Genomic DNA, 55,937 nt, shown 5'->3' with positions numbered 1-55,937 from the left:
ACGGTCGCCGGCTGGGAAGGCCCGGAGCGCGCCCGCGAGCTGATTCTCAAGGCGATCGCCGCCTATAAGTGACCGGGGCGCCGGTCCGGCGCCACACCACGCGAAAGGCCCGGGCATGCCCGGGCCTTTTTGCTGTCAGACCACGCCACCCACCCCGGTCGCCTCCACGAACCCCATCTGCGCCAGCGCCCGCTGCATCCCGACCGTCAGGGTCACGCCCTCGCGCGCGGCGCGCTCACGGTTGAGAAGCCGCCGCGTGCCCGGCAGCCGCGCCCCGGGTTCGCCCTCTATCGTCAGCGCCAGGCGCTCGAGATGGTCGAGATAGGCATCCCCCGCCACCGCCCCGGGATCGATGGCGATGACCACATGGCCGACCGCCGCCGGCGCCCCCGCGCCGTCGAAGAAGCTCGGCGCGTCGAAGGAGAAGGTCGAGGCGGTCAGCGCCGCCGCCATCACCTCGATGATGAAGGCGAGCGCCGTGCCCTTGGCCTCGCCCATCGGCACCATGGTGCCGGCGAGCCCGGCCTTGGCATTGGTGGTTGGGTTGCCCTCGCGGTCATAGGCCCAGCCTTCGGGAATGGCGGCCTCGCCGCGCTGCACGGCGGCCAGAATGTTCCCGCGCGCCACCTTGGCGACGGAGAGGTCGACCACCGCCGGCGCCCGGCCCTTAAGCGGCGTGGCGAAGGCGATCGGGTTGGTGCCGAACACCGCCCGCTTGCCGCCCCAGGGCGCGATGGAGGCGGAGGCGTTGGAAAAGGCGAGGCCGACCAGCCCCTCATTGGCGAGCGCCTCCACCGGCTGGCCGGCGACGCCGAAATGGCTGGAACGCCGCACCGCCATCAGCGCCACGCCGCTCTCGCGCGCCAGCGCCGCCAGCGCCGGCAGGCCGAGCGCGAGCGCGGGGTAGGCGAAGCCATTGCCGGCATCCACCGCCAGCACCGAGGGCGCGACACGCCGCATCTTTGGGGCCGCATGGCCGTCGATCTTGCCGGCCGCCGCCATGGCGCTGTAGCTCGGCAGCCGGGTCAGGCCATGCGTGCCGAGCCCGTCCGCCTCGGCGCGCACCAGAGCGTCGGCGGTGAAGGCGGCATTGGCGGGCGAGGTGCCAAAGCGTTCCAGCACCTGCCCCGCATAGGCGCGGGCCGCCTCGAGGTTCAGTTTCCGGCTGTGAAAGCCGGTGCGCGCGACCGAGCCTTCCATCAACGCGCCATCTCGCCACGCGGGCCTGCCGGCAGCCGCGACAGGTCGAAGCGATGGACATCGCCGAGCAGTTCGACAAAGGCCCGGGCGCCATAGAGGGCGCAGACCTCGCCCTTCTCAAGGCTCGCCTCGGTGGCATCGCCCATCGCGCCGGTGGGGTGAATATCCTGCGCCATCCAGCCGAAACCGGCCGGGGAGCCGGCGCGCAGGAAGGCGAATTCCTGCTCCATGGCCAGCGTCACCGGGGGAAAGTCGCGCACCTCGTCCATCCGCACCGTGTCGGGCCGGAAGGCCAGCATCAGCGAGGTTTCCACCCCGCCGGCATGGATGCCGTGCTGGCGCTCCTGCGCGCTGAACAGGCCCTCGGGATAGCCGAAGCGATGCCAGGACACCATCACCGCCAGCATGCCGAGCCGGGCCCGCAACTCGCGCGCCACGATGTCGAGGATAGGCACATTGCCGCCATGCGAATTGACCAGCACCAGCTTGCGCACCCCGGCGCGGTGGACGCTCTCGCCGATCTCGGTCCAGGCGCGGATCACCGTCTCGGCCGAGAGCGTCAGCGTGCCGGGGAAATCGAGGTGCTCATTGGACTTGCCGATCGCCTGCATCGGCAGGAACAGCGCGGGAATGTCGTCCGGCAGCAGCCGCGCCACTTCCCTCAAATAGCCCTCGCCGATGAAGGCATCGACGCCCACCGGCAGATGCGGCCCGTGCTGCTCCACCGCCGCCACCGGCAGCACGGCGATCCAGTTCTCGGTGTCGCCTTGCGCGAAGTCGGTCCAGCTGAGTTCGGTCCAGAAGCGTTTGGGGGGCATGGCGGCAGGTCCGGTCGTTGGAATGGGCGGGTTCTAGGCTCAATCCGCCCGCGCGGCCAGCGCCTCGATCTCCACCTTGAACTCGGGCCGGGTGAAGCCGGAGACGATCATCAGCGTCGAAGCCGGCGGCGGATCGGCGACGAAGCGGTCGCGCGCCGCCATATAGCCGGGCATATGGGCGCGGTCGGTGACATAGGCGTTTAGCCGCACGATATCCCCGCGCGCCATCCCCGCCTCAAGAAGGCAGGCCTCGATGGCGGCAAGGCACAGGGCGGCCTGCGCCTCCACGTCCTCGGGAATCTCATCGTCGGGCGAAATGCCGAGCTGGCCGGAGACCACAAGCAGCCGCGCCCCCGCCGGTATCTCGACGGCATGGCTGTAGCGGGCGAAGGGGCGACGAATGGCGGCGGGCACGAGGTGACGGAGCATGGACGGTGTTCTCGGGTTTGGCCAACCGGACCTTTTGCCGGCCGATGCGGCACATGCACAGTCTAATCGCCGCAGCATATGTGCATGACGATTAAGCTCGCCTATCATGAGGGCATGGGTTTCGTCACGCACCGCCCTTTTCAGCCGGATGGAGATTTCGATGCGCCCGCGTCTGTCGCGCTTGCGTTCCCTCTTCCCCCTCGCCGCGCTGGGTGCGCTGGTGGCCGCCACCCTGCTGAGCGCCGTTCCGGCACGGGCGGCGGACAAGGTGACGTTCGGCACCAACTGGGTGGCCCAGGCCGAGCATGGCGGCTTCTACCAGGCGCTCGCCGACGGCACCTATGCGAAATACGGGCTGAACGTCACCATCCTGCCGGGTGGGCCGCAGGCCAATAACCGGCTGCTGCTGCCGGTCGGCAAGATAGACTTCTACATGGGCGGCAACATGCTGCAGTCGATTTCCTCCGTGGTCGAGGACATCCCGACCCAGGTGGTCGCCGCCCTGTTCCAGAAGGACCCGCAGGTCCTGATCGCCCATCCCGACGTCACCGAATTCGAGCAGCTGAAGACGCGGACGCTGTTCATCTCCAAGGAGGGGCTGGCGAGCTATTATCAGTGGCTGGTCGATGCCTACGGCTTCAGCGAGGACCAGGTGAAGCCGTACACCTTCAACGCCGCGCCGTTCCTCGTCGACAAGAACAGCGCCATGCAGGGCTACATCACCTCCGAGCCCTATGCGATCGAGCAGCAGGGCGGCTTCAAGCCGACGCTGTTCCTCCTCGCCGATTACGGCTTCCAGACCTATGCCACCACGATCGAGACGCGCAACGAGCTGGTGAAGCAGAATCCCGACCTGGTGCAGCGTTTCGTCGATGCCTCGATCATCGGCTGGTACAATTATCTCTATGGCGACAACGCCAAGGCCAATGCGCTGATCAAGCAGGACAATCCCGAGATCACCGACGCCATGATCGCCTTCTCCATCGCCAAGATGAAGGAATACGGCATCGTCGATTCCGGCGACACCGCCACGCTCGGCATCGGCGCGATGACCGATGCGCGGATGAAGGGGTTCTACGACACGATGGTGAAGGCCAAGGTGTTGGAGCCGGGCATCGACTACGCCAAGTCCTACACGCTGCAATTCGTCAACAAGGGCGTCGGCAAGGAGCTGGCGCCGAAATGAGGCCTCGCCGACACGAGCGCACGCCAATGGGGCCGCCCGCGTGGCTGATATGAGCGCTGTGGCGCGTGAGAGCGTGACCCGCCCGGCGGCGGACGGCGCGCCGCTGCTGCGCCTTTCCGGCGTCGGCAAGCGCTTCGCCAATGCCGTCACCGCGCTGGACGGTCTCGACATGGAGGTCCGCGCGGGCGAATTCGTCTCGCTGCTCGGCCCGTCCGGCTGCGGCAAGTCGACCGCGCTGCGCCTCATCGCCGGGCTCACCGAGCCGAGCGAGGGCCGGCTGGAGTGGGACGAGAACGAAAAAGACCGTCGCGCCAGCGAGCCGCACTCCATCGGCTTCGTCTTCCAGGAACCGACGCTGATGCCGTGGGCCAGCGTGTTCGGCAATGTGCATCTGCCGCTCAAGCTCGCCGGCGTCGGGCGGCGCGAGGCCGAGCCCTCCATTCTGGAGGCGCTGGAGCTGGTCGGCCTCTCCGCCTTTCGCGACGCCTATCCGCGCGAGCTTTCCGGCGGCATGAAGATGCGCGTCTCCATCGCCCGCGCGCTCGTCACCAAGCCGCGCCTGCTGTTGATGGACGAGCCCTTCGCCGCGCTGGACGAGATCACCCGCTTCAAGCTCAACAACGACCTGTTGGAGGTGTGGCGGCGCCTGCGCTGCACCATCGTCTTCGTCACCCATTCGGTGTTCGAATCGGTCTACCTGTCCTCGCGCATCCTGGTCTTCCGCGCCCGGCCGGGGCGCGTCTCTGCCGAACTCGTCATCGACCCGAACCAGCCGCGCGACGAGACCTTCCGCACCTCGCCGGAATATGCGGGCCTGTGCCGCGAAACCTCCCTCGCCCTCGCCCGGGCGATGGACGCGCCGTAGCGGAGGCGGCCATGTCCACCTCGCCGCTGCGCTGGCTCCTGCCCCTGGGCGTGCTGGCGGCGCTTGTCCTCGCCTGGGCGCTGGTGGTGAAGCTGAACAATCTGCCGCCCTATGTGCTGCCGGCGCCCGGCGTGGTGCTGGAAACGCTGGTCGAGGACCGCGCGGTGCTGTTCGCCTCGATGCTGGTGACGCTGCGGACCACGGTGATCGCGCTGGCGCTGGCGGTGGCCGGCGGGGTGGCGCTGGCGCTGCTTTTCGCCAGTGCCCGCATCGTCGAGTTCTCGCTGTTTCCGATCGCCGTCATCCTGCAGGTGACGCCCGTCATCGCGGTGGCACCGCTGATGCTGATCTATCTCTCCACCGATGCCGCGGTGCTGCTCTGCGCCTGGATCGTCGCCTTCTTCCCGGTGCTGTCCAACACCACGCTGGGGCTGAACTCGGTCGATCCGAACCTGCGCGACCTGTTCCGCCTGTCCGGCGCCACGCGCTGGCAGACGCTGGCGCAGCTGAAATTGCCCACCGCCCTGCCCTATTTCCTCGGCGGGCTGCGCATTGCCGGCGGGCTGGCGCTGATCGGCGCGGTGGTCGGCGAAATCGCCGCCGGCTCGGCAGGACAGGGGTCGGGCCTTGCCTTCCGCATTGTCGAATCCGCCTACCGGCTCAATATTCCGCGCCTGTTCGCGGCGCTCCTCCTCATCTCGCTCACCGGCATCCTCATCTATGCCGTGCTGAGCCTGCTCTCCTGGCTGGTGCTGCGGCGCTGGCATGAGAGCGAACTCGGTGGCCGGACGTGACGATGCCCGATCTCAAGGCTCCCCCCGCCGCCTTCGTGCTCGCCCATGCGCGCGTGCCCGCCTGCCTCGTTCCCGCCGTCGCCGGCCCGGCAGATGCGGAGGGGCTGGTGGCGCTCGACCTCGCGCTCGAAGGCACGCGCCTCGCCCGCCTCGCGCCGGCCGGCACACTCAACGACGTCGGCCCGCGCCTCGATCTCCAGAACCGGCTGGTGCTGCCCGGCCTCGTCGACATCCACACCCATCTCGACAAGGGCTTCATCTGGAAGCGCGCACCGAATCCGGATGGCAGCTTTGACGGCGCGGTGCAGGCCGTGGCGGCGGACCGGGCGGCGAACTGGAGCGAGGAGGACATCAGCCGCCGCTTCGATTTCGCCCTGCGCTGCGCCCATGCCCACGGCACGGTGGCCATCCGCACCCATATCGATTCCGACGGCCCGCGCGCCGCCGGCGCCTGGCGCGTGTTCGCGCAGATGCGCGAGGCCTGGCGCGGGCGGATCGAGTTGCAGGCGGTCGGTCTCATCGCTATCGACCGCGTGATCGACGACGCCGCCTTCACGGCCGTGCTCGATCTGGTGCGCCAGCATGGCGGCCTGCTCGGCGCCTACACCTACCTCACCCCCAATCTCGACGCCGGCCTCGCACGGCTGTTCGACGCCGCCGAGCGCTTCGGTCTGGCGCTCGACCTGCATGTCGACGAGCGCGACCGCGACGGGCGCGGGCTCGACCTGCTGGCACGCATGGCGCTGGAGCGGCGCTTCGAGGGGCCTATCCTCGCCGGTCATTGCTGCGCGCTGGCGGTGTCGGACGAAGAAGAAATCGACCGGACGCTCGACCTTGTGGCGCAGGCGGGAATCAGCGTCGTCTCGCTGCCCATGTGCAACCTCTACCTCCAGGACCGGCAGCCCGGCCGCACCCCGCGCTGGCGCGGCGTCACCCTGCTCAACGAGATGAAGGCGCGCGACATTCCTGTCATGGTCGCCAGCGACAATACGCGCGACCCGTTCCACGCCTATGGCGATCTCGACCTGGTGGAAGTCTACCGCGAGGCCACCCGCATCGCCCATCTCGATCATCCCCATGGCGCGTGGCCGACCAGTATCGCCCGCACGCCGGCCACCCATATGGGCGTGGCGGCCGGCACGCTGGCCGAGGGCGTCAGCGCCGACCTCTCGCTCTTCCCGGCGCGCAGCCTCAATGAATGGCTCTCCCGCACGCAAGCCGACCGCATCGTGCTGCGGGGCGGGCGCGCCCTCGACACCACGCCGCCCGACTACGCGGAACTCGACGACCTGATGGAGCGCCCCGCGTGAGATATGACCTTCCCGCCCTCAAGGCCCGGCTGAAGGGCATCCACATCGAGGACAATCCCGCCCTGCTGCGCCAGAAGAGCCGCGACTTCTACTGGTACTCGCCTACGCTGAAACGCCAGCTCGACGGGGTGATCGGCGACCTCCTCGCCGCGCCGGCCAGCGAGGAAGAGGTGCTGCGCATCCTCGCCGCCTGCTTTGCGCTCGGCATCCCCGTCACCCCGCGCGGCGCCGGCACCGGCAATTACGGCCAGGCGATGCCGCTGGCGGGCGGGCTGGTGCTCGACCTTTCACGCCTCGACAAGGTGCTGGAGATCGCCCCCGGCCGGGTGCGGGCGCAGGCGGGCGCCTTGCTGGCCGACATCGACGCCGCCTGCGCCCCGAGCGGGCAGGAGTTGCGGCTGCACCCTTCCACCTACCGCACCGCCTCGATCGGCGGCTTCATCGCCGGTGGCTCCGGCGGGGTCGGGTCGATCAGCTGGGGCGGCCTGCGCGACCTCGGCAACATCCTCTCGCTCCGGATCGCGACGATGGAGGCGAGCCCGCAGATCCTCACCCTTTCCGGCGAGGAGGTGCAGAAGATCGCCCATGCCTATGGCACCAATGGCATTATTCTCGACGTCGAGATGCCGCTCGCCGCCGCCTATGACTGGACCGAGGCAATGATCGGCTTCACCGATTTCGCCGAGGCCGCCGCCTACGCCCAGGCGCTGGGCGAGCAGGACGCCATCCTGAAGAAGCTCGTCTCTGTCATCGCCGCGCCGATCCCGCAGACCGCCTTCCTACGCCATCGGCGCTTTCTGCCGGAGGGCATGCACGTCGTGCTTGTTATGCTGGCGCCGATGGGCAGCGCCGCATTCGAGAGCTTCACCGCCCGACGGGGCGGGACGATGCTGTTCCGCTCCGACCTGCTCGCCGAGGCCGACCGCCACGGCCTGCCGCCGCTCTACGAGCTGGCCTGGAACCACACGACGCTGCGGGCGCTGCGGGTCGATCCCGCCATCACCTATCTGCAGACGCTCTACCCGCATCCCGACCCGCTGGCGCGGGTGGCGCGCATCCATTCCCGCCTCGGTGACGAAGTGCCGGCGCATCTGGAATTCGTCCGTTTCGACGGGCGGATCACCTGTTTCGGCCTGCCGCTGGTGCACTACACCAGCGAGGCGCGGCTCGATGCCATCATTGCCCTGCACGAAGAACTGGGCATCCCGGTGTTCAATCCGCACCGCTACACGCTGGAGGAAGGCGGCATGAAACAGACCGACCCGGCGCAGCTTGCCTTCAAGCGGGAGGCCGACCCGAAGGGCCTGCTCAACCCCGGCAAGATGATCGCCTGGGAGAACCCCGAATTCGACTTCGCCACCGGCCGCACCTATCTTTTCCCCGGCCTTGAGGGTCGCGACGCGGGAGAGGCCGGCTGATGCGCGCGCTTGTGGTTTATTGCCATCCGGTCCCGGCGAGCTTCACCGCCGGCGTACGCGACGCGGTGATCCGCGGGCTGAAGGCCGCCGGGCACGAGGTGGACCTGCTCGACCTCCACGCCGAAGGCTTCGCCCCGGTGATGGAGCGCGACGAGCGGCTCGCCTATCATGAGCCCGGGACCAATGTGCTGCCGATTGCCGGCTATCTCGACCGGGTGAAACAGGCCGAGGCGCTCATCTTCGTCGCGCCCACCTGGTGGTACGGGCCGCCCGCCATGCTCAAAGGGTGGCTCGACCGGGTGCTGGTGCCGCACGAGACCTTCGGCATGCCCCAGCCGAATCGACCGCTCGAACGCCGGCTCACCAATATCCGCTTCGTCGCCACCGTCACCTCGCTCGGCTCGCCCTGGTACTGGTGGCTGTGGATCGGCAAGCCGGGCCGACGAATCCTGCTCGATGGCGTCGGCGCGATCGCGCATCCGCGCGCGACGAAACTCTGGCTGGCCTTGCACAGCATGGATTCTGTCAGCGCCGAGCGCCGCGCCGCCTTCCTCGCCAAGGTCGAGGCCCGCTTCGCCCGGGTGTGAGAGCGGCGGGCAACGCAGCCCCCCAACGCATCCTCCCAGGGCGCGACCTTTGGTTGCATCTGGTTTTGTGTCACGGCAATGCGTTATTTTCGCATTAGATAATGGTACCGTGGCGTGTTTTGGATCGCAGGGGCGCCCATGAAGGACGGGTTCGACAAGAAGATTGGCCAGAGGCTGCATCATGTGGCGCGGCTCCAGCGCGCCCTGGCGGCGCGCCGTCTTCAGGATATCGGCCTGTTTCCCGGTCAGGAAACGGTGCTCAAGCTGCTCTGCGAGACCGACGGGCGCACCATGACCGAGCTCGCCGCCGCGCTGAAGGTCCGTCCCCCCACCGCCTCCAAGACGGTCGGCCGGCTCTCCGCCCAGGGGTTGCTGGTGCGCCGCGCCTCGGAAGGCGATGCCCGGCTGGTGCGGGTCCACCTCACCGAGGAAGGGCGCCACCGGGCCGAGGCGATCGACGCGATCTCCGATTCGATCGAAGACACGATGACCGCCGGCCTCGACGGCAAGGACCGCAAGCGCTTTCGCAAGATGCTGCGCAAGATCGACCGCAACCTCTCGACCCAGCTCGGCGCCGTCTCTTCCGAGGCCGACGAGGACGCCGAGGATGGGCTGGAAGAAGAGCCGGCCTGAGGGCGCGCGGGTCGCTCGGTCCGCGAGGGGCTTGTATCCGGCCGGGCTTTAGGCAGGAATAGCCGCCCCTTGCCCTGAGGAGTGCCCCATGTCCAGCCGCCCCGACCTTCTCCAGACCGGCCCGATGATGGGCATGATCGAGGCGCAGCTGAACGAGCATTTCACCGTTCACCGGCTCGACGCACCCGACGCCGAGGCCATGCTGGCCGAGGTCGGCCCACGCATCCGCGCGGTGGCCACCGGGGTCGGCTCCACCGGCGGCGGTGCCCGCCGGGTGACGGACGCGCTGATGGCCCGTTTGCCGGCACTGGAGATCGTCGCCAATTTCGGCGTCGGCTATGATTCGGTCGATGCCGAGGCCGCCGGCCGGCGCGGCGTCGTCGTCACCAACACCCCCGGCGTGCTCGACGACGAGGTGGCCGACCTCACCATCGGCCTGCTGCTCGCCACCATCCGCCAGATTCCCCAGGCCGAACGGCATCTGCGCGAGGGCAAGTGGCCCGCCGGTGGCTTCCCGCTGACCGCCACCCTGCGCGACCGCACCCTCGGCATTGTCGGCATGGGGCGCATCGGCCGCGCCATCGCCCGCCGGCTGGAAGGCTTCGGCCGGCCCATCGCCTATCACAGCCGCCGCAAGGTGGCGGATGTGCCCTACACCCATTATCCCGATCTGATCGGGCTGGCGAAGGCGGTCGATGCGCTCATCGTCATCGTGCCCGGCGGGGCCGAGACCGAGCGCATGATCAATGCCGAGGTGCTGGCCGCGCTCGGGCCTAAGGGCGTGCTGATCAATGTCGCGCGCGGCTCGGTGGTCGACGAGCCGGCGCTGATCGCGGCGCTTGCGGACGGCACCATCGCCGCCGCCGGGCTCGACGTGTTCGCCAACGAGCCGCAGGTGCCGGAGGCGCTGATCGGCATGAGCCATGTCGTGCTGCTGCCGCACGTCGCCTCCGCCACCCATGTCACCCGCGACGCCATGGGCCAGCTGGTGGTCGACAATCTCCGCGCCTGGGCGGCCGGCGAGCCGGTGCTGACGCCGGTGCCGGAGACGCCGGTCAACCGGGCCGGTTGAGGGACGATGCCGATGCGCGCGCCCAGCAGGCCTGATCGCGGCGCATGGCGGCGCGGCGCCGCGCTCGTCTTGAGCGCTCTCACCTTGGGCGCTCTCACCTTGGGCGCCCTCACCCTGATGCGCGCGGACCGGGCAGCGGCGCAGGAAGCCGCCCTGCCCTCGGCCGGTGCGCTGGCCGCCGACTACCGGCTGACCAATGCCGATGGCGACCGCGTATGCCTGATCGCGCTGTCCGACACGCCGCTCGGCCGCGCGCGCGCCACCCCGGAGCGCTTCGCGCTGACGCTGGATCGCGCCGCCTGCGCCAGCGCGATCCTGTTCAGCGTCGACATCGCCTCCTGGGCGCCCGGCCCCGGCCATGCCATCCGCCTGCACGGGCCGGACGGCGCGCTGGTGGCCGAGTTCACCGAAGGCGTCGGCGGCACCTGGGAGGCGCTGCGCGAGGGCGATGGCGTCTATTTCCTGGTCAATCCCCGCCTCGCCGATCCCGGCCTGCACGCCGGCGATCTTGTCGGCGCCTGGGACATCGCCGAGACGGCGGGCAAGCCGCTATGCCGGCTGGAACTCACCGATACGGATGCCGGCGGCGGCACGTTCCGCGCCCGACTAATGCCCGGCTGCCCGGCCCGCCTGGTCGCGCTGGCGCCGGACCGCTGGCGCCTCGACAGCGGCAGCCTGGTGCTGCTCACCGCCCGTGGCGAGGGCCTGCGCTTCGCCGCGCAGGAGGATGGCGGCTGGGAGAAGGTGCCGCCGGAAGAGGGAACGCCGCTCCTGCTAAGCCGGCCCTGAGCCGCGGCGGTCGATGCGAGACTTTTGAACTATCTCCTGCTACATGCCGTAAAGGCAAGGGGGAGCTTCAACCGATGACGACCGACACGTCCCCCCGTGGCTTCTCGCGCCGCGCGCTGCTGGCCGGCACCGCCGCGACGCTGGGGGCCCTCGCCGCACCGCCGCTGGCGGCCCCGGCACGGGCACAGGCGCGAACCGATCGCCCCATCGAGGTTCTGGTGCTCGGCGCCGGCATGTCCGGCCTCACCGCCGCGCTCGCGCTGCAGCGGCGCGGCCACAAGGTGACGGTGATCGAGCGGCAGGCACGCATCGGCGGCCGGCTGCTGTCGCTGCCGCTGGGCGACGGCATGTTCACCGAGGCGGGCGGCGGCCATTTCCGTTCCGACATGCCGCTGGTGCTGAACTATGTGCGCCATTTCAACCTGCCGCTGCTCAGCCTGAATGACGGGCTGCCGGTCTATATGGTGGACGGCAAGACCGCGAAATCCGCCGACATCACCAACTGGCCGTGGGACCTGACGTCGGAAGAACGCAACGTCACAGTCTCTGCCAATCTCAACCGCTATCTGTTCCGCGCCGGGCTCGACACCAACACCGTGCTCAGCCCCGACTGGCCGGACCAGGACCTGCTGGACCGGCTCGACGACATCACGCTGGAGGATTTGCTGCGCCCGGTGGGTGCCTCGCCCGCCTTCCTCAAGCTGCTCGCCGCCAATGCCGGGCTGTTCACCCCCTACGCGCAGACGCTCAGCATCATTCCCGATCTCGCCTACCATTTCGGCGATCAGAACGTGTTCCGCATCCAGGGCGGCAATAACCGCCTGCCGATGGCGATGGCCAACGCGCTCGGCCGTGGCAATATCGTGCTCGACGCGCAGGTGGTCCGCATCGACCAGACCGGCCCGCGCATTCGCGTCGGCACCAAGGACGGCAAGGAATTCACCGGCGACGCCATCGTCTCCACCATTCCCTTCAGCGTGATGGATGAGGTCGAGGTCACGCCCGCCTGGTCCGCCGGCAAGGCACGCATGTTCGCCGAGATGGAGTGGGACAAGACGATCAAGGTCATCGTCAAGACCCGGGAGCCGACCTGGCTCGCCCATAATGTGCGCGGCTGGCCGATGGCCGGCGGCGACCGGCCGTGGGAGCGCTTCATCGACATCACCGGCAATGAGCCCGGCGGCCATGGCAGCGGCTTCTTCTACCTCAATGGCGAGAATGCCGACCGCGTGCTCGCCGCCCCGCGCGAAGTGCGGGCGCAGCAGGTGGTGGACATCTTCCAGCAGGACCTGCCGGGGCTGCTCGGCGACGTCGTCAGCGTCAGCGATTTCGCCTGGAGCGAACAGCCCTGGATTCGCGGCTCCTTCGGCTCGACGCCGGTCGGCGGCGGCTGGATGGTGAAGGAATGGACCGCCCCGGAAGGGCGCATCCATTTCGCCGGCGATTTCACCACGCTGAAGACAGGCTGGGTCGAAGGCGCCATCGAATCCGGCCTGCGCGCCGCCCGGCAGATCGACCCGGAGGCCCGCCCGCTCTCCGGCGCGCGCTGATTTGAACCTCAGATCAGCCGCAGCCCGCGCAAGGAGGCATGGCCGTCCTTGCCGACGATGATGTGGTCATGCACCTCAATGCCGAGCGGCTTGGCCACGTCGATGATGGTCTTGGTCATCTGGATGTCGGCATTGGACGGCGTGGGATCGCCGCTCGGATGGTTGTGGACGAGGATGATGGCACTCGCCGCCACCTCCAGCGCCCGCTTCACCACTTCGCGCGGATAGACCGGCGTGTGATCCACCGTGCCGCGCTGCTGCACCTCGTCGAGAATGAGCTGGTTGCGCTTGTCGAGGAACAGGATGCGGAACTGCTCCTGCTCGACAAAGGCCATGCTGGCCCGGCAATGGGCGATCACCGCGCTCCAGGAGGACAGCACCGGGCGGGCGCGCACCTGGCCGCGCGTCACCCGTTCCACCGCCGCGCCGATCAGCTTCAGCTCGGTGACGATGGCCTCGCCGACCCCCTTCACCTCGCGCAGCCGCCCGGGCGGAGCGCCGACCACCTCGGCGAAGGACCCGAATCGGTCGATCAGCGCCTTGGCCAGCGGCTTCACATCCGCCCGCACGACAGCGCGGAACAGCACCAGCTCCAGCAGTTCATAATCGGGCAGCGCCTCGCCGCCGGCCTTGCGGAAGCGCTCGCGCAGCCGCTCGCGATGGCCGAGAAAGTGCGGCTCCGCCTCGGCGAAGCCGGCCGGCGCGGCGGCTGAATCAGGATCGGCCGGCAGGTCGTCACGGCCGCCGCTGCGCCCGGCTCGGTTACGCGCCATGCGGGCTCCCGCCTCGCTCAGTCGTTGCTGAAGATCGGCTTGTGATAGCCTTTGGGCGAGAGCGTGAAGATCTCGCACCCCGTCTCCGTCACCCCCACCGTGTGCTCGAACTGGGCGGAGAGCGAGCGGTCGCGCGTCACCGCCGTCCAGCCGTCGGAAAGCACCTTCACATGCGGGCGGCCGAGATTGATCATCGGCTCGATGGTGAAGATCATGCCGGGCATCAGCTCCGGCCCATCGCCGCGCCGGCCGACATGGACGATGTTCGGCTCGTCGTGGAAGATCTGGCCGACGCCATGGCCGCAGAAATCGCGCACCACGCTCATATGCAGCGGCTCGACGAAATCCTGGATCGCCGCGCCGATATCGCCGACATGCTTGCCCGGCTTCACCTCGGCGATGCCGCGCATCAGCGACTCATAGGTCACGTCGAGCAGCCGCTCGGCGCGGCGGGGGATCTCGCCCACCGGGTACATGCGGCTGGAATCGCCATACCAGCCGTCGACGATCAGCGTCACGTCGACATTGACGATGTCGCCCTCGCGCAGCGGCTTCTCGTTCGGGATGCCGTGGCAGACGACATGGTTGATCGAGGTGCAGGTGGACTTGCGGTAGCCGCGATACATCAGCGTCGCCGGCAGCGCGCCATGGTCCATGGCGAACTCGAACACCAGCCGGTCGATCGCCTCGGTGGAAACGCCGGGCGCCACCAGCTCATGCACGAGATCGAGCGCCTGCGCCGTCAGTTGCCCCGCCTTGCGCATGCCGGCAAAGCCTTCCGGGCCATGCAGCTTGATATGGCCGGTCTTGCGCAGCGGCGCGCCGGCCGCCTCTACATAGCTCATCGTCGAACGTCCAACAGCACAGGTTCAGGGCGAATACCCGCGCCGAATGTAAGCGATCCGCGCTCTGGCGCAAGGAAAGCGCGCGCGGAACGCCCGCGCACCGCCCTCACGCCGCCGGCGCGGCCAGCGGTTTGGCCATATGCACCAGCCGCCGGTCGGGGAGCTGCTCCACCCTCTCGATGGCGTAGCCCTTGCGGCGGTACCAGTTGATGTTGGCCGAGAGCGGCTCGCCGGTATAGAGCCGCACCGTGTCCCGCCCGAGCGCCCGCGCCCGCGCCTCGGCCGCCGCCAGCAGCAGGTTGCCATGGCCGAACCCCTGCGCGCGCGGGCAGGCGGCGAGGCTGTCGGCCAGAAGATCGTCGTTGCGCGGGTGAAGGATAGCGACGGCGACGACCCCCTCGCTGCCGTCCAGCACCCACACCTCCCGCTCGCGGAACACGCGGGCATAATCCCACAGCAGCGGCACCGGCTCGACGCCGAGCAGGATGCGGTTGCGGGCATAGGCGGCGCGCTGCAGCGCCTCCACGGCGGCAAGATCGGAAAGGTCGGCGCGGCGCAGCGTGCGGCCTTCCACGTCAAGCGCGCGCGCATTGAGCACGGAGAGCGACACCATCTGCCGGCCCGCCGCGTCGAAATTCTCCGGCGCCAGCCAGGCTTCCATCGCCACCGCGATCTGCGGCCATTCCTCCGAAAGAATGGAGAACCAGGCCGTGTCGCGGTTGCGGCCCTTGACGATCATATGGTGGCGGAACAGCCCCTCGAAGCGGAAGCCATAGCGCTCCGCCGCCCGGCGCGAGGGGGCGTTCAGCGCGTTGCACTTCCACTCATAGCGCCGGTATCCCAGCGTTTCGAACACATGCCGGGCCATGAGATACATGGCCTCGGTGCCGCCCGGCGTGCGCATCAGTGCCGGGGTGTAGAGGATATGGCCGACCTCGATCGTCCGGTTGACCGGGTCGATCCGCATATAGGTCGCATGGCCGACCGCGACCCCGCTCGCCTTGTCGACAATCGCGAACATCAGCGGATCGTCGCGCTCCGCCGCCGCGCCGTAATAGGCGGCGAAGGCGGCATAATCCTCATAGGGGCCCGTCGGCAGATAGGCGAAGAGCGCCTCGCGCTCCGGCCCGTGGCTGGCGGCGAACAGCGCCGGGCCATGCGCCGCGAGATCGAACGGCACCAGGTCGACGAACCGGCCGGTGAGGATGGTTCGCGCGGGCCGCAGCGCCGGCGCGGTGTCGACAGGAGCGCCCAGAGGCAGTGCCTGCGGCGCGGAAGACTGGTCGTGCGGCTCACCCATCAGCGTCTTACCCAACTCACACGCCGGCAGTCACGCCACCGGCCCCTCGCCGGTCCAGCCGGCGCAACCCCTTGAACCTCGCCCGCTCCCGTGTGACACGAATGCGAAAGACTGCAAGAGCTTTGATGCGCCGCGCCAACGGAAACGCTAGAGCACGCGCCGATCAGCTTGCATCGCAAGCTGATCGGATAACGCGTTCTCTATCTTAGAGTTAGAGGGCAATTTACCGATCAGATTGGTTCAATCTGATCGGATCGCACTCTAACGGAACCCGAACGAGGACATGATGACGCCAGCCCGCCTGCCCCTCCACCCTGTCGCGGCCTTCGACCGGATCGGCGAGGAGAACGCCTTCGCCGTGCTGGCGCGCGCCGCCGCGCTCGCGGCGCAGGGGCGCGACATCATCAATCTCGGCATCGGCCAGCCGGATTTCTCAACGCCCGGCCATATTGTCGAGGCCGCCATCAAGGCGCTGCACGAGGGCCAGCACGGCTACACCCCCTCCGTCGGCATCCAGCCGCTGCGCGAGGCGGTGGCAGGCGACATTCACCGCCGCTTCGGCCTCGACATCGATCCCGGGCGGGTAATGATCGTGCCCGGCGGCAAGGTGACGATGTTCTCGGCCATCCTCATGCTGGGCGAGCCGGGCGCGGAAATCCTCTATCCCGACCCCGGCTTTCCCATCTACCGCTCGATGATCGAGTTCACCGGCGCCACCCCGATCCCGGTGCCGGTGCGCGAGGAAAACGGCTTCGGCTTCTCCGCTACCGAAGCGCTGTCGCTCATCACCGAGCGCACCCGGCTCGTCATCCTCAACTCGCCGGCCAACCCGACCGGCGGCGTCACCCCCAAGGCTGAGATCGACGCCTTCGTCGCCGGGCTGGCGAACCATCCCCACGTCGCCATCCTGTCGGACGAGATTTACGACCAGTTCCTGTTCGACGGCGAAGCCCACACCACCCTGCTCGCCTACCCGGAAATCCGCGACCGGCTGATCCTGCTCAATGGCTGGTCGAAGACCTATGCGATGACCGGCTGGCGCCTCGGCTGGGCGCTGTGGCCGGAAGGGCTGTTCGATGCCGCCCGCAAGCTCGCGGTCAATGCGTGGTCCTGCGTCAACGCCCCGGCGCAGTTCGGCGCGCTGGCCGCGCTCACCGGCCCGCAGGACTGCGTGGCGGAGATGGTCGCCGAATTCGACCGCCGCCGGCATCTGGTGGTGGACGGGCTTAACGCTTTGCCGGGCGTGCGCTGCGCCGTGTCGAAGGGGGCGTTCTACGCCTTCCCCAACATCTCGGGCACCGGCTGGCGCTCGGCGAAGGCGCTCGCCACCGCCTTGCTGGACGAGGCCGGAGTCGCCACCATAGGCGGGCCGGATTTCGGCGTGTTCGGCGAGGGCTATATACGCCTGTCCTACGCCAATTCCGCCGCCAACATCTCCCGCGCGCTGGAGCGCATGGACGCCTTCCTGCGGAAGCCGTCCGCCGGCTGAACGCCACCGAGCCGAACGGAGGCCGAGAATGATGACACCGCGCCAGCTCGGCCCACTCGCCGCCGCGGCCCTGCTGCTCGCGGCCGCCACCCCCGCCGCGTGGGCGACCGACGCGGCGGCGTGCCGGCGCGACCATGCCGAGCCGCGCGCCACTCTCGATTGCCTCACCGCGCTGCAGGTCGCGAGCGAGCGGGAACTCCAGCGCAGCGTCGAGGGGGTCACGGCGGTGATCGAGGCGCGCGCCGATCTGCAGCCCGCGCAACGGCGGCGCTGGAGCGCCCTGTTCGAGGAATCGCAGGGGCGTTTCGTCCATTGGCGGAACTTCGAGTGCCAGAGCATCGCCCCGTTCGAGGGCGAGGGTCCCCGGCAGAGCATTGGCGGGCGGCTCGGCGGGTCGGGCGTCATGGAACAGCGGCTGATCTGCCTGATCGGTCACAATGAGCAGCGTGCCCGCGATCTCGAATCCCGCTATGCTCCCGACGGCGGCTGGCCGCCGGCACCTCTCGCAGCAGAGCCGGCAGAAGGCAGCGCAACCGCCCCTGCGCAGCCGGCGCCCTACACCACCGCGCCACGCATCATCATGATCGCGCCGTGAACGCGGCGCCGCACGCCGCACCGGGATAAACCGGCGAGGCGTCTTGTGCCGGCGCAAAGGTGCGGGGATCATGGGTCGAGACACCCCCCGCTCGTGAAGGATCAGCGAAAATGGATCTCGGACTCAAGGGACTGCGCGCCGTCGTCAGCGGCGGCACCAAGGGCATCGGCCTCGCCATCGCCGAAACGCTGGCGGCCGAGGGCTGCGACGTCGCCGTGTGCAGCCGCCATGACGGAGAAGCGCAGGCCACCGCCGCCCGGCTGGCGGAGGCGGGCGTGAAGACGCTCGGCGTCGGGGCCGATGTGTCCGACGGCGCCGCCCTTGCCGGTTTCGTGGAGAAAGCGGCCAGCGCGTTTGGCGGCCTCGATATCGTCGTCGCCAATGTCAGCGCGCTGGCGGTCGGCCATGAGGAGGAGCACTGGAAGAAGGGCTTCGACACCGACCTCATGGGCACGGTGCGCCTCGTCAATGCCGCGATGCCCTATCTCGAACAGAGCGCCGCCGGCTCCATCGTCACCATCTCCTCGGTGTCGGGCCGCGAGATCGACTTCGCCTGCGGGCCCTATGGCGTGTTCAAGGCGGCGCTGATCCACTACACGCAGGGCCTCGCCTACCAGCTGGCGCCGAAGAAGATCCGCGCCAACACCGTCTCGCCCGGCAACACCTATTTCGACGGCGGCATCTGGAACCAGATCAAGGACGGCAACCCGGCTTTGTACGCCGAGGCGCTGGCGCTCAACCCCACGGGCCGCATGGCGACGGCGCAGGAAGTCGCCAACGCCGCCGTCTTCCTGGCGAGCCCGGCGGCCAGCTTCATCTACGGCACCAATCTGGTGGTCGACGGCGCCCTGACCCGCGGCGTCCAGTTCTGAGCCCACCCTTTCCGTCCCGCCCCGCGCGGGACGGAAAACCGCCCCGACCTTGCCTCGCTGGTGGAATAAAGCGAGTCTCCCGCGCGAATCGACGCGCGACAGGGAGGGACGCATGGCCCGGGTAATTTCGATCGGCGAAGTCATGGTCGAGCTGGCGCGCGGCGCCGATGGGCGCTTCAGCCAGTCGGTCGGCGGCGACACCTTCAACACCGCCGTCTATCTCGCCCGCGCCGGCGTGGAAACCGCCTACGCCACCGCGCTCGGCGACGACCTCTATTCCGACGCCATCCGCGCCTCCGCCCAGGGCGAGGGCCTCGACACAAGGCTGATGGCACGGGTGCCGGGCCGCACGGCCGGCCTCTATCTCATCGACACCGACCCGCAGGGCGAGCGCAGCTTCACCTATTGGCGTGACACCGCCCCGGCGCGCGAGCTGTTCGAGATGCCCGGCTGGGAAGTGGTGTGCGAGGCGCTGATCGAGGCCAACCTCATCTATCTCTCCGGCATCACCCTCTCGCTCTATTCCAATGCCGGGCTCGGGCGCCTGCTGGCGACGCTGGAATTCGCCCGCGAACGCGGCACCCGCATCGTCTTCGACGGCAATTTCCGCCCGCGCAACTGGCGCGGCGACGTGGCGCGGGCCCGCGCCGTCTATGCCGAGGCGCTCAAGCGCACCTCCATCGCCCTGCCGACCTTCGAGGATGAGGCAAGGCTCTGGGGCGATGGCTCCCCCACCGCCACCGCCGAGCGCCTCGCCACCTTCGGCGTGCAGGAAATCGTGGTGAAGAACGGCGCCGAGGGCGCGCTGGTGGTCAGCGGCGGCACCGCGCAGCTTGTCCCCATCCCCCAGCCGGTCGAACCTGTGGACACCACCGCCGCCGGCGACAGCTTCAATGCCGCCTATCTCGCCGCCCGTCTTGCCGGCGAGCTGCCGGCGGTAGCGGCCGAGGCCGGCCATGGTCTCGCCGGTCGCGTCATCCGCCATCGCGGCGCGCTGCTGCCCCGCCACGCCAACGCCTGAGGCCCTACGCCGACAGCGCCTGCAAACGCTTCTGCGAATGACTTGCAAGTCATTGCCGCTGCTTGCTTTTTATTGAGCGAGCGACTAAGCGCACGGCATCGGGCGCGCGGCGCCATAATGGGTATGCGCCGATGGCTCTCTCCTCACGGATCGCGTTGATCAATGTCGGCATCAGCCTGGTGGTGCTCGGGCTGAAATACGCCGCCTTCCTGCTCACCGGCAGCGTGGCGCTGTATTCGGACGCGCTGGAGAGCATCGTCAACGTCGCCACCGCCATCGCCGCCGTGGTGGCGCTGCGCGTCAGCGCCAAGCCGGCCGACGCCGCCCACCCCTATGGCTATGCCAAGGCGGAGTATTTTTCCGCCGTCATCGTCGGCGTGCTGATCGTCGTCGCCGCCATCACCATCTTCCGCGAGGTCTATCTCGGCTGGCTCGAACCGCACAGCTTCGATGCCTCGCCGCAGGGCCTGGCGATCAACGCCGCCGCCACCGTCATCAACGGCATCTGGTGCGCGGTGCTGATCCGCGAAGGCCGGCGCGCCCGCTCGCCCGCGCTGGCCGCCGATGGGCGTCACCTGCTGACCGATGTCGTCTCCTCGGCCGGCGTGCTGCTCGGCGTCGCGCTGGCGGCGCTCTCGGGCTGGGAAAAGCTCGACCTCGTGCTGGCCGGGCTGGTCGCGCTGAACATCCTGTGGTCGGGCTGGTCGGTGCTGAAGGAGAGCGTCGGCGGGCTGATGGACCAGGCGGTGCCGGCGGAAACGCTGGAGCGCATCCGCCGGCGCATCGCCGCCGAGGCCACCGGCGCCATCGAGGCGCATGATTTGCGCACGCGGCAGGCGGGGCGGATGATCTTCGTCGATTTCCACCTCGTCGTGCCCGGCGACATGCCGGTCAGCGAGGCGCACGCCATCTGCGACCGCATCGAGGACGCGCTGGAGGCCGAGGTCGCCGACGTGCTCGTCAACATCCATGTCGAGCCGGAAGTGAAGGCCAAGCAGCAGGGCGTGCCGGTGCTGTGAGGCCCAGGCCTCCGAGGTCCCGACGCCGCGACGCTACCTACCGGCGCGCAGCGCTGCCAGCAGGTCCGGCGTCGGGTAGGAATCGGCGGGCAGGCCGAGCCGCATCTGCTCGGTCTTCACCGCCTGCCGCGTCGCCGCGCCGACAATGCCGTCGATCCGCCCGACATGGTGGCCACGCGCGTTGAGCAGCGTCTGCAACTCCTTCGCCTGCGCCATGGAGAGCACGGGAATCTTGTCCCCCTGCCCCCGGTTGAACGGCCCCGCCCCGGCGACGCGGGAGGCGAGATAGGCGGCTGACGTGGCGTAGGTCAGCGAGTTGTTCCACTCGGTGAACACGTCGAAATTCGGGTAGACGAGGAAGGCCGGCCCCGTCCGCCCCATCGGCAGCAGCAGCGAGGCGGGAAGCTGGTCGGCGGGCAGCTGGCCGCCGCCGGCGCGCACCACCCCCATGCGCGCCCATTGGGAGCGGGGAATCTTGATCGACAGGTCCGCCTGGTCCCAGGGCAGGTTGGGCGGCACGCTCACCTCTTCCAGCCAGGGCTGGCCGGCCTTCCAGCCCAGCGCCTTGATGTAGTTCGCCGCCGAGGCCAGCGCGTCGGGCGCCGAGCGGATGAGATCGACCCGCCCGTCGCCGTCGAAATCCACTCCATAATTGAGATAATGGTCGGGCAGGAACTGGAACTGGCCGAGCTCGCCCGCCCACGGGCCGCGCATGGTCTGCACGGTCAGGTCGCCCCGGTCGATGATCTTCAGCGCCGCCATCAGCTGGGTGCGGAACATCTCCGCCCGCCGGCAGTCCCAGGCGAGCGAGGCGACCGAGCGAATCGTCTGCTTGTCGCCCATGAAGGCGCCGAAATCGGTCTCCAGCCCCCAGAAGGCGACCAGCACCGCGCCGGGCACGCCGAATTGCTGCTCGATCCGGCTGAACAGTTCCGGGTTCTTCTGGATCTTCTGGCGACCCTGCTGGATGCGGTAATTGGCGACCATGCGGTCGGAGAACTGGAAGAAGCTCTGGCCGAACACCTTCTGCCCGCGATCGGTGCCGACAATGTCGGGCGCATAGGTCACGCCGTTCAGCGCGGCCGCCACCGTGCGCGGCGACACCCCTTCCGCCACCGCCTGCTGCTTGAAGCCGGCGAGCCAGGCGTCGAAGCCGGCGCCGGTCCGCCCGCAATTCTCCTGGGCGAAGGCCGCAGCAGGCGCGAGCAAACTGAGAGCAAGCGCGCCGGCGATCACCGCGCGGCGGGTCGCTGTGCGGGGCGGAAACGTCGTGCTGGCCATGGGTCCCCCGATATCTCAGGCATCGTTTCGTTGCGATCAGCAATCTACAGGAATTACGGCGTTCGCAGGGTGACGGTCCGGCGGGATTTGACCCGTGGCCGACTTTCGTCGAAGATCATGCCGTTCCAAGGGGAGCCCCGCTAGGGGGCTGAGAGAGCGCCGGCTGTGCCGCAAGGCAGGGCAACGCGATGACCCTTCGAACCTGATCCGGGTCATGCCGGCGAAGGGATCGGAACCGAATGGCGTCGCGCCTCGCGGGCATGCCCGCATCATGCACAACGCCATCCTTCCCCAGCGTCACAACGCCCGGATCTCCCCAACCTCTGGTTCTGGAGATCCACCATGCCGACCAAAACCCCCCACAGCCTCAGCGTCGCCACCGGGCCGATTCCCGGCTCGCGCCGGATCTATGCCGAATGCCCGGCGCGCGGCTTTCGCGTGCCGTTCCGCGAAATCCTGCTGCATCCCTCCGCCAACGAGCCCAACCTCGCGGTCTATGACGCCTCCGGCCCCTATACCGACGCGGACGCCACCATCGACATCACGGCGGGCCTCGCGCGCCCGCGTGACGCCTGGGTGCGCGCGCGCGGAGATGTAGAGGCCTATGACGGGCGCGCGGTGAAGCCGGAGGACAATGGCCATGTCCCCGCCGACAAGCTCGTCGCCCCCTTCCCGCTGCGCCACCGCCCGCTGCGGGCAAAGTCCGGCGCGGTGACGCAGATGGCCTATGCCCGCGCCGGCATCGTCACGGCGGAGATGGAATATGTCGCCCTGCGCGAGAACGGCCTGCGCGAGCGGATGCGCGAGATTCTGCGCGACGGCGAGGATTTCGGCGCCGCCATCCCCGATGTGGTGACGCCGGAATTCGTGCGCGACGAGGTGGCGCGCGGGCGGGCTGTCATCCCCGCCAACATCAATCATGGCGAATTGGAGCCGATGGCGATCGGCCGCAATTTCCTGGTGAAGATCAACGCTAATATCGGCAATTCCGCCGTCACCTCCTCGGTGGCGGACGAGGTGGACAAGATGGTGTGGGCGATCCGCTGGGGCGCCGACACGGTGATGGACCTCTCCACCGGGCGCAACATCCACAATATCCGCGACTGGATCGTGCGCAATTCGCCCGTCCCCATCGGCACCGTCCCGATCTACCAGGCGCTGGAGAAGGTCGGCGGCATCGCCGAGGACCTCACCTGGGAGGTGTTTCGCGACACGCTGATCGAGCAGGCAGAGCAGGGCGTCGACTATTTCACCATCCATGCCGGGGTGCGCCTTCCCCATGTGCCGCTCACCGCGAATCGGGTGACGGGCATCGTCTCGCGCGGCGGCTCGATCATGGCGAAGTGGTGCCTCGCCCATCACCGCGAGAGCTTCCTCTATGAGCGATTCGCCGAGATCTGCGAGATCATGCGCGCCTATGACGTCACCTTCTCGCTGGGCGACGGGCTGCGCCCCGGCTCCATCGCCGACGCCAATGACGCGGCCCAGTTCGCCGAGCTGGAGACGCTGGGCGAACTGGCCCAGATCGCCTGGCAGCACGACTGCCAGGTCATCATCGAGGGCCCCGGCCATGTGCCGATGCACAAGATCAAGGCCAACATGGACAAGCAGCTCGCCACCTGCGGCGAGGCGCCGTTCTACACGCTCGGGCCGCTGACCACCGACATCGCCCCCGGCTATGACCACATCACCAGCGCCATCGGCGCGGCGATGATCGGCTGGTTCGGCACCGCCATGCTCTGCTACGTCACGCCGAAGGAGCATCTGGGCCTGCCCAACCGCGACGACGTGAAAACCGGCGTCATCACCTACAAGATCGCGGCCCACGCCGCCGATCTCGCCAAGGGCCACCCGCTGGCGCGGGCCTGGGACGATGCGCTGTCGCGGGCGCGGTTCGAGTTCCGCTGGCAGGACCAGTTCAGCCTCGCGCTCGATCCCGACACCGCCATGGCCTTCCATGACGAGACGCTGCCGAAGGAGGCGCACAAGCTGGCGCATTTCTGCTCCATGTGCGGGCCGAAATTCTGCTCGATGAAGATCAGTCACGAGATCCGAGACACCGCCCGGCAGGCCGAAGCGCAGGCGGAGGCGGAACAGGGCATGGAGGACATGGCCGAGCGCTTCCGTGCCGGCGGCGGGCAGATCTATCGCGACGCAACGGCGGCGGAGTAGGTTGCTCCCGCGCGGCCGGGCCGCTCCCGGCCGCGCACCCCCTCAGGAGTAGTGCCGTAATGACCTTGCCGCCTCCGGTCCGCCCTATCCCCGCCGTCCTCGCTCTGGTGGCGCGGGGGGAGGAGATGCTGCTGGTGCGCCGCGCCAATCCGCCCGATCAGGGCCTCTGGGGTTTTCCCGGCGGCCGCATCGAGCCGGGCGAGACCTATCTCGACGCGGCGCTGCGGGAGCTGAATGAAGAAACCGGCCTCCTCGCCGACACGCCGCGCCTGCTCACCGTGCTCGACTTCATTCAGCACGGCCCCGACGGCGCCCTCACCCATCATTTCGCGATGATCGCCGTGCTGTGCCGCTGGCGCGCCGGCGAGGCCGTGGCGGCCGACGACGCGCTGGAGGCGCGCTGGTTCGACCGTTTGGCGCTCGCCGCCCTCGGCCCAAGTGCCAGCCTCAAAGTGGCGTATCTCGCCGAACTCGCCCTCGCCCTGCCCGGCGAGGCCGGCTGACCGGGGCCTCGCCGGCAAACGAAAAGGGGGCCCGCAAGGGGCCCCCAGTCGAGACGGTCACAGTTCTGGCAGGACCGACCGGCGGCCGCGCAGGCCGCCGATGGATCAGGCATGCGCCGTGGCGGTGCTGGTCTTGTCCACCGCCGGCGGCATGGCCGCGGAGCGCGCGACATGGGCCTTCAGGGTGCGCGGCAGGACCGCGATCGCCAGGAACGCCGCGAACAGGTCCATGCCGGCAACCGTGTAGAGCACGGTCGACCAGGTGCCGGTCGCTTCCATCAGCAGGTTGCCAACCGGCACGAACAGCGCGCCGATGCCCTTGGCGGTGTAGAGCACGCCGTAGATCTTGCCGATGTGCTTGGTGCCGAAGGCGTCGCCGGCCAGAGCCGAGAACAGCGAGTAGACTTCACCCCAGGCGAGGAAGACCACGCCGGAGAGGATGAGGAACGCCCACGGATTGTGGCCAAAGGCGCCGAGCGCGATGATGCCTAGGCCTTCGAGAGTGAAGGCGATGACCATGGTCTTCTCACGGCCGATATTGTCGGAGATCCAGCCGAACAGCGGGCGCGAGATGCCGTTCATGACGCGGTCGAGCATCAGGGCGAGCGGAAGCGCGGCCATCACGAAGAAGTACAGGTCGACCTGGAACTCCTTCACGCCGAGATCCTGCGCGATGACGCCGAGCTGGGCCACCGCCATCATGCCGCCGGTGACGACGCAGATGAACATCAGGAACATCAGCCAGAACAGCTTGGTGCTCATGGCTTCGGTCAGGGTGTAGTCGCGACGGCTCTGGTTGAGCTTGGTCGACGCCTTGACCTCGCCTGCCTTCGGCGAGCGCAGGAACCAGGCCGCGACGAAGGCGAGGCCGCCCTGCAGCAGGCCGAAGAAGAAGAAGGTCTCCTGGAAGCCGGCGCTGTCGATCATGGCGGCGATCGGCAGGATCGTGGCGGCCGAGCCGGCGCCGTAGCCGCCCGCCGTCAGGCCGACAGCGAGGCCGCGGCGATCCGGGAACCACTTCAGCGCGTTGTTGATGCAGGTCGCGTAGATCGAGCCCACGCCGATGCCGCCGATGGCCGCGCCGAGGTAGAAGCCCATCAGGCTGGTGGCCTGCGAATTGATCACCCAGGCCGCGCCGATGAACAGGGCGCCGAAGGCGACCATCAGGCGGGGGCCAAGCTTGTCGATGAAATAGCCTTCGATCGGCGCGAGCCAGGTCTGCACCAGCACGAAGATGGTGAACGCGATCTGGATCGACGCGCGCTCCCAGCCGAAGGTCTCCTGAATTTCAGGAACGAACAGCGTCCAGGCGTACTGGATGTTCGCGGTCGCCACCATACAGACGACGCCGACAACGAGCTGAAGCCAACGGCGGCTTTCCGAATAATCCTGGCCCGGCCCGACGGCCGCCATGGTCTTGGACGTACTCAAGGGCGATCTCCTCTCCCAAATCGATAAATGCCGCGGATCGGCTTTTTATTGCGGTCGTTCCGTTGCCTGTTCGGCTCGGGCGCCGGCTTGTCGTTGGTCCCGGGGGCGCTTTCTGCGTCGCCCCCGCGACGGCCGCTTGAGCGGCATTTCGTTCCCAAAGGTTGCGCGGTATCCGCCCCTTACGCCGCGTTCCGAAACCTCGGAGGCGCCCTGACGCAGGGTATCGGAACCGACCCGCTGAGGCCGGATCATAATCGACAATATTATGTATGCCAATTGCGATTTATGACTCGCCACACGTTCGGTAAGCCAAAAGACACCGTAGAATTTCCACTTGTTGTCGCGACACCATTTAATAGATGTCACGTCGCTGTCGCGTGACGACGCTGCGTTAGTTCAAATCTCTATAGAAGATGAATAGCAGGAACGTTTGGGAATGATGACTTGCCCTTATCGCAGCGGACAGGCCTGTCGGCGCACCAAGGACACGAAAGCGCACCGCTCTCGCCCCATTCTCGTCGCCTGTTTACAATTGGAATTCTGTCAACCTACGACGCTCTCCACGCGAGCGAGCAGGTCCTGCGGCCGCCCGGACATGAAAAAAGGGCCCGTCCGAGGACGAGCCCTTGAAAAAAACCGGCAGTGGGGAGAGGCGGCTACTCGGCCGCCATCACCTTGCCCGTCCCCTTCGCCTCGGCCGCAGCCGCAGCTGCGCGGCGACCATGGGCCGAGGCCAGCGGCTTGAGCACCGCCAGCGCCATCACCGCGGCGACGATGTTCAGGGCCGCAGCCGTGATGAACACCGCGTGCCAGCTGCCCGTCAGGGTGGTGAGGATCGAGGTGAACGGCACGATCAGCGCCGCCGTGCCCTTGGCGGTGTAGAGCAGGCCGGCATTGGTGGTGGCGAACTTCGAGCCGAAGGCATCGCCGCACATGGCCGGGAACAGCGAGTAGATCTCGCCCCAGGCGAAGAACACCAGGCCAGTGAGGATGACGAACAGCACCGGATTGTGGCCGAAGACGCTGAGCGCGTAGATGCCGACGCCCTCGATGGCGAAGGCCACGAACATGGTGTTCTCACGGCCGATCTGGTCCGACACCCAGCCGAAGAACGGACGGGTAAGGCCGTTCAGCACGCGGTCGATCGCGGCGGCGAAGGTCAGCGCCGGCAGGGTGATGCCGATCAGGCTCACCGGAATGTCGGCGATGCCGAAATCCTTGGCGATCGGGCCGAGCTGGGCGGTCGCCATCAGGCCGCCGGCGGCCATCATGACGAACATCGCATACATCACCCAGAACAGCGGGGTGGAGAGCATCTCCTTCGGCGCGAAGTCGCGGACCGACTGCGACACCTTGGCGACCGCCTTGGTGGCGAAGGCAGCGATCTGCTCCTTCTTCGGCGCCGCAAGGAACAGCGCGATCAGCGTGATCACGACGCCCTGGGCAATGCCGAAATAGAAGAAGGCGGCATCGTAGCCCTGATTCTTGATCATGTTCTGGATCGGAATGACGGTCAGCGCCGAGCCGGCGCCGAAGCCGGCGGCGGTGATGCCGGCGGCCAGGCCGCGACGATCCGGGAACCACTTGAGCGAATTGCCGACGCAGGTGCCATACACCGCGCCCGCACCGACGCCGCCCAGCGCCGCACCGACATAGAGCATGGTCAGCGTGTCGGCATAGGAGTTGATGACCCAGGCCAGGCCGCAGAGCACGCCACCGAACAGCACCACGACGCGCGGGCCGTACTTGTCGACGAACCAGCCCTCGACCGGCACCAGCCAGGTCTCGGTGACGATGAAGATGGAGAACGCCACCTGGATCGCGGCGCGATCCCAGCCATGGGCTTCCTGCATCGGATTCACGAAGAAGGTCCAGCCATACTGCATGTTGGCGATCATGCACATGCAGATCACGCCGAACACGAGCTGAAGCCAGCGCTTTTTATTGACGGATGCCGTTGCGTCAGATGTCATTTTGTCCTCGAACGTTTCCCAACGTAAAGAGATTGGATAGTTTCTGTTCTTCTTGTTGAATTCCCGACTCTCATGCCCGCTCCAGCGGGTGATCGATCAGGCATTCTGCCGACCATACTCGGATTTTTTGGTAATGCAAAATTTTGCATACCACAAACATTCATATCCAGCGAAAAATGAATGACCCAACGTAACATTACGATAGGGAATACTTGCCCTCTATTACCTAACGTCAGATAGGCGACAGCCCGTGACAGGTCAGGACGCACGCACGGGCGCAGACCGCCGGCGGGCTCGGCGATCAGGGAGAGGGCGGCGGAAGGGAAAGCGGGCGCGAAGGCACGGCCGTGCTGGCTCCGGACCATCCCGCATGGACATTCTGTATGTGTTATACGATGCTCACAGTGCCGCTCCCCCAAGAGAGTCGAGAAGCATCCAGGGGAATGGCCGCGTAATGACCGGAACAAACCGGCCGCCCTGCAGGATCATTGCAGCGGACAACAACAAGAACAACATTTTCAGCAACTGACGAGGAAACCGCCCGTGGAAAGCGCCGACACCCAGACGAGACTGAACATCGCTCCACTCGCCGCCAATACCAGCCTTCGCACCCTGGCTTACGACGCCATCAAGAAGGCCATCACCGAGATGGACATGTATGGGCAGGAGAGCGAGATCCGGCTCGACGAGCGGCAGCTGTCGCACGATCTCGGCGTCAGCCGCACCCCGATTCGCGAGGCCCTCACCGTCCTCGAACAGGAAGGGTTCGTGCGCTCGGTGCCACGGCGCGGCATCTTCGTGGTGCGCAAGTCCAAGCGCGAGATCATCGACATGATCGTCGTCTGGGCGGCGCTGGAGAGCATGGCCGCCCGGCTCGCCGCCAGCCGCGCCACCGACCGCGAGCTCGCGGAGCTGCGGGAGCTGTTTCACGATTTCGAGGGTGAAGCGCCCGCCGACCACATGAACGAGTATTCCAACGCCAATATCCGTTTTCACCAGAACATCATCCGGCTCGGCGGCTGCGAGATGATCGCCGAGATGACGGAAAACCTGTTCATCCATATTCGCGGCATCCGCGCCGTCTCGGTGCGTCAGGAAAACCGCTCGGAGCGCTCGCTGCAGGAGCACCAGGGCATCATCGCGGCGCTCGTCGCCCGCGACGCCGATCTGGCCGAGCGGCTGGTGCGCGAGCACACGCTCGGCCTCGCCGCCCATGTCGAGCGGCACGGCAAGTTTCCCTCCTGAGAGGGCCTTTCCGCCGCTCTAGCCGGCGCAGAGCCGGAAGCGACGCACCATTCGGGCCCTTCGCCGCAAGGCGGCGGGCCTTTTGTTTTCAAGGTTTTGCAACAGAAGCGCCCCCGGCGGCAGCAACCCTCTGCCAGAATGGAGCGAACTTTTGACTGCGCGACGCCGCAAAGTGTTCCGGCGCCCTCGCCATGCCCGATCGTCCGTGGTATATTGCATACGCAAGTGCGTTCCACCCTCCTTACTGAAGGTCAGGTCGGGCTGAGAAAGCGCACGGCGCAGGTGAGGAAAAGGAGCCGGAGGCGCCCCCGTGACGGGGACAAGCGAATTGACATGTTGGTATTTGGTATGCCACTTTTTCGGAAATCCGCTGTGGGTTTTCCGCAGAGGACGCTTCCGTGGATAGCAAGGCAATTGTGAGCAAGCACTGGCAAAGCGGCGAGAATGGTCTGACCATTGAGCGCCTGCCGGCCAAGGAGAGCTTCAAGAGCAAGGCCTATGCCGCTCTCAAGGAAGCCATCACGCACATGAACATCTACGGCTCAAGCGAGCCGGTGCTGCTCGACGAGCGGGATATTTCCGAGCGTCTCGGCGCAAGCCGGACGCCGATCCGCGAGGCGGTCGCGATGCTGGAGCAGGAAGGCCTGCTCCGCGCCGTACCCCGGCGGGGCATTATGGTGGTTCGCCGCTCCAAGGCCGAGATCATCGAGATGATCGAGGCCTGGGCGGCGCTGGAAAGCATGGCGGCCCGCCTCGCCACGCAGCGCGCAAGCGACGAGGCGATCGCCGAGCTTAGGACGTTGTTCAAGAAGTTCGATCTGGCGCGGATTGAGCGCGATCGGTGCGACGAATATTCGAGTGCGAATATCGCGTTCCACCAGGCGCTGATCCGGCTGAGCGGCTCTTCGCTGCTCGTGGCGATGACGGAAAACCTGTTCTTCCATGTACGGGCCATCCGCCACCGCACGATCTTTGAGATGGACCGGGCGCAGCGTTCGGCATCCGACCATCTGGAGATCATTCTTGCTCTCGAGGCGCGGGACGCGGACCGCGCCGAGCGTTTGGTCAGAGACCACACGCTCCGGCTCGCTGAGCATGTCGAGAACCACGTAGACCTAGATTAGGGCGGCATGAACCCGCCGAAGGACGTTTGGGAGGGAATACGGGATGTCCGCAGTCGCACAGGTTATTGACGTGAATGCCGCCGCCGAGACCGAGCAGGAGCTCACGGACGGCTTCCACCTGGTCATCGATGCGCTCAAACTGAACGATATCGACACCATCTATGGCGTACCCGGGATTCCGATCACGGATCTGGGTCGCATGGCGCAGGCCGAAGGCATCCGCGTCATCTCGTTCCGCCATGAGCAGAACGCAGGCAACGCTGCCGCCATCGCCGGCTTTCTGACCAAGAAGCCGGGCGTGTGCCTCACCGTCTCGGCGCCGGGCTTCCTCAACGGCCTCACCGCCCTGGCGAACGCCACCACCAACTGCTTCCCCATGATCCTCATCTCCGGCTCGTCCGAGCGCGAGATCGTCGACCTCCAGCAGGGCGACTATGAGGAGATGGACCAGCTCGCCATCGCCAAGCCGCTCTGCAAGGCGGCCTTCCGCGTGCTGCACGCGGCCGATATCGGCATCGCCGTCGCCCGCGCCATCCGCGCGGCCTGCTCGGGCCGTCCGGGCGGTGTCTATCTCGACCTGCCGGCCAAGCTGTTCTCGCAGGTGATGGATGCCGATGCCGGCGCCAAGTCGCTGGTCAAGGTGATCGACGCCGCTCCGGCGCAGCTCCCCTCCCCGGCCGCCGTCACCCGCGCGCTCGACGTGCTGAAGTCGGCCAAGAAGCCGCTGATCATCCTCGGCAAGGGCGCGGCTTACGCGCAGGCCGACGAGGAGATCCGCTCCTTCATCGAAACCTCCGGCATCCCCTTCCTGCCGATGTCGATGGCCAAGGGCCTGCTGCCCGACAACCATCCGCTCTCGGCCGGCGCCGCCCGCTCGACGGTGCTGAAGGATTCGGACGTCGTCGTGCTCGTCGGCGCCCGCCTCAACTGGCTGCTGTCGCACGGCAAGGGCAAGACCTGGGGCGACGCCCCGAAGAAGTTCATCCAGATCGACATCGAGCCCAAGGAAATGGACTCGAATGTCGAGATCGCGGCGCCGCTGGTCGGCGACATCGGTTCGGTCATCGAGGCCCTCAACGAGGGCATCAAGACCGGCTGGAAGGCGCCTGCGGCCGAGTGGATCGACGCGATCAACGCCCGCAAGGAAGTCAATATCGGCAAGATGGCCCAGCGCCTGCTGAAGAACTCCACGCCGATGGATTTCCATTCGGCGCTCGGCGCTCTCAAGCAGGTCATCAAGGAGCGTCCCGACGCGATCCTGGTCAATGAGGGTGCCAACACGCTCGACCTCGCCCGCGGCGTGATCGACATGTACCAGCCGCGCAAGCGCCTGGACGTCGGCACCTGGGGCGTGATGGGCATCGGCATGGGCTTCGCCATCGGCGCGGCGGTGGAAACCGGCAAGCCGGTGCTGGCGGTCGAGGGCGACAGCGCCTTCGGCTTCTCCGGCATGGAAGTCGAGACCATCTGCCGTTACAACCTGCCGGTCTGCGTCGTTATCTTCAACAATAACGGCATCTACCGCGGCACCGACACCGACCCGACGGGTCGCGATCCCGGCACCACCGTCTTCGTCGCTGACTCGCGCTACGACAAGATGATGGAAGCCTTCGGTGGCGTCGGCTACCACGTCACCACCCCGGACGAGCTGAAGAAGGCTGTGGACGAGGCGATGGACAGCGGCAAGCCGACGCTCATCAATGCCGTTATCGACCCGGCCGCCGGCAGCGAGAGCGGCAATATCGGCAGCCTCAACCCGCAGAGCGTGGTGAAGAAGAAGTAAGTCAAACCGGGACGGGTGGGGAGCGGCAATTTCCCCACCCGTCCCATCCCTTAAGTAACAACGACACAACGGCGAAAAGCCGGGTCATCTTGAGAGGAACCCCATGGGCAAGGCACTGGACGGCGTTCGCGTCCTCGATTTCACCCATGTTCAGTCCGGCCCCACCTGCACGCAGCTTCTCGCGTGGTTCGGGGCCGATGTGATCAAGGTAGAGCGTCCTGGCGAGGGTGACGTCACCCGCGCCCAGCTGCGCGATGTCCCCAATGCGGACAGCCTCTACTTCACGATGCTGAACTCCAATAAGCGCTCCATCACGCTCGACACCAAGAACCCCGAGGGCAAGAAGGTCCTCGAGGAGCTGGTGAAGATCTGCGACGTGATGGTCGAGAATTTCGCCCCCGGCGCGCTGGACCGCATGGGCTTCAGCTGGGAGCGCATCCAGGAGCTGAACCCGCGCATCATCCTCGCCTCGGTCAAGGGCTTCGGCCCCGGCCCGTTCGAGGACTGCAAGGTCTATGAGAACGTTGCCCAGTGCACCGGCGGCTCGGCCTCCACCACCGGCTTCCGCGACGGCCTGCCGCTCGTCACCGCCGCCCAGATCGGCGATTCCGGCACCGGCCTGCACCTGGCGCTCGGCATTGTCACGGCGCTCTACCAGCGCACGCTGACCGGCCGCGGCCAGAAGGTGCTCTGCGCCATGCAGGACGCGGTGCTGAATTTCTGCCGCGTGAAGATGCGCGACCAGCAGCGCCTGGAGCGCGGCCCGCTGCGCGAATACAGCCAGTTCGGCGAGGGCCTGCCCTTCGGCGATTCGGTGCCCCGCGCCGGCAATGATTCCGGCGGCGGCCAGCCCGGGCGCATCTTGAAGTGCAAGGGTTGGGAGACCGACCCCAACGCCTATATCTATTTCATCACCCAGGCCCCGGTCTGGGGGAAGATCTGCGACGTCATTGGCGAGCCGGACTGGAAGACCGATCCGAACTACGCCACGCCGGCGGCGCGCCTGCCCCATCTCAACGAGATCTTCCACCGCGTCGAATCGTGGACCATGGCCCACACCAAGTTCGAGGCGATGGAAATCCTCAACAAGGTCGACATTCCCTGCGGCCCGGTGCTCTCGATGAAGGAGATCGCCGAGGACCAATCGCTCTACGCGACCGGAACGCTGGTGGAAATCGACCACCCCACGCGCGGCAAGTACCTGACCGTCGGCAACCCGATCAAGCTGTCGGACAACGATGTCGAGGTCGAGCGCTCGCCGCTGCTGGGCGAGCACACCGAGGAAATCCTCGCGCAGGTTCTGGGTCTTGGCGGCGACGAGATCGCCCGCATCAAGGCCTCCGGCGCGGTCGGCGAGCCGGTGCGGCTGGCGGCCGAGTGAGTTTGCCGCCTTCGGGCAGCACGAAGGGTACATGGCCGGTGTTCGCTCCGGCCATGCGTGAGGCAGGCCCCTCCCGGCGGCGGGACGAAGCCTGTCGGGGCGGAACGGACGCCGCGCGGCATGCCGCAGCGGCGATCCGCAAAGAGACGTTTCGCCGGGCCGAAGAGCGCGATCTGCGCCGGCGCCTGGCGAAGTGTGAGGCCAGGGTGGACGAAAAGAAGTCGTGAGTCGTTCCGAAGTCGATCACCCCCTGGGAGATGCAAGCCGGTGCCGTCAGAGCGCCGGGGCGCATGGGGAGAAGTACGGTTTCCATCCGCGAGGGATGGGAAATCTCAATCCGGCGGCAGGGTGAGCCTCCGTCCGGACTGTTAACGCTAAAAGGGAAGTCGACTACAATGTCTAAGCCCCTCGAAGGTATTAAGATCATCGATTTCACGCACGTTCAGGCCGGTCCGGCCTGCACGCAGCTTCTTGCCTGGTTCGGCGCCGACGTGATCAAGGTCGAGCGCCCCGGCGCGGGCGACGTCACGCGCTCGCAGCTGCGTCATGTCAAGGACGCCGACGCGCTGTACTTCACGATGCTGAACTCCAACAAGCGTTCGCTCACTCTCGACACCAAGACGGCGCAGGGCAAGGAAGTCCTGACCAAGCTGATCAAGGAGTCGGACGTGATGGTCGAGAATTTCGGCCCCGGCGCGCTCGACCGCATGGGCTTCACCTGGGAGCACATCCAGTCGCTCAACCCGGGCATGATCCTCGCCTCGGTGAAGGGCTTCTCGGAAGGCCACGCCTATGAGGACCTGAAGGTCTACGAGAACGTCGCGCAGTGCGCGGGCGGCGCCGCCTCCACCACCGGCTTCTGGGATGGCCCCCCCACCGTTTCGGCCGCCGCTCTCGGCGACAGCAACACCGGCATGCACCTGGCCATCGGCATCCTGACCGCTCTTCACCAGAAGACGAAGACCGGCAAGGGCCAGAAGGTCGCCGTGTCGATGCAGGATTCGGTGCTCAACCTCTGCCGCGTCAAGCTGCGCGACCAGCAGCGCCTCGACGCGCTCGGCTATCTCGAAGAATACCCCCAGTACCCGCATGGCGAGTTCTCGGACGTCGTTCCGCGCGGCGGCAATGCCGGCGGCGGCGGCCAGCCGGGCTGGGTGCTGAAGTGCAAGGGCTGGGAAACCGATCCCAACGCCTATATCTACTTCACCATCCAGGGCCATGCCTGGGCGCCGATCTGCAAGGCGCTGGGCAAGCCGGAGTGGATTGACGATCCGGCCTACAACACCGCCGAAGCCCGTCAGGACAAGATCTTCGACATCTTCGCCTTCATCGAGTCCTGGCTCGCCGACAAGACGAAGTTCGAGGCCATCGACATCCTGCGCAAGTTCGACATCCCCTGCGCCCCGGTGCTGTCGATGAAGGAAATCGCCAACGACCCGTCGCTGCGCAAGAGCGGCACCGTGGTCGAGGTCGATCACCCCAAGCTCGGCAAGTACCTGACCGTCGGCTCGCCGATCAAGTTCTCGGACGTCGAGGTCGAAATCACCGCCTCGCCGCTGCTCGGCCAGCACACCAACGAAGTGCTCGCCGATCTCGGCTACTCGCAGGAAGAAATCGCTGCGATGCACGACGCCAAGGCGGTCTGATCGCCTGATCGGCCCGAAGGGCGGCGCGCCTGGCGCGCCGTCCACCGGCCGGACCTATCGGCCTTTCTCTCAAAGCTGCGCGACAATGCGTGGCGGGGCGAAAGAGCCACCGAGCCTCCCGGAGCAGAACGAAGGGCTTTCCAACGTTCGGTTCCTCCTAGGCGACTAATGCCGGCGCATCCCGCGCCGGCTTTTTTTTGTCCCATGAAGGTCGCCATCCCGGAAGGACCGGCAGGTCCTATCCGGGATCGTCGAGAAATAGAGGGCTTCTGCTGCGCACGATCCCGGCTCGACGGCTGCGCCTGCGGCCGGGATGACGGCTGTTCAGAGGGAGCGCTACCGCCCGGAATACTGCGTCGTAAGCCGCCGCGCCGCCTCGCGCACGCGGGCGCCGAGATCGGCGATGCGCTCGGGCGGCATCCGCACGGTCGGGGCGGAGATCGAGATCGCCCCCACCGGCTCGCGCCATTCGTCCAGCACCGCCGCCGCCACGCAGCGCATGCCCGGCGTGTGCTCCTCGTCGTCTATGGAAAAGCCACGCTCGGCGATTTCGGCGAGGTCCGCCTGCAGGGCGCGGCGGCTGATATGGGTGTGCTCGGTGAAGCGCTGCAGCTGGTCGCCGCCCAGCCAGGCGCGCCGCGCCTCCGGGCTCATGCCGGAGAGAATGGCCTTGCCGCCGCCCGAGGCGTGGATCGGCAGGTCGCCGCCGATGCGGAAAAAGGCGCGCACCGCGGCGTGGCTCTCCACCTGCGCGACGCAGACCAGATGCGGCCCCTCGATCAGCGACAGGTTCACCGTCTCGTTCACCCCGTGCGAGAGTTCGCGCAGCAGCGAACGGGCGATCTCGGGCAGCTTGCGGATGCGCAAATAGGCCGAGCCGACGCGGAACAGGCCGATGCCGACCATCCACAGCCCGGTCGCGGCGTCGTGGCCGACCAGCCCGCGCCGCTCCAGCGTGGTCAACAGGCGGTGCACGGTGGAGGTTGGCAGCTCGGCGGCGCGCGCCACCTCGCTCAGCGTCAGCCCGTCGGACAGCGCCAGCACTTCCAGCAGCGCGATGGCGCGGTCGAGCGACTGCACCTCGCCGCCGCCCTCGGTGCCGGTGGCGGAGGAAGGGCGGCCGCGGCGGCGCACGATCGGAACGTCCTGGTTCATCCGCAGATCACCTCCGAAAATGGCGGGGCGAACGCTCCGCCCTGCCCCATCTGCCCAAGCGATCCATCTTATGTCACCGCCCGGCCGCGTCGCGTCTGCGCATAAAGGCGCATCCGCTGTTTTTTCGCAAACCAGAAATACATCCCGTATTGCGGAAATAGCTCCGCCGTGGCATGTTTTCCGCGATTTTCGGAAATTCATTCCGCAGTGCGGAAAGAATGATGCCGCTACGCAGCATGCGCCCGGTGCCCAGAACCTGGCGCCGGATGAGGCCTGCGGCAGCCGGACAAACGTTTTGAACAGGTCGGAAAGGCCGGTGCCGGGCGCCGCCAGCCCCGTGAGGGGCGAGCCCCCGCCAGCCGACGACGCGAGGAGGAACTGCCATGGCCAAGATGCGTGCCGTCGATGCCGCGATCCGGATTCTCGCAATGGAAGGCGTCACCACCGCCTTCGGCGTGCCCGGTGCCGCGATCAATCCGCTTTATTCCGCGATGCGCGCCTATGGCCAGACGCGCCACATTCTGGCGCGCCATGTCGAGGCCGCCTCGCATATGGCCGAAGGCTACACCCGCGCCAAGGCCGGCAATATCGGCGTGTGCATCGGCACGTCAGGCCCGGCCGGCACCGACATGATCACCGGCCTCTATTCGGCCTCCGCCGATTCGATCCCGATCCTGTGCATCACCGGCCAGGCCCCGCGCGCCCGGCTGTACAAGGAAGACTTCCAGGCGGTCGACATCGAATCCATCGCCAAGCCGGTCGCCAAATGGGCGGTGCTGGTGCGCGAGCCGGCGCTGGTGCCGATGGTGTTCCAGCAGGCCTTCCACGTCATGCGCTCGGGCCGTCCCGGCCCGGTGCTGATCGACCTGCCGATCGACGTGCAGCTGGCCGAGATCGAGTTCGACGAGGAGACCTATTCCCCGCTCGAAGTCTACAAGCCGAAGGCAACGCGCAAGCAGGCCGAGAAGGCCATCGCCATGCTGAACGAGGCCGAGCGCCCGCTCATCGTCTCCGGCGGCGGCATCATCAATGCGGACGCTTCCGACAAGCTGGTCGAGTTCGCCGAGCTGACCGGCGTGCCTGTGATCCCGACCCTGATGGGCTGGGGCACCATTCCCGACGATCACGACCTGATGGCCGGCATGTGCGGCCTGCAGACCTCGCACCGCTACGGCAACGCCAACATGCTGGCCTCGGACTTCGTGTTCGGCATCGGCAATCGCTGGGCGAACCGCCACACCGGCTCGGTCGAGGTCTACACCAAGGGCCGCAAGTTCATTCACGTCGACATTGAGCCGACCCAGATCGGCCGCGTCTTCGGCCCCGATCTCGGCATCGTCTCCGATGCCGGCGCCGCGCTCGACCTGTTCCTCGACGTCGCCCGCGAATACAAGGCCGCCGGCAAGCTGAAGGACCGCTCCGGCTGGGCCAAGGAATGCCTCGACCGCAAGAAGACCATGCTGCGCAAGACGCATTTCGACAATGTGCCGCTGAAGCCCCAGCGCGTTTATGAAGAGATGAACGAAGCCTTCGGCCGCGACACCCGCTACGTCTCGACCATCGGCCTCAGCCAGATCGCTGGCGCGCAGATGCTGCACGTCTACAAGCCGCGCAACTGGATCAATTGCGGCCAGGCCGGCCCGCTCGGCTGGACCCTGCCGGCGGCGCTCGGCGTGCGCGCGGCGGACCCGGACGCGGAGATCGTGGCGCTCTCGGGCGACTATGACTTCCAGTTCCTCATCGAGGAGCTGGCGGTGGGCGCCCAGCACAAGCTGCCCTACATCCATGTGGTGGTGAACAACTCCTATCTCGGGCTGATCCGTCAGGCGCAGCGCGGCTTCAACATGGACTTCGAGGTCTCGCTCGCCTTCGACAACATCAATGCCGAGGAAAATGCCGGCTACGGCGTCGACCATGTGGCGGTGGCCGAGGGCCTCGGCTGCAAGGCGGTCCGCGTCTCCTCGCCGAACGAGTTCAAGGACGCCTTCGTCAAGGCCAAGGCGCTGATGCAGGAGCATCAGGTGCCGGTTGTGATGGAGTTCATCCTGGAGCGCGTCACCAACATCGCCATGGGCACCGAGATCGACGCGGTGAACGAGTTCGAGGACGTGCTCGACCTGCCGCTCGAAAGCGCCGCCAAGGCCTGAGAGAGGTTTCGCGCTCATGCGCGAACCGATTAGCCTTTACTTTCCTCTCCCCGTTGGGGAGAGGTCGCCGCGTAGCGGCGGGTGAGGGGTAAGCCTCCGCCCTGCGGTAGCCCCCTTCACCCCACCCCTCTCCCCGCCGGGGAGAGGGAGCCAGTCCATCTTCCGAATGCCCTAGGAGCGGTCCATGCCCCGTTTTGCCGCCAATCTCACCATGCTGTTCAACGAGGTGCCCTTCCTCGATCGGTTCGAGAAGGCCGCCGCCGCCGGCTTCACCGGCGTCGAATACCTGTTCCCCTATGACTTCCCGGTTGAGGAACTGGTCGCCAAGCTGAAGGCCAACAACCTGAAGCAGGTTCTGCACAATCTGCCCGCCGGCAATTGGGGCGGCGGCGAGCGCGGCATCGCGATCCTGCCCGAGCGCGTCGACGAGTTCCGCGCCGGGGTCGACAAGGCGATCGACTACGCCACGGCGCTCGGCTGCCCGCAGGTCAACATCCTCGCCGGCATCGTGCCCGCCGGGGCCGATCGCGAAGTGCTGCACAACACCTTCGTCAACAATCTGAAGTTCGCCGCGCCGAAGATCAAGGAAGCCGGTCTCAAGCTGCTGATCGAGCCGATCAACACGCGCGACATTCCCGGCTTCTTCCTCAACTACACCAAGCAGGCCAAGGCGATCATCGAAGAGGTCGGCTCCGACAATCTCTTCATCCAGTACGACATCTACCACATGCAGATCATGGAGGGCGATCTCGCCCGCACCATCGAGGCGAACCTCGCCCAGATCGCGCATATCCAGCTTGCCGACAATCCCGGCCGCAACGAGCCTGGCACCGGCGAGATCAACTACCCCTTCCTGTTCCGCCATCTCGACGCCATCGGCTACGAGGGCTGGGTGGGCTGCGAATACAAGCCGAAGGGCGAGACCGGGGCAGGCCTCGGCTGGCTCAAGGAACTCGCTGGCGTGGCGTGAGGCCACGGCGGTCAAGAAACCGAATACGTCTGGGAAAACGAGGATAAGACGATGGCGAATGTTGGATTTGTCGGTCTCGGCATCATGGGCGCGCCCATGGCCGGTCATCTCATCGACGCCGGCCACACGCTCTATCTCTACGACGTCAAGCCGGTCCCGGCCGAGCTGACGGGCAAGGGCGGCGTCGCCTGCGCCAGCGGCACGGAAGTCGCCAAGAACGCCGACATCATCATCACCATGGTGCCGGACACCCCGCATGTCGCCGCCGCCCTGTTCGGCGAGAACGGCATCGCGGCGGGCCTCTCGGCCGGCAAGATCGTCGTCGACATGAGCTCCATCGCTCCGGTCGAGACGAAGGAGTTCGCCAAGAAGATCAACGAGCTCGGCTGCGACTATCTCGACGCCCCGGTGTCCGGCGGCGAAGTCGGCGCCAAGGCCGCCTCGCTCACCATCATGGTCGGTGGCCCGGAAAAGGCCTTCGAGACGGTGAAGCCGCTGTTCGAGAAGATGGGCAAGAACATCACCCTCGTCGGCGGCAATGGCGACGGCCAGACCACCAAGGTCGCCAACCAGATCATCGTCGCGCTGAACATCCTCGCCGTCGGCGAGGCGCTGCTGTTCGCCTCGAAGGCGGGTGCCGATCCGGCCAAGGTGCGCCAGGCGCTGATGGGCGGATTCGCCAATTCGCGCATTCTGGAAGTCCATGGCGAGCGGATGATCAACCGCACCTTCAACCCTGGCTTCCGCATCGAGCTGCACCAGAAGGACCTGAACCTCGCCCTGAACGGCGCGCGTCAGATGCAGATGGCGCTGCCCTCGACCGCGCTGGCGCAGCAGCTTTTCAGCACCTGCGCCGCCAATGGCGGCTCGGCCTGGGATCACTCGGCTCTCGTCAAGGCCTTGGAACTGATGGCAAATCACACCGTCGCGCCGGATGCCTGACACTATCTGAATTCATAATTCAGTACGACCTTCGGGGGCGCTTTGCGCCCCCGAACTGTTTCTGGCGAGAAAAGTAAGCATTGCTGTCCGGCCAGTGGAACGCGGCACCCCGCGCCGTCTTTTGCGTATTCATTCAGACAATTGTTCTGGCCTATACACCGTGGACAAGGCGGTGCCGGCCGAAGTAACTTAAGGGACACGTCGCAAACACGCCCCGCCAGGAAATGCGAAGCGGCTAAACATGCGCGACGTTTTATCACGCCCGTGCCTTCGCTCTTGACTAGGGGCTCATCGCACCTAATCATGGCATACAAAATACCAAACAAAATCCGGGCACCGCGGGGGTAGCCTGGATATAGGAGGGAGTCCCATGAAGGTCTGCATCTATGGTGCCGGCGCGATCGGCGGTTATGTCGGTGTTCAGCTCAAGCGGGCGGGCGTCGATGTCAGCCTCGTTGCCCGTGGCGCCCATCTCGAAGCCATGAAGAAGAACGGCCTCAAGCTGCTCATCGACGGCGAAGAGCGTGTCGAGCACATTCCCTGCTCCGACAACCCGGCCGAGCTTGGCCCGCAGGATTACGTCATCGTCGCCCTGAAGGCCCATTCGGTGCCGGGCGTGGTCGATGCCATGCAGCCGCTGCTGGGCAACGACACCGCCGTGGTCACCGCCGTCAACGGCGTGCCCTACTGGTACTACTACAAGCATGGCGACCATCTGGAGAACAAGACGCTGGAGAGCGTCGATCCCGGCGGCAAGCAGTGGGCCGGCCTGCGCCCCGAACGCGCCATTGGCTGCATCGTCTATCCCGCCACCGAGGTGGTCGAGCCGGGCGTCATCAAGCACGTCTATGGCGACAAGTTCCCGCTGGGCGAGCCCTCCGGCGAGATCACCGAGCGCGCCACCAAGCTGTCGGAGGCCTTCGCGGCCGGCGGCATGCGCGCGCCCGTCCTGCCCAACATCCGCGACGAGCTGTGGCTGAAGCTGTGGGGCAATCTCTGCTTCAACCCGATCAGCGCCCTCACCCACGCCACGCTCGACGTGATCGCCTCCGATCCCGGCACTCGCGCCGTGGCCAAGGCGATGATGCTTGAGGCGCAGGAAATCGCCGTCCAGTCCGGCGTGAACTTCCGCGTCGGCGTGGAGCGCCGCATCGACGGTGCCGGCGCGGTCGGCGCGCACAAGACCTCGATGCTGCAGGATCTCGAACGCTCCCGCGCCATGGAGATCGACGCGCTGGTCACGGTGGTTCAGGAAATGGGCCGTCTCGCCGGTATCCCGACCCCGACCCTCGACGTCGTGCTCGCCCTGGTTCGCCAGCGCGCGCAGATCGCCGGCTGCTACAACTGAGTTCGGCGACACATGGCACACTGGGTTCGTTACCAGCGCTCGGGCGCTGCCGGCTTCGGCACGCTTGAGGGCAACACCATCACCGTCCATAGCGGCGACATGTTCAATGGCGCCACGCCGACCGGAGAGCGCATCGCGCTCTCCGAGGTCGATCTCCTCGCCCCGACGGAGCCGACCAAGATCATCGCGCTGTGGAACAACTTCCATGCCCTGGCGGCGAAGCTCAATTCGCCCGTTCCGGCCGATCCGCTCTATCTGCTGAAAGCCGGCTCCTGCCTCACCAATCCCGGCGCCACCGTGCACCGGCCGGCCTCCTATGACGGCAAGGTCGTCTATGAGGGCGAGCTGGGCATCGTCATCGGCAAGAAGGCGACCGCCGTCTCCGAGGACGAGGCGGGCGGGTACATCTTCGGCTACACCTGCGTCAACGACATCACCGCCGCCGACATCATCAACAAGGACGCCACCTTCGCCCAATGGGTGCGGGCCAAGAGCTTCGACGGCTTCGGCCCGTTCGGGCCCGTGGTGGCGACCGATGTCGACCCGGCGACGCTGGTCGTCTGCACCGTGCTCAATGGCGACGAGCGCCAGCGCTACCCGATCAGCGACATGGTGTTTTCCGCTCATCAGCTGGTGAGCCGGATCTCGCACGACATGACGCTGAACCCCGGCGACATCATCTGCTGCGGCACGTCGGTCGGCGTCGGAGTAATGAAGGCCCCGAGCAACACGGTGGATATCGTGATCGAGGGCATCGGGACGCTCAGCAACACTTTCGTGCAGTAGCGTCTTGGCGCGCTAGCGCCTATAGGGAAAGCGGATACGCCAATCGACGGGAGAGCCCTCGGCAGCTCTCCCGACCGTCCGGTTGTGGAGGAGCGGAATTTATGAATATCCATGAATATCAGGCCAAGGGAGTGCTCCGCGAATACGGGGTCCCGGTGCCGAATGGCGTCGCCATTCTCGACGGCTCCGAGGCGGAAGCCGCCGCGGCCAAGGTCGCCGGCCCCGTCTGGGTGGTGAAGAGCCAGATCCACGCCGGCGGGCGCGGCAAGGGCAAGTTCAAGGAGGCCGATGCGGGCGAGAAGGGCGGCGTGCGCGTCGTCAAGTCCGCCGCTGAAGCCGCCGCCAATGCCAAGCAGATTCTCGGCAAGACCCTCGTGACCATCCAGACCGGCCCGGCCGGCAAGCAGGTCAACCGGGTCTACATCGAGGAAGGCTCCGAGATCGAGAAGGAGTTCTACCTCTCCGCCCTGGTCGACCGCGCCACCTCGCGCGTCGCCTTCGTCGTGTCCACCGAAGGCGGCATGGACATCGAGGAAGTCGCCCACTCGACCCCTGAGAAGATCCACACCTTCTCCATCGACCCGGCCACCGGCGTGATGCCCCATCACGGCCGCACCGTCGCCCAGGCGCTCGGCCTCACCGGCGACCTCGCCAAGCAGGCCGGCGACATCGTCTCCAAGCTCTATGCCGCCTTCATCGGCAAGGACATGGCGATGCTGGAGATCAACCCGCTGGTCGTCACCAAGGACGGCAAGCTGAAGTGCCTCGACGCCAAGATTTCCTTCGATTCCAACTCGCTCTACCGCCATGCGGATGTCGTCGCCCTGCGGGACGAGACCGAGGAAGACGCCAAGGAGATCGAGGCGTCGAAGTATGACCTCGCCTATATCGCGCTCGACGGCTCGATCGGCTGCATGGTCAACGGCGCCGGCCTTGCCATGGCCACGCTCGACATCATCAAGCTCTACGGCGAAGAGCCGGCCAACTTCCTCGACGTCGGCGGCGGCGCCACGGAAGAGAAGGTGACGGCGGCGTTCCAGATCATCACCTCGGACCCGAGCGTGAAGGGCATCCTGGTCAACATCTTCGGCGGCATCATGAAGTGCGACGTCATCGCGCGCGGCGTCATCGCCGCGGTGAAGACGGTCGGCCTCAAGGTTCCGCTGGTGGTGCGCCTGGAAGGCACCAATGTCGAGGAAGGCAAGACCATCATCCGCGAGAGCGGCCTGAACGTCATCCCGGCGGACGACCTCGACGACGCCGCCCAGAAGATCGTCAAGGCTGTGCAGGGAGCCGCCTGATGTCCATTCTCATCAACAAGAACACCAAGATCATCACCCAGGGCTTCACCGGCAAGAACGGCACCTTCCACTCCGAGCAGGCCCTGGCCTATGGCTCGCAGGTGGTCGGCGGCACCTCGCCGGGCAAGGGCGGCTCGGTCCATCTCGGCCTGCCGGTGTTCGACACCGTCGCCGAGGCGCGCGACAAGACCGGCGCCGACGCCTCGGTCATCTATGTCCCGCCCCCGGGCGCGGCCGATGCCATCTGCGAGGCGATCGCGGCGGAAATCCCGCTCATCGTCTGCATCACCGAAGGCATTCCGGTGCTCGACATGGTGAAGGTGCGCCGGGCGCTGGACGGTTCCAAGTCCCGCCTCGTCGGCCCCAACTGCCCCGGCATCGTCACCGCCGGCGAGTGCAAGATCGGCATCATGCCGGCCAACATCTTCAAGAAGGGCTCGGTCGGCGTCGTCTCGCGCTCCGGCACGCTGACCTATGAGGCGGTGTTCCAGACCTCGCAGGAGGGCCTGGGCCAGACCACCGCTGTCGGCATTGGCGGCGATCCGGTCAAGGGCACCGAGTTCATCGACATGCTGGAGATGTTCCTGGCCGATGACGCCACCGAGTCGATCGTCATGATCGGCGAGATCGGCGGCTCGGCCGAGGAAGAAGCGGCGCAGTTCATCAAGGACGAAGCCAAGCGCGGCCGCAAGAAGCCGATGGTCGGCTTCATCGCCGGCCGCACGGCGCCTCCCGGCCGCCGCATGGGCCATGCCGGCGCCATCATTTCTGGCGGCAAGGGCGGCGCCGAGGACAAGATCGCGGCGATGGAAGAGGCCGGGATCGTGGTCTCCCCCTCGCCCGCGCGCCTCGGCAAGACGCTGGTCGAGGTCCTGAAGGGCCGCGCCGCCGCCTGATCCCTCGGGCAGGCCAGCAACACAAAACCCCGTGGCAGCGATGCCGCGGGGTTTTTCTTTTTCAGGCCGGGTAGCATTCCGGCGCCAGTGCCGCCGTCTCTTCCTCGCCGAGCAGTTCCACGGCCAGGATGGTGATCAGGGCGTGGCCCAATATGAGAAGCGGCAGGAGGGGATAGACCGACTGCAACATGCGCCGACTCCGTTCGAGTTTGCTGCGACGCAACATACGGAGCGGCCGAGGTTCGTGGTATACCTAATGCCAAATACCACCCTTGCACCGGGCGCATGACATTACCCCTGCGGAACGGCGCGCGGACGACACCGCCCCATCGCCGGGCGCAACAAAAAAGGGGGAGCGTGGCGCTCCCCCTGATACATCGTCCAGAAGAGACGGCGTGAACCGTCAGTTGGCCTTCTGCGCCGGGCCGACCGGCAGGCCCCAGGCCGTGAACGCCTCGCGGAAGGCCTCGTCGCCAGCCCCGCCCTTTTCCAGCACCAGAATGGCGCGACGGCCATTCTCGAACACCAGCGGCAGGTCGAGCCAGTTGCGGGTGATGATGAAGCCGAGATTGCGCTGCACATCCGTCGGCAGCGAGGACAGGCCGACCAGGAAGTAGTTCGGCGCCACCCGCACGGCGAGGCCGACCAGCGGCGCCCCCTGCGCACCTTCGGAGGCCTTGGCCCGCATGCCCGGCACGCTGGAAATATTGCCGAGATCGAAGCCGGGCGGCAGCTTGAACTGCACTTCAAGGATATGCGAGGCCGGAATCGAGGGGTCCTGGTTGCGGCGGAAGGTCAGGGTGGCGCTGATGTTGCGGGCCGGAATCGAGATCTCCGCCCGCACCCCGATATCGGCTGGCTGGCCGTCGCTGGCGCTGGCGCTCTCCGTGCTCCACTCGACCGTGCCGACATATTGCTGCAGGCCCTGCTCGCCGCCGCCCGGGCTTTCCTCGAACAGCACGGCGCGCTGGTCGGCGCCGATGGCCGTGCCGGCGGCGCCGCTGGCAGCCGGCGACGCGCCCGACGTGGCCGGGGCGGCGGCGTCGTCGGCCTGGACGATCCGGTCGGTCGATTTCGGCGCGTCGGTGGATGCCGGGGCCGCCGGGGCCTCGGCCGAGGGCGAAGAGGAGCTGCCGGCGCCGTTGATCAGCCCGACGATGGTCTCGCGCTCGGTATAGCCGACGACGCCACCGGCGATCAGCAGCAGCACGAAGACAAGAATGGCCACAAGCCGGCCGCGTCCGCCCTGCGCGGGCGGTGCCGGCGCCACGGGCGGCGCCTCGGCCGGCGGTTCCTCGCCCTGATAGGCGGCTTCCTCGGCCTCACGCTCACGCACCAGCCGGGCGGCCTCGCTGCGCCAGTCGGACGAACCGCCCGCGCTGCGGGGCGGCTCCAGCCCGGCGGCAACCGCTTCGGCTTCGGTCGGATGGAAACCCGCCATCGGCTCGGCGCCGCGCTCCGGCGACCGCTCCGGGGCCCGCGTGGACGGGGGAACGGCCGGCGGCGGAGGCGGAGGCGATGCCGTCAGCGGCGCCCGGGCGACGTGCGGCGCGGGCACCGGCGGCACCGGCGCCGGGGGAACCGGCGCGGGGGGCACCGGCGCGGGCGCGGCCGGTGGCGGCGCGGCAGGCGGCGGGCTCGGGGGCCGGGCCGGCGGCAAACCGGCCGGCGGCGTCGCCGCCGTGCCATATTCGGCTTCCACCCGGCTGATCGCCGTCTCCAGCGCCTGCTGCTCGCGGGCGACATCGGGCTCGGAGAGCGGCGGGTCGACGGCGGTCAGCTGGGCGAGAAGCGCCCGCCGGGCCCGCTCATAGACAGCCTTGCGCGCCTCCCCGGTCTTTTCGGGAAGGCCGCCAATGGCGCGGGCGATGAGCGGGTAGTAATCGGCCATGGGGAGCGATCGGGTCCGGGGTGGAACGTTAGGATTCGAAAGGGTTCTGCACGAGAATCGTATCATCCCGCTCGGGGCTGGTGGACAGCAAAGCCACCGGGCAACCGATCAGTTCCTCGATCAGGCGCACATACTTCACCGCCTCGGCCGGCAGGTCGGCCCAGGAACGGGCACCCGCGGTCGATTCGCTCCAGCCCTCGATGGTCACATAGACCGGCTCCACCCGCGCCTGGGCGTCCTGCCCAGCGGGGAAATAGTCGATCTCCTGCCCGTCGAGGCGGTAGCGCGTGCAGATCTTCAGCTCGTCAAAGCCGTCGAGCACGTCGAGCTTGGTCAGCGCGATGCCGTTGATGCCCGAGGTCCGCACCGTCTGGCGCACCAGCGTCGCGTCGAACCAGCCGCAGCGGCGCGGACGGCCGGTGACGGTGCCGAATTCGCGGCCGCGCTCGCCGATCCGGCGGCCGGTGTCGTCGTGCAGCTCGCTCGGGAACGGCCCCTCGCCGACGCGGGTGGTGTAGGCCTTGGTGATACCAAGCACATAGCCGATCGCGCCCGGGCCGAGGCCGGAGCCGGTGGCCGCCTGCGCCGCCACCGTGTTGGACGAGGTGACGAAGGGATAGGTGCCGTGGTCGACATCGAGCAGCGCGCCCTGCGCGCCCTCGAACAGGATCTTGGCGCCGCGCCGGCGCTCATCGTCGAGCAGCGCCCAGGCGCGGTCCATATAGGGCAGAACCTTCGGCGCGATCTCGGTCAGCTCGTCGCGCAGGCGGGCGCCGTCGACCTCCTCGATGCCGAGGCCGCGCCGCAGCGCGTTGTGGTGCGCCAGCAGGCGGTCGATCTTGCCGTCCAGCGTCGCGGGCGAGGCGAGATCGACAAGGCGGATGGCGCGCCGGCCGACCTTGTCCTCATAGGCCGGGCCGATGCCGCGCTTTGTGGTGCCGATCTTGGTGCCGACGGAAGCGTTCTCGCGGATCGCGTCCAGCTCGCGGTGCAGCGGCAGGATGAGCGCGACATTCTCCGCCACGCGCAACCGCTCGGGCGTCACCTCGATGCCCTGCCCGGTGATGCGGGTGATCTCGTCGACCAGCGCCCACGGGTCGAGCACCACGCCATTGCCGATGATCGACAGACGCGCGCCGCGCACCACGCCGGACGGCAGCAGCGACAATTTGTAGGTCTTGTCGCCGACGACCAGCGTATGGCCGGCATTATGGCCGCCCTGGAAGCGGACGACGACGTCCGCCTGCTCGCTGAGCCAATCGACAATCTTGCCCTTACCCTCGTCGCCCCACTGGGAACCGACGACGACCACATTCGCCACGAGCCACGCTCCTGCATTGCGAGGCGGGGTGCGGCGGTGTGCCGTGCCCGCGCACAGACAAAGCCCCGGCGAAACGTCCGACCGGGGCTGCATCGTCTTAAGGGATGACACCGGGAGAGGCAAGAACGCCGGCACCGTCGGTGACGCGGTGCACAAGTCGCGGCCCGCCGGGCGACAATGGCAGGGCGGTATTGCGAGCCTGCAATCATCTGCCGATTGCGGGCGCGCGGGTGCTGCACGACCTTAAGGGCATCGACCGCCGTCGCCGTGAGGAACCGTCATGACCAGCACCGCCATCGCCCAGCCCACGTCCGCCCACACGACGCCCGCCCACACCGCGCCCACCCTGCCGGCCGGCCTGCGCATCGGCGCGGTGCGCCTGCGCGTACGTGACGCGGCGCGCTCGGCGGCCTTCTACACCGGCACGGTCGGCCTTTCCCTGCTCGGCCGGAACGACGATGGCAGCCTGCGCCTCGGCGTCGGCGGGCAAACGCTTATCGAACTGGTCGGCGCGCCCGATGCCGGCGCCCGCCCGCGCGGCACCACCGGCCTGTTCCATGTCGCCCTGCTGGTTCCCGACCGTCCCGCCCTCGCGCTGGTGCTGCGCCGGCTGGTCGCGCAGGGCGTGCGGCTCGGCGCCTCCGACCATCTGGTGAGCGAGGCGCTCTATCTCGACGACCCCGACGGCAACGGCATCGAGATCTACCGCGACCGCCCGGAAAGCGACTGGCGCTGGGACCGGCAGACCGTCGAGATGGCGACCCAGCCGCTCGATCTGCGCCGCCTGCTCGCCGACGCGCCCGAGGGCGTGCCGCTCGACGCGCCGATGCCGGAGGGCACAAGCGTCGGCCATGTGCATCTGCAGGTCGGCGATCTCGCCGGCGCGCGGCGCTTCTATGTCGATGAACTCGGCTTCGCGGTGACGACGGACCGCTATCCCGGCGCGCTGTTCGTCAGCGCCGGCGGTTATCACCACCATCTGGGGCTGAACATCTGGCACAGCCGGGAAGGCGGCGCGGCGCCGGCCAACAGCGTCGGCCTCATCGAGTATGAGGTCGTCCTACCCGACGCCGCCGCCGTCGAGGCGGTGCGCGCGCGCCTCCAGGCGGCCGGCGAGGCGGTCGCGCCGCTCGCCCACGGCTTCGCCGTCGCCGATCCCTGGGGCACAAGGCTGCTCATCCGCGCCGCCGGCTGAGCGCCGCGCTGCCGTGCGCCAGCCATCGACGGCGGGCGGCGATGGATCAGAAGATTTCATGGACGCGCCGCCCACCCGGCGGCGCCAGCGCGGCTGAAATGCTTTAGAGGCTGGGTGGGCCACCCGTCCCCTACCCGGCCCCGCTCATGTTCCGCCGCCTGTTCGACGCGCCCTATCTGCTGCTCACCCTCGTCTCGCTGTTCTGGGCGGGCAATATCGTGATGGGCCGCCATGTCGCCGGGCATGTACCGCCAGCGAGCCTGGCCTGGATGCGCTGGGCGCTGGCGGTGCTGATTCTCCTGCCCTTCGCCTGGCGGTCGATGCGGGCGGACTGGCCGCTGCTGCGCCGCCACTGGAAGCTGGTGGGCCTGCTCGCGCTCACCGGCATCACCCTGTTCAACACCATGCAGTACCATGCGCTGGAGTTCACCCCGGCGCTCAACGCGCTGCTGATCCAGTCGACAGGGCCGCTGCTCATCGCCTTCTGGTCGCTCATCCTCAATGGCGAGCGGCTCTCCATGGGCCAGGCGGCCGGCATCTTCCTGTCGCTGATGGGCGTGCTCACCATCATCTGCCGGGGCGATCCCGCCGTGCTGGTGAACATCGCCTTCAATGAGGGCGACCTCTGGATGATCGCCGCCATGGCGCTCTACGGCGCCTATTCCTCGCTGCTGGCGCGCCGACCGGCCTTCTCCGCGCTCGGCTTCCTCGGCTTCAGCCTCGGCCTCGGCATGCTGATGCTGACCCCGCTTTTCGTCGTCGAGCGGGCCGTCAGCCCGCCCCTGGTGTTCGACGCGAAGGCGCTCACCGCGATCCTCTATGTCGCGCTGTTTCCCTCGGTGCTGGCCTATCTGTTCTTCAATCGCGGCATCCAGCTGGTCGGGCCGAACCGCGCCGCGCCGTTCTTCCACCTGATGCCAGTGTTCGGCTCGGCGCTGGCGATCGTGTTTCTCGGCGAGCGCCCGCATCTCTACCATGCGGCCGGCTATGGCCTGGTGCTGGCGGGCGTCGTCATCGCCACGCTGTGGGCGCCCAAAACTGGCCGCCCGCGCACAGGCCCGGCCTCAGCCGAGCTCGAAGCTGGTGACGCCGAAGAGCGGCTCCAGCGTCGCCGGGCGGAGTGAGCCGCGATACATCCGCGCCGTCTCGAACACCGGGGCAAGCCCGTGCCGGCGGGCCAGGGCGAGCGCCGGTGCATTCGGCTCGGGCACGTCGAGCACAACAGGTTCAGTCCCCGCCACGGCGCGCAGCGCGCGAAACAGCGTGTCCGCCGTCTCCAAATCCTCGGCGATGAGCGGGCCGATCTTCCAGCCCTCACGGGCGGGGCGCACCACGCCCCAGCCTTTCAGCCGCCCCTCGTGCAGCACCGCCCGCCCTTGATGGCCCGGCGCCGCGATCCAGGCCTTGAGAAAGGCCGCGCGCGGGGCGGGAAACACACGCGCATCGCTGGCCGCGATCGCCGCGAACGGCACCTGCGCGAGATCGACCGTTCCGCCCGGTTCCCCCGGCTCCGGCACGCCGGCAAAGCGGATGTTGCGATGGGAAAAGACGAAGCCCTGCCTGGTATAGTTGGCCTGCTGCGCCAGCACGCCGTCGAGCCCGATGGTGCGTTCCCCGGCATGGGCGAGCCCCGCCTGCCAGAGGCGCAGGCCGATGCCCTGCCCGCGCAGCTCCGGCCGCACGATGTAGAAGCCGAGAAAGGCAAAGCGCGCGTCGTAATTGACCACCGAGATCACCGCCGCCGGCGCGCCATCCAGCTCCGCCACAAGGAAGCCGCCGGGGTCCACCGTGGCGAAGCAGGCCGCGTCGGCCTGTCCGGGGTTCCAGCCCTCGGCCGCCGCCCATTCCACCGCCAGCCCGATTTCCGCCGTGTTAAGCGCGCGAATGCTAGGTTCCGCCGGCATTTACTCCTCCTCCGCCCCCGGGAGACGACGATGATCCTCAAGGAAATCGGCATCGGCATCACCTTGATGATGCTGGTGATGCTGGTTCATCTGATGGCGACCTACATTCTGCTCGACTGGGCGGACGCCTATGACAACATGTTCAAGCGCCATCCCCGGCTGCGGCTGCTGACGGCGCTCATTGTCGCGAATATCGTGCTGCTGATCGCCCATCTCATCGAAGTCGGCTTCTGGGCCGTCGTCTATGCCGCGCAGGGCATCGTCGAGGATCACAACGACGCCTACTACTCCGCCTTCGTCAACTACACCGCGCTGGGCTTCGGCCAGTCGACGCAGGATGTCGGAACCCGGCTGATCGACCCGATGACGGCGGGCAGCGGCATCATGATGTTCGGCTGGTCCACCGCCCTGCTCTTCCTCGTCATCCAGCAGCATCTGCCGGAGGTGCGCCGCTCTCCGCGCCGGCGGGCGCCGCGCCATGACGAGGCCGGGCACGACGACGCTCACGAGCCGGCGGCGCAGGAGGCCACGGGCGCCGCGCCCTCGCCCAAGGTCACGTCATAAAGGTCGGCGCCGTTGCCCTTGGTCCACCAGATGTATTTGCCGCCGGCATAGCGCGCGCCCGAGGCGGCGATGACATTTGACATCACCAGGAACTCGCCCTTGAACGCCAGGCTCGCCAGCGCCACCGGCGGCGCGTTGAAATAGCGCGCCTCGACCGGGCCGAAGGCGCCGCAGTCGTAAGGCGCCTTGATGGTCTCGGCCGTCGCCCCGGCCGGCAGCGGAATGACGATCTCCCCCGCCCGCGCGGCGGCAGGCAGCGCGGCGAGCACGAGGGTGGCAAGGAAGGCGTTGCGCATGGTCATGGCCTCACTCCGGTTTTGCCGACGGCGGGTGATGTTCGTGCCAGTGCCGGGCGATGTCGATCCGGCGCGGCACCCACACATGGTCATGCCGGGCGATGTGATCGAGGAAGCGCTGCAGGGCCAGGAACCGCCCCGGCCGCCCGGCGAGCCGGCAGTGCAGGCCGACGCTCATCATCTTCGGCGCCTGCGCCCCTTCCGCATAGAGCACGTCGAAACTGTCGCGCAGATAGGCGAAGAACGGCTCGCCATGGTCGAAGCCGGCGGGGATGGCGAAGCGCATGTCATTGGCGTCGAGCGTGTAGGGAATGGACAGATGCGGCCCACGCGGCCCGGCGACCCAGAACGGCAGGTCGTCGGAATAGATGTCGGAATCATAGAGGAAGCCGCCCTCCTCCATGACGATGCGGCGCGTATGCTCGGACGTGCGACCGGTGTACCAGCCGAGCGGGCGCTCGCCGGTTATCTCGGTGTGCAGCCGCAGCGCGGTGTCGAAATCGGCCTTCTCGGCGGCATAGGAATGGTTGCGGTAGTCGATCCATTTCAGCCCGTGGCTGGCGATCTCCCACTGCGCCTCCTTCATCGCGGCCACCGCTTCCGGGTTGCGCGCCAGCGCCGTCGCCACGCCATAGACCGTGACAGGCAGGCCGCGCGCGGTGAACAGGCGCCAGAGCCGCCAGAAGCCGGCGCGCGCGCCATATTCGTAGATCGACTCCATGTTCATATGCCGCTGCCCCGGCCAGGGCTGGGCGCCGACGATCTCCGACAGGAACGCTTCGGAGGCGGCATCGCCATGGAGGATGCAGTTCTCGCCGCCCTCCTCGTAATTGATGACGAACTGCACCGCGATCCGTGCCCCACTCGGCCATTTCGGGTTCGGCGGGGTCCTTCCATAGCCGATCAGGTCGCGGGGATAGGGCGAATCGAGGTTGAACATGGCTTACTCGGGTCCGGGCGGTGTCGTCGGCCTCAGGCTAGGTCACGAACGCCCGGACGACCAGACGGTGCATGGCGCTTCCGGCGGCAGAGTCACCGGTCGGCGAGCCCGGCCGCCTCCGCCGCGGCTCGAACGCCCTCTGCCCCGATCAGCTTCAGAAGCCCGGCCCGCTCGTCCGGTCCGCTGAAACCGAGCAGAAGGGTGGCCACGGCCGCGCGCGCCTGGCGGGTTAGAGCCGCGTCAGAAAGCTCGCCCGCCGTCCAGAAGGACAGAACGCCGCGAAAGGCGAAGGCCATTTGAAGGGGCAGCGCGGCGATCGCCAGATCGCGCGTCGCCTCCGGGAGGCCCGCCCCCGCGCTGAGGGCCTCGGCCCACCACGCGCCGGAGCGGCCGGCCACATTGCCGGGTGGATCGTTCGGCGCGCTGACCGCCGCCATGACGGCACGATTGACCGCTGGAGCGCTCAGCATGACCCCCGTCGCAATATCGACCGCCACGAGCACACGCTCGATCGCCGTGGCCGGCAGCACCGCCCGGGCAAGGCGCTCGCGCATGGCGTCGATCCGGCGCTCGGAGAGGGCCAGCATGATCCCCGCCTTGCTGCCGAACTGGTTGAAGGGCGTCGCGAAGCTCACGCCCGCTTCCTCGGCGAGCTCGCGCATCGAAAAGTCGGCGTCGCCCTGCCCGAGCAAGCGCTCGGCAGCGTCAAGAATGCGCGCGCGCGTCGTTTGCTTCGGCCGCGCGGGCCGGGGCTTGTCTTGATCCATTTCGGAGTTATATCATGATATAAATTCAGGTTTGATCAACTGCAGGAACCTCCCATGACCACTTCCAGAACCTTCCTTATCACCGGCGTCGCCTCCGGTCTCGGACGGGCCTTCGCCGCCGCCGCCCTGGCCGATGGTCATCGGGTGATCGGCACCGTGCGCCGTCCCGCCGACGCGCAGGCCTTCGGCACGTCGGAGCGCGCCTTTCCGCTGCTGCTGGATGTGACGGACTACGCGGCCATTCCCGAAGCCGTCCTCGCCGCCGAGCGGGCCGTGGGGCCGGTGGACGTGCTGGTGAACAATGCCGGCTACGGCCATGAGGGCATCCTCGAAGAATCCTCCATCGACGACCTTCAGCGCCAGTTCGCCGCCAACGTGTTCGGCCCGGTCGCGATGATCAAGGCGGTGCTGCCGGGCATGCGCGCCCGCCGCCGCGGGCACATCGTCAATGTCACCTCCATGGGCGGCTTCATCACCATGCCCGGCATCGCGTTCTATTGCGGCAGCAAGTTCGCGCTGGAGGGCATTTCCGAATCCCTCGGCAAGGAGGTGGCTCCCTTCGGCATCCACGTCACCGCACTGGCGCCGGGCCAGTTCCGCACCGATTGGGCCGGGCGCTCCATGGATCGGACGCCGCGCAGCCTAGGCGACTACGATGCGGTGATGGACCCACTGCGCGCGGCGCGCCAGACGAAGAGCGGCAACCAGCCCGGCGATCCTGAAAAGGCGGCGCAGGCCCTTCTTAAGCTTGTCGGGGCCGATCACCCGCCAACGCGCCTCTTTCTCGGCGAGGACGCGCTTGAGCTCGTGGCGCAGAAGCTGGACCTGATGAAAGCCGAGATCGCCGACTGGGAAAGCCTCTCCCGCTCGACCAGCTTCGCGGCCTGACCGGAGCGCCCGCCGCACGGGGCCGTAGGCGCGGTGCGCAGGCTGCGCCCCCGCACCGCACAAATCTTGCTCGCGCCTCTCGACAAGCCGGCGCCCGGCGGTCTTCATGTCGCAACGAGTCCCCCGCAAATCTCCCGCAAGGTGCCCGATGTCGCTTCCCGATCCCAGCTTCCTGCTCGCCCGCGCTCCCGTCGTTCCCGTCGTCACCGTGCCGAGTGTCGCCGCCGGCGTGAAGCTGGCGCGGGCGCTGGCCGAGGGCGGGCTGCCGCTGATCGAGGTGACGTTGCGCACCCCGGCGGCGCTGGAAGCCATCGCCGCCATCGCCGCCGAGGTGCCGGACGCCATTGTCGGCGCCGGCACGGTGACGCGGCCGGACCTCATTCAGAAATGCATCGATGCCGGCGCCCGCTTCCTGGTCAGCCCCGGCTGCCCGCCGGCGCTGGCGGAGGCGCTGGCCGAGGCGCCGGTGCCCGTTATGCCCGGCTGTGCCACCGCCACCGAGGCGATGGCGCTGCACGCCATGGGCTTTCCGGTGCTGAAGCTGTTCCCGGCCGAAGCGGTCGGCGGCGTCAACCTTTTGAAGTCGCTGGCCGGCCCGCTCCCCGATCTGCGCTTCTGCCCGACCGGCGGCATCAGCCCGGCCAATGTCGGCTCCTACCTCGCCCAGCCCAACGTGCTCGCCGTCGGCGGCTCCTGGGTGGCGCCGAATGAGAGCGTTACCATGGGCGACTGGGAGCAGATCGTCGCGCTGGCCAAGGCCGCCGCCAAGCTGCACCGCGCCGCCTTCCCGCTCTGAAGGGGCGCGCTTCTAATGCAAAAGGCCCCCGGATCGCTCCGGGGGCCTTTTTTCATACGCGGCGCCGCGCCTCAGAACACCAGCGGCTTGGCCTGCTTCACGGAAGGAAGCTGCTGCACCTTGGCCAGAAGTTCGCCCGGCACGGTGCCGTCCACCTCGACCAGCGCGATGGCATCGCCGCCCTGCCGGTCGCGGCCGAGCGCGAAGGTGGCGATGTTGAGCCCGGCATCGCCGAGCAGGCTGGCGAAGCGGCCGACGAAGCCCGGCTTGTCCTCATTGGTGACGTAGAGCATGGAGGGCGCGAACTCGGCGTCCACCTTGATCCCCTTGATGTCGACGATGCGCGGGCGCCCATCGGCGAACACTGTGCCGGAGATCGAGCGCTCCATCTTCTCGGTGATGACGGTGAGCGTGATCAGGCTCTCATAGTCGCCGGCGATCTCGCGGGTGGTCTCTTCCACCACGATGCCGCGCTCCTTGGCGATGCTCGGGGCGGAAACGACATTGATGTCGGCCAGCGCCGGGCGCAGCAGGCCGGCCACCGCCGCCGAGGTCAGCGCCTTGATCTTCAGGCTGGCCACCGCGCCGTCATAGGTGATGCGCACGGTCTGGATGTCGGTGTCGGTGAGCTGGCCGGCGAAGGAGCCGAGCTTTTCGGCGAGTTCGATGAAAGGCTTCAGCTTCGGGGCTTCTTCCGCCGTGATCGAGGGGAAGTTCACCGCATTG

At 67.6% G+C, this 55,937-nt stretch carries 53 protein-coding genes, 1 pseudogene and 1 riboswitch (2 of these 55 cut by a window edge); of the genes and pseudogenes, 35 read left to right on the top strand and 19 right to left on the bottom strand.

Annotated features, from left to right (window positions below; all coding sequences use genetic code 11):
• Positions 1-72: the 3' end of an inorganic diphosphatase gene (gene ppa / locus BLO63_RS14445; RefSeq protein WP_091441776.1), read on the top strand. 453 nt of this gene lie to the left of the window's left edge; only the last 72 of its 525 coding nucleotides appear in the window; its start codon lies off the left edge, out of view; its stop codon occupies positions 70-72.
• 63 nt (positions 73-135) lie between these two features.
• Here ppa and BLO63_RS14440 read toward each other — a convergent pair whose 3' ends face one another.
• The 3 genes from BLO63_RS14440 to BLO63_RS14430 are packed head-to-tail and all read right to left on the bottom strand — an operon-like array spanning position 136 to position 2,447.
• Complete coding sequence (locus tag BLO63_RS14440) at positions 136-1,200, bottom strand: Ldh family oxidoreductase (RefSeq protein WP_091441774.1); 1,065 nt, start codon at positions 1,198-1,200, stop codon at positions 136-138.
• Positions 1,200-2,018 carry a creatininase family protein gene (locus BLO63_RS14435; protein WP_091441773.1) on the bottom strand — a complete coding sequence of 273 codons (819 nt, stop codon included), beginning with the start codon at positions 2,016-2,018 and terminating at the stop codon, positions 1,200-1,202. The genes BLO63_RS14440 and BLO63_RS14435 overlap by 1 nt, the downstream gene beginning before the upstream one ends.
• Positions 2,019-2,057: 39 nt before the next feature.
• On the bottom strand, positions 2,058-2,447 hold the full coding sequence (locus BLO63_RS14430) for a RidA family protein (protein WP_091441771.1): 390 nt from the start codon (positions 2,445-2,447) through the stop codon (positions 2,058-2,060).
• A 160-nt stretch (positions 2,448-2,607) separates the two neighbouring features.
• Between BLO63_RS14430 and BLO63_RS14425 the strand changes: the two genes are divergently transcribed.
• The 10 genes from BLO63_RS14425 to BLO63_RS14380 all read left to right on the top strand — a co-directional run bounded on the left by BLO63_RS14425 (position 2,608) and on the right by BLO63_RS14380 (position 12,651).
• A complete protein-coding gene (locus BLO63_RS14425; protein WP_091441769.1) occupies positions 2,608-3,633 on the top strand; it encodes an ABC transporter substrate-binding protein in 1,026 nt (341 codons plus the stop codon).
• A gap of 49 nt (positions 3,634-3,682) precedes the next feature.
• Entirely contained in the window at positions 3,683-4,498 is an 816-nt protein-coding gene (locus BLO63_RS14420) for an ABC transporter ATP-binding protein (RefSeq protein WP_091441767.1), read from the top strand.
• 11 nt (positions 4,499-4,509) lie between these two features.
• Positions 4,510-5,292 carry an ABC transporter permease gene (locus tag BLO63_RS14415; RefSeq protein WP_091441765.1) on the top strand — a complete coding sequence of 261 codons (783 nt, stop codon included), beginning with the start codon at positions 4,510-4,512 and terminating at the stop codon, positions 5,290-5,292.
• A gap of 2 nt (positions 5,293-5,294) precedes the next feature.
• A complete protein-coding gene (locus tag BLO63_RS14410; protein WP_091441763.1) occupies positions 5,295-6,602 on the top strand; it encodes a cytosine deaminase in 1,308 nt (435 codons plus the stop codon).
• The gene (locus BLO63_RS14405; protein ID WP_091441762.1) at positions 6,599-8,020 is read left to right on the top strand and encodes an FAD-binding oxidoreductase; all 1,422 of its coding nucleotides are present in this window, start codon (positions 6,599-6,601) and stop codon (positions 8,018-8,020) included. Before BLO63_RS14410 ends, BLO63_RS14405 begins: the two co-directional genes overlap by 4 nt.
• A complete protein-coding gene (locus tag BLO63_RS14400) occupies positions 8,020-8,607 on the top strand; it encodes an NAD(P)H-dependent oxidoreductase (protein WP_091441761.1) in 588 nt (195 codons plus the stop codon). The genes BLO63_RS14405 and BLO63_RS14400 overlap by 1 nt, the downstream gene beginning before the upstream one ends.
• 138 nt (positions 8,608-8,745) lie before the next feature.
• The gene (locus BLO63_RS14395; RefSeq protein WP_091441760.1) at positions 8,746-9,240 is read left to right on the top strand and encodes a MarR family winged helix-turn-helix transcriptional regulator; all 495 of its coding nucleotides are present in this window, start codon (positions 8,746-8,748) and stop codon (positions 9,238-9,240) included.
• An 88-nt stretch (positions 9,241-9,328) separates the two neighbouring features.
• Positions 9,329-10,312, top strand: coding sequence for a 2-hydroxyacid dehydrogenase (locus BLO63_RS14390; protein ID WP_091441759.1), 984 nt, complete (start codon positions 9,329-9,331; stop codon positions 10,310-10,312).
• A gap of 84 nt (positions 10,313-10,396) precedes the next feature.
• Complete coding sequence (locus BLO63_RS14385; protein ID WP_244517880.1) at positions 10,397-11,101, top strand: protease inhibitor Inh/omp19 family protein; 705 nt, start codon at positions 10,397-10,399, stop codon at positions 11,099-11,101.
• A gap of 74 nt (positions 11,102-11,175) precedes the next feature.
• On the top strand, positions 11,176-12,651 hold the full coding sequence (locus BLO63_RS14380; protein ID WP_091441758.1) for a flavin monoamine oxidase family protein: 1,476 nt from the start codon (positions 11,176-11,178) through the stop codon (positions 12,649-12,651).
• Between the two features lie 8 nt (positions 12,652-12,659).
• Here BLO63_RS14380 and radC read toward each other — a convergent pair whose 3' ends face one another.
• The 4 genes and pseudogenes from radC to BLO63_RS21490 form a co-directional block, all read right to left on the bottom strand.
• Positions 12,660-13,382 carry a RadC family protein gene (radC, locus tag BLO63_RS14375; protein WP_425284339.1) on the bottom strand — a complete coding sequence of 241 codons (723 nt, stop codon included), beginning with the start codon at positions 13,380-13,382 and terminating at the stop codon, positions 12,660-12,662.
• 59 nt (positions 13,383-13,441) lie between these two features.
• Positions 13,442-14,269, bottom strand: a complete 828-nt coding sequence (map, locus tag BLO63_RS14370; protein ID WP_091441756.1) for a type I methionyl aminopeptidase — start codon at positions 14,267-14,269, stop codon at positions 13,442-13,444.
• A gap of 106 nt (positions 14,270-14,375) precedes the next feature.
• Positions 14,376-14,882 carry a GNAT family N-acetyltransferase gene (locus tag BLO63_RS21495; protein WP_342028880.1) on the bottom strand — a complete coding sequence of 169 codons (507 nt, stop codon included), beginning with the start codon at positions 14,880-14,882 and terminating at the stop codon, positions 14,376-14,378.
• A pseudogene (locus BLO63_RS21490) lies at positions 14,871-15,569 on the bottom strand (GNAT family N-acetyltransferase); the annotation flags it as partial. The gene BLO63_RS21495 and the pseudogene BLO63_RS21490, both read right to left, overlap by 12 nt.
• A gap of 283 nt (positions 15,570-15,852) precedes the next feature.
• Between BLO63_RS21490 and BLO63_RS14360 the strand changes: the two are divergent.
• From BLO63_RS14360 to BLO63_RS14340, 5 genes are all read left to right on the top strand, one after another.
• Positions 15,853-17,058 carry a pyridoxal phosphate-dependent aminotransferase gene (locus BLO63_RS14360; RefSeq protein ID WP_091441754.1) on the top strand — a complete coding sequence of 402 codons (1,206 nt, stop codon included), beginning with the start codon at positions 15,853-15,855 and terminating at the stop codon, positions 17,056-17,058.
• 28 nt (positions 17,059-17,086) lie between these two features.
• Positions 17,087-17,653 carry a lysozyme inhibitor LprI family protein gene (locus BLO63_RS14355; RefSeq protein WP_091441753.1) on the top strand — a complete coding sequence of 189 codons (567 nt, stop codon included), beginning with the start codon at positions 17,087-17,089 and terminating at the stop codon, positions 17,651-17,653.
• Between the two features lie 110 nt (positions 17,654-17,763).
• Entirely contained in the window at positions 17,764-18,525 is a 762-nt protein-coding gene (locus tag BLO63_RS14350; RefSeq protein ID WP_091441752.1) for an SDR family NAD(P)-dependent oxidoreductase, read from the top strand.
• Between the two features lie 112 nt (positions 18,526-18,637).
• The gene (locus BLO63_RS14345; RefSeq protein ID WP_091441751.1) at positions 18,638-19,546 is read left to right on the top strand and encodes a sugar kinase; all 909 of its coding nucleotides are present in this window, start codon (positions 18,638-18,640) and stop codon (positions 19,544-19,546) included.
• Between the two features lie 131 nt (positions 19,547-19,677).
• Positions 19,678-20,565 (top strand): cation diffusion facilitator family transporter, encoded by an 888-nt coding sequence (locus BLO63_RS14340; protein WP_091441750.1) that lies wholly within the window; start codon positions 19,678-19,680, stop codon positions 20,563-20,565.
• A gap of 33 nt (positions 20,566-20,598) precedes the next feature.
• On the opposite strand, the gene BLO63_RS14335 is transcribed toward BLO63_RS14340, so the two are convergent.
• Positions 20,599-21,846, bottom strand: coding sequence for a lytic murein transglycosylase (locus BLO63_RS14335; RefSeq protein WP_091441748.1), 1,248 nt, complete (start codon positions 21,844-21,846; stop codon positions 20,599-20,601).
• A gap of 118 nt (positions 21,847-21,964) precedes the next feature.
• Positions 21,965-22,092, top strand: a riboswitch (TPP riboswitch).
• 96 nt (positions 22,093-22,188) lie between these two features.
• Between BLO63_RS14335 and thiC the strand changes: the two genes are divergently transcribed.
• Together thiC and BLO63_RS14325 are read left to right on the top strand one after the other, a co-directional pair.
• Positions 22,189-24,018 (top strand): phosphomethylpyrimidine synthase ThiC, encoded by a 1,830-nt coding sequence (gene thiC / locus BLO63_RS14330; protein WP_091441746.1) that lies wholly within the window; start codon positions 22,189-22,191, stop codon positions 24,016-24,018.
• A gap of 59 nt (positions 24,019-24,077) precedes the next feature.
• Positions 24,078-24,521: an NUDIX hydrolase gene (locus BLO63_RS14325; RefSeq protein ID WP_091441745.1), complete on the top strand. Its 444-nt coding sequence runs from the start codon at positions 24,078-24,080 to the stop codon at positions 24,519-24,521.
• A gap of 105 nt (positions 24,522-24,626) precedes the next feature.
• Here the strand turns inward: BLO63_RS14325 and oxlT (BLO63_RS14320) are convergent, their stop codons facing one another.
• Both oxlT (BLO63_RS14320) and oxlT (BLO63_RS14315) read right to left on the bottom strand, forming a co-directional pair.
• Complete coding sequence (gene oxlT / locus BLO63_RS14320; RefSeq protein ID WP_280138062.1) at positions 24,627-25,934, bottom strand: oxalate/formate MFS antiporter; 1,308 nt, start codon at positions 25,932-25,934, stop codon at positions 24,627-24,629.
• A 674-nt stretch (positions 25,935-26,608) separates the two neighbouring features.
• Positions 26,609-27,925 (bottom strand): oxalate/formate MFS antiporter, encoded by a 1,317-nt coding sequence (gene oxlT / locus BLO63_RS14315; protein ID WP_091441742.1) that lies wholly within the window; start codon positions 27,923-27,925, stop codon positions 26,609-26,611.
• Positions 27,926-28,468: 543 nt separating this feature from the next.
• Between oxlT (BLO63_RS14315) and BLO63_RS14310 the strand changes: the two genes are divergently transcribed.
• The 5 genes from BLO63_RS14310 to frc (BLO63_RS14290) all read left to right on the top strand — a co-directional run bounded on the left by BLO63_RS14310 (position 28,469) and on the right by frc (BLO63_RS14290) (position 35,104).
• Positions 28,469-29,170: a GntR family transcriptional regulator gene (locus tag BLO63_RS14310; RefSeq protein ID WP_091441740.1), complete on the top strand. Its 702-nt coding sequence runs from the start codon at positions 28,469-28,471 to the stop codon at positions 29,168-29,170.
• 398 nt (positions 29,171-29,568) lie between these two features.
• Positions 29,569-30,294: a GntR family transcriptional regulator gene (locus BLO63_RS14305; protein ID WP_091441739.1), complete on the top strand. Its 726-nt coding sequence runs from the start codon at positions 29,569-29,571 to the stop codon at positions 30,292-30,294.
• A gap of 43 nt (positions 30,295-30,337) precedes the next feature.
• Positions 30,338-32,077: an oxalyl-CoA decarboxylase gene (gene oxc, locus BLO63_RS14300; protein ID WP_091441737.1), complete on the top strand. Its 1,740-nt coding sequence runs from the start codon at positions 30,338-30,340 to the stop codon at positions 32,075-32,077.
• A gap of 103 nt (positions 32,078-32,180) precedes the next feature.
• Positions 32,181-33,458 carry a formyl-CoA transferase gene (gene frc / locus BLO63_RS14295; RefSeq protein ID WP_091441735.1) on the top strand — a complete coding sequence of 426 codons (1,278 nt, stop codon included), beginning with the start codon at positions 32,181-32,183 and terminating at the stop codon, positions 33,456-33,458.
• A 395-nt stretch (positions 33,459-33,853) separates the two neighbouring features.
• Positions 33,854-35,104: a formyl-CoA transferase gene (gene frc / locus BLO63_RS14290; RefSeq protein WP_091441734.1), complete on the top strand. Its 1,251-nt coding sequence runs from the start codon at positions 33,854-33,856 to the stop codon at positions 35,102-35,104.
• Positions 35,105-35,440: 336 nt separating this feature from the next.
• Here frc (BLO63_RS14290) and BLO63_RS14285 read toward each other — a convergent pair whose 3' ends face one another.
• Complete coding sequence (locus BLO63_RS14285) at positions 35,441-36,259, bottom strand: IclR family transcriptional regulator (RefSeq protein ID WP_091441732.1); 819 nt, start codon at positions 36,257-36,259, stop codon at positions 35,441-35,443.
• A 383-nt stretch (positions 36,260-36,642) separates the two neighbouring features.
• Here BLO63_RS14285 and gcl point away from each other — a divergent pair, with 383 nt between their 5' ends.
• The 7 genes from gcl (at position 36,643) to sucD (ending at position 44,649) form a co-directional block, all read left to right on the top strand.
• Entirely contained in the window at positions 36,643-38,406 is a 1,764-nt protein-coding gene (gcl, locus tag BLO63_RS14280) for a glyoxylate carboligase (RefSeq protein ID WP_091441731.1), read from the top strand.
• 184 nt (positions 38,407-38,590) lie between these two features.
• Complete coding sequence (otnI, locus tag BLO63_RS14275) at positions 38,591-39,376, top strand: 2-oxo-tetronate isomerase (RefSeq protein WP_091441729.1); 786 nt, start codon at positions 38,591-38,593, stop codon at positions 39,374-39,376.
• Positions 39,377-39,427: 51 nt separating this feature from the next.
• Positions 39,428-40,318: a 2-hydroxy-3-oxopropionate reductase gene (gene glxR / locus BLO63_RS14270; protein ID WP_091441728.1), complete on the top strand. Its 891-nt coding sequence runs from the start codon at positions 39,428-39,430 to the stop codon at positions 40,316-40,318.
• A 370-nt stretch (positions 40,319-40,688) separates the two neighbouring features.
• Positions 40,689-41,666 carry a 2-dehydropantoate 2-reductase gene (locus BLO63_RS14265; protein WP_018387637.1) on the top strand — a complete coding sequence of 326 codons (978 nt, stop codon included), beginning with the start codon at positions 40,689-40,691 and terminating at the stop codon, positions 41,664-41,666.
• A 12-nt stretch (positions 41,667-41,678) separates the two neighbouring features.
• Complete coding sequence (locus tag BLO63_RS14260) at positions 41,679-42,452, top strand: fumarylacetoacetate hydrolase family protein (protein WP_091441726.1); 774 nt, start codon at positions 41,679-41,681, stop codon at positions 42,450-42,452.
• Positions 42,453-42,553: 101 nt separating this feature from the next.
• Positions 42,554-43,753, top strand: a complete 1,200-nt coding sequence (gene sucC / locus BLO63_RS14255) for an ADP-forming succinate--CoA ligase subunit beta (protein ID WP_091441725.1) — start codon at positions 42,554-42,556, stop codon at positions 43,751-43,753.
• The gene (gene sucD, locus BLO63_RS14250) at positions 43,753-44,649 is read left to right on the top strand and encodes a succinate--CoA ligase subunit alpha (RefSeq protein WP_091441723.1); all 897 of its coding nucleotides are present in this window, start codon (positions 43,753-43,755) and stop codon (positions 44,647-44,649) included. Before sucC ends, sucD begins: the two co-directional genes overlap by 1 nt.
• A gap of 61 nt (positions 44,650-44,710) precedes the next feature.
• On the opposite strand, the gene BLO63_RS21440 is transcribed toward sucD, so the two are convergent.
• The 3 genes from BLO63_RS21440 to BLO63_RS14240 form a co-directional block, all read right to left on the bottom strand.
• Positions 44,711-44,839 (bottom strand): hypothetical protein, encoded by a 129-nt coding sequence (locus tag BLO63_RS21440; RefSeq protein ID WP_018387641.1) that lies wholly within the window; start codon positions 44,837-44,839, stop codon positions 44,711-44,713.
• Positions 44,840-45,052: 213 nt separating this feature from the next.
• Complete coding sequence (locus tag BLO63_RS14245; protein ID WP_091441722.1) at positions 45,053-46,540, bottom strand: hypothetical protein; 1,488 nt, start codon at positions 46,538-46,540, stop codon at positions 45,053-45,055.
• A 28-nt stretch (positions 46,541-46,568) separates the two neighbouring features.
• On the bottom strand, positions 46,569-47,861 hold the full coding sequence (locus tag BLO63_RS14240; protein WP_091441720.1) for an adenylosuccinate synthase: 1,293 nt from the start codon (positions 47,859-47,861) through the stop codon (positions 46,569-46,571).
• A gap of 280 nt (positions 47,862-48,141) precedes the next feature.
• Between BLO63_RS14240 and BLO63_RS14235 the strand changes: the two genes are divergently transcribed.
• The gene (locus BLO63_RS14235; RefSeq protein ID WP_091441718.1) at positions 48,142-49,056 is read left to right on the top strand and encodes a VOC family protein; all 915 of its coding nucleotides are present in this window, start codon (positions 48,142-48,144) and stop codon (positions 49,054-49,056) included.
• Between the two features lie 146 nt (positions 49,057-49,202).
• Entirely contained in the window at positions 49,203-50,180 is a 978-nt protein-coding gene (locus BLO63_RS14230; protein ID WP_091441717.1) for a DMT family transporter, read from the top strand.
• Here the strand turns inward: BLO63_RS14230 and BLO63_RS14225 are convergent.
• Complete coding sequence (locus BLO63_RS14225) at positions 50,121-50,960, bottom strand: GNAT family N-acetyltransferase (RefSeq protein WP_091441715.1); 840 nt, start codon at positions 50,958-50,960, stop codon at positions 50,121-50,123. The genes BLO63_RS14230 and BLO63_RS14225 overlap by 60 nt on opposite strands.
• A gap of 30 nt (positions 50,961-50,990) precedes the next feature.
• Here BLO63_RS14225 and BLO63_RS14220 point away from each other — a divergent pair, with 30 nt between their 5' ends.
• Positions 50,991-51,524 (top strand): hypothetical protein, encoded by a 534-nt coding sequence (locus BLO63_RS14220; RefSeq protein ID WP_091441714.1) that lies wholly within the window; start codon positions 50,991-50,993, stop codon positions 51,522-51,524.
• On the opposite strand, the gene BLO63_RS14215 is transcribed toward BLO63_RS14220, so the two are convergent.
• The 3 genes from BLO63_RS14215 to BLO63_RS14205 all read right to left on the bottom strand — a co-directional run bounded on the left by BLO63_RS14215 (position 51,464) and on the right by BLO63_RS14205 (position 53,527).
• Entirely contained in the window at positions 51,464-51,826 is a 363-nt protein-coding gene (locus BLO63_RS14215; protein ID WP_091441712.1) for an MliC family protein, read from the bottom strand. The two genes, BLO63_RS14220 and BLO63_RS14215, sit on opposite strands and share 61 nt — an antisense overlap.
• 4 nt (positions 51,827-51,830) lie before the next feature.
• Entirely contained in the window at positions 51,831-52,760 is a 930-nt protein-coding gene (puuE, locus tag BLO63_RS14210) for an allantoinase PuuE (protein WP_091441711.1), read from the bottom strand.
• A gap of 92 nt (positions 52,761-52,852) precedes the next feature.
• Entirely contained in the window at positions 52,853-53,527 is a 675-nt protein-coding gene (locus BLO63_RS14205) for a TetR/AcrR family transcriptional regulator (RefSeq protein ID WP_091441709.1), read from the bottom strand.
• Between the two features lie 54 nt (positions 53,528-53,581).
• On the opposite strand from BLO63_RS14205, the gene BLO63_RS14200 reads away from it, so the two are divergent.
• Positions 53,582-54,415 (top strand): oxidoreductase, encoded by an 834-nt coding sequence (locus BLO63_RS14200; protein WP_091441708.1) that lies wholly within the window; start codon positions 53,582-53,584, stop codon positions 54,413-54,415.
• A gap of 148 nt (positions 54,416-54,563) precedes the next feature.
• Complete coding sequence (gene eda / locus BLO63_RS14195; RefSeq protein ID WP_091441706.1) at positions 54,564-55,211, top strand: bifunctional 4-hydroxy-2-oxoglutarate aldolase/2-dehydro-3-deoxy-phosphogluconate aldolase; 648 nt, start codon at positions 54,564-54,566, stop codon at positions 55,209-55,211.
• Between the two features lie 71 nt (positions 55,212-55,282).
• Here the strand turns inward: eda and serA are convergent, their stop codons facing one another.
• Positions 55,283-55,937, bottom strand: the end of a protein-coding gene (serA, locus tag BLO63_RS14190; protein ID WP_091441704.1) for a phosphoglycerate dehydrogenase. 932 nt of this gene lie beyond the right edge of the window; the window shows 655 of its 1,587 coding nt (coding positions 933-1,587); its start codon lies beyond the right edge, outside the window; its stop codon occupies positions 55,283-55,285.

The organism is Ancylobacter rudongensis, assembly GCF_900100155.1.
Lineage (GTDB): Bacteria > Pseudomonadota > Alphaproteobacteria > Rhizobiales > Xanthobacteraceae > Ancylobacter > Ancylobacter rudongensis.
The sequence above is the reverse complement of the archived record's forward strand: the minus strand, read 5'-3'. Positions and strand labels throughout refer to the sequence as shown.

Coding starts and splice junctions, on each gene's coding strand:
- BLO63_RS14440 (WP_091441774.1), bottom strand. CDS start 1,200: ATGGAAGGCTCGGTCGCGCGCACCGGCTTTCACAGCCGGAAACTGAAC.
- BLO63_RS14435 (WP_091441773.1), bottom strand. CDS start 2,018: ATGCCCCCCAAACGCTTCTGGACCGAACTCAGCTGGACCGACTTCGCG.
- BLO63_RS14430 (WP_091441771.1), bottom strand. CDS start 2,447: ATGCTCCGTCACCTCGTGCCCGCCGCCATTCGTCGCCCCTTCGCCCGC.
- BLO63_RS14425 (WP_091441769.1), top strand. CDS start 2,608: ATGCGCCCGCGTCTGTCGCGCTTGCGTTCCCTCTTCCCCCTCGCCGCG.
- BLO63_RS14420 (WP_091441767.1), top strand. CDS start 3,683: ATGAGCGCTGTGGCGCGTGAGAGCGTGACCCGCCCGGCGGCGGACGGC.
- BLO63_RS14415 (WP_091441765.1), top strand. CDS start 4,510: ATGTCCACCTCGCCGCTGCGCTGGCTCCTGCCCCTGGGCGTGCTGGCG.
- BLO63_RS14410 (WP_091441763.1), top strand. CDS start 5,295: ATGCCCGATCTCAAGGCTCCCCCCGCCGCCTTCGTGCTCGCCCATGCG.
- BLO63_RS14400 (WP_091441761.1), top strand. CDS start 8,020: ATGCGCGCGCTTGTGGTTTATTGCCATCCGGTCCCGGCGAGCTTCACC.
- BLO63_RS14395 (WP_091441760.1), top strand. CDS start 8,746: ATGAAGGACGGGTTCGACAAGAAGATTGGCCAGAGGCTGCATCATGTG.
- BLO63_RS14390 (WP_091441759.1), top strand. CDS start 9,329: ATGTCCAGCCGCCCCGACCTTCTCCAGACCGGCCCGATGATGGGCATG.
- BLO63_RS14380 (WP_091441758.1), top strand. CDS start 11,176: ATGACGACCGACACGTCCCCCCGTGGCTTCTCGCGCCGCGCGCTGCTG.
- map (WP_091441756.1), bottom strand. CDS start 14,269: ATGAGCTATGTAGAGGCGGCCGGCGCGCCGCTGCGCAAGACCGGCCAT.
- BLO63_RS21495 (WP_342028880.1), bottom strand. CDS start 14,882: ATGGTGTCGCTCTCCGTGCTCAATGCGCGCGCGCTTGACGTGGAAGGC.
- BLO63_RS14360 (WP_091441754.1), top strand. CDS start 15,853: ATGATGACGCCAGCCCGCCTGCCCCTCCACCCTGTCGCGGCCTTCGAC.
- BLO63_RS14355 (WP_091441753.1), top strand. CDS start 17,087: ATGATGACACCGCGCCAGCTCGGCCCACTCGCCGCCGCGGCCCTGCTG.
- BLO63_RS14350 (WP_091441752.1), top strand. CDS start 17,764: ATGGATCTCGGACTCAAGGGACTGCGCGCCGTCGTCAGCGGCGGCACC.
- BLO63_RS14345 (WP_091441751.1), top strand. CDS start 18,638: ATGGCCCGGGTAATTTCGATCGGCGAAGTCATGGTCGAGCTGGCGCGC.
- BLO63_RS14340 (WP_091441750.1), top strand. CDS start 19,678: ATGGCTCTCTCCTCACGGATCGCGTTGATCAATGTCGGCATCAGCCTG.
- BLO63_RS14335 (WP_091441748.1), bottom strand. CDS start 21,846: ATGGCCAGCACGACGTTTCCGCCCCGCACAGCGACCCGCCGCGCGGTG.
- thiC (WP_091441746.1), top strand. CDS start 22,189: ATGCCGACCAAAACCCCCCACAGCCTCAGCGTCGCCACCGGGCCGATT.
- BLO63_RS14325 (WP_091441745.1), top strand. CDS start 24,078: ATGACCTTGCCGCCTCCGGTCCGCCCTATCCCCGCCGTCCTCGCTCTG.
- oxlT (WP_280138062.1), bottom strand. CDS start 25,934: ATGGCGGCCGTCGGGCCGGGCCAGGATTATTCGGAAAGCCGCCGTTGG.
- oxlT (WP_091441742.1), bottom strand. CDS start 27,925: ATGACATCTGACGCAACGGCATCCGTCAATAAAAAGCGCTGGCTTCAG.
- oxc (WP_091441737.1), top strand. CDS start 30,338: ATGTCCGCAGTCGCACAGGTTATTGACGTGAATGCCGCCGCCGAGACC.
- frc (WP_091441735.1), top strand. CDS start 32,181: ATGGGCAAGGCACTGGACGGCGTTCGCGTCCTCGATTTCACCCATGTT.
- frc (WP_091441734.1), top strand. CDS start 33,854: ATGTCTAAGCCCCTCGAAGGTATTAAGATCATCGATTTCACGCACGTT.
- BLO63_RS14285 (WP_091441732.1), bottom strand. CDS start 36,259: ATGAACCAGGACGTTCCGATCGTGCGCCGCCGCGGCCGCCCTTCCTCC.
- gcl (WP_091441731.1), top strand. CDS start 36,643: ATGGCCAAGATGCGTGCCGTCGATGCCGCGATCCGGATTCTCGCAATG.
- otnI (WP_091441729.1), top strand. CDS start 38,591: ATGCCCCGTTTTGCCGCCAATCTCACCATGCTGTTCAACGAGGTGCCC.
- glxR (WP_091441728.1), top strand. CDS start 39,428: ATGGCGAATGTTGGATTTGTCGGTCTCGGCATCATGGGCGCGCCCATG.
- BLO63_RS14265 (WP_018387637.1), top strand. CDS start 40,689: ATGAAGGTCTGCATCTATGGTGCCGGCGCGATCGGCGGTTATGTCGGT.
- BLO63_RS14260 (WP_091441726.1), top strand. CDS start 41,679: ATGGCACACTGGGTTCGTTACCAGCGCTCGGGCGCTGCCGGCTTCGGC.
- sucC (WP_091441725.1), top strand. CDS start 42,554: ATGAATATCCATGAATATCAGGCCAAGGGAGTGCTCCGCGAATACGGG.
- sucD (WP_091441723.1), top strand. CDS start 43,753: ATGTCCATTCTCATCAACAAGAACACCAAGATCATCACCCAGGGCTTC.
- BLO63_RS21440 (WP_018387641.1), bottom strand. CDS start 44,839: ATGTTGCAGTCGGTCTATCCCCTCCTGCCGCTTCTCATATTGGGCCAC.
- BLO63_RS14245 (WP_091441722.1), bottom strand. CDS start 46,540: ATGGCCGATTACTACCCGCTCATCGCCCGCGCCATTGGCGGCCTTCCC.
- BLO63_RS14235 (WP_091441718.1), top strand. CDS start 48,142: ATGACCAGCACCGCCATCGCCCAGCCCACGTCCGCCCACACGACGCCC.
- BLO63_RS14230 (WP_091441717.1), top strand. CDS start 49,203: ATGTTCCGCCGCCTGTTCGACGCGCCCTATCTGCTGCTCACCCTCGTC.
- BLO63_RS14225 (WP_091441715.1), bottom strand. CDS start 50,960: ATGCCGGCGGAACCTAGCATTCGCGCGCTTAACACGGCGGAAATCGGG.
- BLO63_RS14220 (WP_091441714.1), top strand. CDS start 50,991: ATGATCCTCAAGGAAATCGGCATCGGCATCACCTTGATGATGCTGGTG.
- BLO63_RS14215 (WP_091441712.1), bottom strand. CDS start 51,826: ATGACCATGCGCAACGCCTTCCTTGCCACCCTCGTGCTCGCCGCGCTG.
- puuE (WP_091441711.1), bottom strand. CDS start 52,760: ATGTTCAACCTCGATTCGCCCTATCCCCGCGACCTGATCGGCTATGGA.
- BLO63_RS14205 (WP_091441709.1), bottom strand. CDS start 53,527: ATGGATCAAGACAAGCCCCGGCCCGCGCGGCCGAAGCAAACGACGCGC.
- BLO63_RS14200 (WP_091441708.1), top strand. CDS start 53,582: ATGACCACTTCCAGAACCTTCCTTATCACCGGCGTCGCCTCCGGTCTC.
- eda (WP_091441706.1), top strand. CDS start 54,564: ATGTCGCTTCCCGATCCCAGCTTCCTGCTCGCCCGCGCTCCCGTCGTT.